This is a genomic window from Spirillospora sp. NPDC052269, from assembly GCF_040679435.1.
In the GTDB taxonomy this organism is placed as follows: Bacteria; Actinomycetota; Actinomycetes; order Streptosporangiales; family Streptosporangiaceae; genus Spirillospora.
Map to the genome: position 1 here is coordinate 140,083 of NZ_JBFAUU010000021.1, position 53,672 is coordinate 193,754.

Here is a 53,672-nt window from a genome sequence, read left to right on the forward strand (position 1 = left end):
GTTCGCAACTCCCCGGCGCTGTCGTCCTCGACGGGCAGGTCTTTGAGGTCCTCATCGCCCCTGTGATGGTTCGCAACTGGCCGGCGTCGTCCTGGCGGACCGCGTCCGGACGGTCCCCATCGCCCCTGTGAGGGCTCGCAGCGCGCGGGGCACGACCGTGGGATGTGGGTCGGATTGACGATCATCCCAAACTGGAACTAGCGTGGTTGCAGTTCTTGAACGGGTGACGGATGGGGGCGCGGTGAGTCTCAGCAGCAAGAGCGCGGTCGCGATCCACGCGCTCACGATGCTGGCGCGCTGGGGTGACCACTCGCTGACCTCCGGGGAAATCGCCGACAGTCTGGCCGGCAACCCGGTGCTCGTGCGGCGCATCCTCGGCGGCCTGCGGGACGCGGGGCTTGTGACGTCCACCGAAGGACGGGGCGGCGGCTGGTCCCTCGCCCGCGCCCCGCGCGACATCACGCTCCGCGACGCTTACGCCGCCGTCGAACCGGGGCCCGTCCTGTCGCGGCACGCCCATCCGCCCAGCGAGGCGTGCGACGTCGGACGGCACATGGTCGCCCTGGTCGACGCGGAGTTCCGGGACGCCGAGGACGCCATGGGGGAACGGCTCGGCCGGACCACCATCGCCCACCTGCTCGACGAGGTGCTGACCAAGGAGCGCGAGGCCGCACTCCCGCGCCAGTAGCCGTCACCTGTCGACCGAAAGGCGGAGGCACGCCCTCCGCCTTTTCTTTCACCCTAACTGCAACCGAATTAGTATCAGTTTCTTTTCCCTTGGAGGATGAGCGCCTTGTCCCTTGCGTCGACGACACCGGTCACGGCCGGACGAACCGGTTCGGGAGCGGTCCTGCTGGCCGTCCTCATGCCCGCGATGCTCGCCACGGTCGTCGCGAGCGACATGGTCAACCTGGTGCTCCCGGCGATCGGAGCGGAGTTCGGGGCCTCCGAGGCTCAGCTCGCGTGGGTCGTCACCGGCTTTCTGCTGGCGTTCTCGGTCGGCATCCCGCTCTACGGACGGATCTCCGACCGGACGAGCCTGCGCCGCCTCTTCGGCATCGCGCTGCTCGTCTACGCCGCCGGAAGCCTGATCTGCGCGCTCGCCCCGGATCTCCTCGTGCTCGTCCTCGGGCGGATCGTCATGGGGGCCGGAGCGGCCGGGATCCCGGTGCTGTCGATCACCGCCGTCACCCGGCTGCTGCCGGTGGACCGGCGCGGCATGGGGATCGGTGTCGTCTCCTCGGCCGCGGGCATCGGCACCGCCGCCGGGCCGGCCATCGGCGGAGGGATCGGCCAGTTCCTCGGATGGCGGCCGCTGTTCTGGCTCATGCTCGCCGTCGCGGTGCTCCTCCTTCCCGTCGTGCTGCGTGTGCTGCCCGACGAGGCCCCGGCGGGCGCGGGCCGTTTCGACCTTCTCGGCGGCGTCCTCCTCGGCCTCGGCGCGGGGCTGCTCCTGTTCGGCATCACCCAGGCGCAGGCCGCCGGGCCGGGCGCGCCCACGACCTGGGGCAGCCTCACCGCGGCGGCCGCGACGATCGGACTGTTCGGACGGCGCACCGTCCGCGTCGCCCAGCCGTTCGTCCCACCCTCGCTGTTCAGCAACCGGGTCTACCGGGCGGCGGTCGTCATCGCTTTCCTCGCCATGGTCGTCAACCTCGGCGGCCTGGTGTTCGTCCCGTTGCTGGTGGTCGACGTCCACGGTCTGACTTCCGGAGAGGGCGCGCTCGTCATGATCCCGGCCGGCGTCGCCGCCGCCGTCGTCTCACCGCTGATCGGACGCCTCACCGACCGCGTCGGCACCCGCACGCTGGTGCTGGCGGGGCTGGCGGCCATGGGACTGTTCGCCCTGGTCCTGTCGACCTTCGCGGGTGGCGGTTCGGTGATCCCGGCAGGGGTCGGCGTCCTCGGGCTCAGCGTCGGTTTCATCTGCGTCCTGACCCCGCTCATCAGCGCGGCGGCGGGCGCACTGCCGCCCGGCCTGGTCGGTGTCGGCGTCGGGATCCTCCAGGGCGCGCAGTTCCTCGGCGCCGGCGCGGGCCCCGCGCTGCTCGGCGTGCTGGTGACCGCACGCCAGCGGAACGGCGGCGGTGCCGTCAACCCGCTGTATCCGGGGCACGAGGGCGCCGCCTACTCCGACGCCTTCCTGGCCATCGCCGTGGTCGCCGTCCTCACCTTGGTCGGCGCGTTCCGGATGTATCCCAAGGCTGCGGCCCCCGCCACGCCGGACAAGGCCGGCTGACACGCGAGTGGCGGTCGCGGGGCGTTCATGCCCCGCCGCCGCCGGGTGTGTTCAATTGCTGGTGGTGGCGAGGCGCGCCCCGGAGGCGATCGGCACGATTCCGCTGGTCGCGTCGAGGGGCGGGTCCTCATCGCCCCTTTGGGGGTTCGCAACACCCACGCCCGTACCCGTCCACGTCTCGTAGTCGAGTCCTCATCGTCCCTGCGAGGGGGCGCAACACGACGAAGTCATTGAAGGTCTCGTGCGTCTTGCGGGTACTCATCCCCACGGTGGGGGCGCCGTACTCTGCCCGGCGAATCGCCTACATCAGACGTGGAAATCCGATGGTCATGCGGCATGGTGTGGACGGGATGTTCGCGGGCGGCCGGGATATTGGGTTGGTGGTTGCCAGCGGGTTTCGAGGTTGGCGTGGCGGAGTCGGCCCGCTAGGTGGACGTGCAGGGTCTGCGGGGTGGTGTCGTTCGCGTCCTTGGTGATCGCCAGTGTGCTGTGGCGTGCCGAGAGTCCGTTGGCGTCCACGATCATGCCTGGCGCGAGGACCAGGTTCACGGTGCCGCCCTGGACGCGCAGGTCGATGAGTAGTTCGGGTGCGCTGTGCACAGCGTTGGACAGGTCGAGTAGGACGTCGCTCCACTTGGTGCGCACCGCGAGTCGGTGTGGGAGCGTCCACCTGCCGTCGCGGCGGACTGAGCCGTGTTTCTCTTTGATGGTGAGCAGGTCGGCGGGTGGCTCGGTGGACGGTGGTGTGAGTGTGTTGGTGCCGCCTGACGTCGCGGTCAGATCGGTGACGAGTGGGGTCAGCTCGTTGAGGGTGCGGGCGGCGAGTGCTGCGTCCACGCGCTCGTTGAACTCGAGTGGGTCGAGTCGGCCGTCGGCGATGGCGGCGTGAAGTTGTTCGATGGCCTGGTCGCGGTCTGCGTCGGACGCGCGCAGCGCGGGTGGGCTGGGCTGGCCTGTTGGCATCCGGGTTCCTCAGTGGCTTGGAGGGTGGCAGCGCGCCGCCGGAGTTGCAGATCGGTGCCAGGCGACGGGCGCCTGGGCGAGCAGGTCACGGACTGTGCGGAGGATGGACGGCACGGGTTGGCCGTCCCGGCACAGGGGGCGCGCTGGGGCGGCGGGGTGGGCCGCGCGGAAGCCGATCTGACCAGCAGGTCGTCCGCGATACGGCTCATCTCCTTCACGTCGCAGAGGCTGTTCACTGGCACCGGGTTCTCCCAGCCTGTGAGGGGTGGCCGGGATGCGAAACCGTCAATGGGGCAGGTGAACCTCCGTGCGTCTGTTGGTGGCGCGGTGACGTTGATGCCGATGGCGCGAAGCAGGTGGAGGTGAGGCCCTGAGCTGTTGGGGTCAGGGTTCGCGGGGTGGGGTCATTCGCAGAAGACTTGGACCTTGCTGCCGGGGTCGTTGATGTCGACGGTGACGTCGTCGAGGTGCTCGATGAGTTCTTCGAGGTCCTGCGGCTTGAGTTGGGTGAGGTCGATCGGCACGCCCGACTGCTCCAGGCTCTCGTTGACCTTGGTGAGCGCCTGCGGGGGGATGAGGGTCGCGAGTCGGACGCCGGCGCGCAGGAGTTGCAACGGGACGCGGATGTTTACGGAGGTCGGCCCGCTGGGGTCTTCGGTGGAGTGGACCACCACGCGCAGGTATTTGAGGCGGGTCTTCGGGCGGGGATTGGCGCCCGGTGCGGGCTCTGGTTGCTGGCGGCCGAGGGCGTCGAGCAGGCGTTCGGCCTCGTCGGCGGTGATCTTGCCTTCGGACAGCATCTGCAGGATCTGGCGGCCCTGGTCGTTCATCGTCGTGCTTCTCCTCTGCTCATCTGATGCTGACCTGGAAGGCGGTCGTGCTCTCCTCGAGCTCGAAGCGGGTGCCGGGCAGAGCCAGCAGCACTCGCCCGATGCCGAGCAGCGCGGCGATCGGCCTCACCTTGAAGATGAGGCAGGCGACCAGTCCGGCCAGGACGGCGAGCACGAGGAGTGGTGACAGCACCAGCGCTGCCGGCAGGACGGGGACGAAGAGCCGCCGTCGGTGGCCGTTGGGGCGGCGGTAGCCCACCGTCACCAGTTGAGGGATCATCGGGACTTCTCCAGTTCGGCCAGCGCCTCCTCGGCGCTGATCTCGCCGCGGCGCAGGCGGTCGATGACGTCGGCGCCGGTGGGTTCCGGGGCGGTGTCGACGAAGTCGAGTTGGTCGGAGATCCGGTTCAGTCGGGACTTGACCGTCGGGTAGCTCACCCCGAAGACGCGTTCCATCTCCTTGATGGACCCGTGGGAGCGGACGAACGCGGCGACGAAGACCTGGTCGTCGGCGCTGAGCCGGGCCAGCTGCGGCGGCTCGAACCGTCCTTCGATCACGACGTCGCTGTCGGCCAGGCGGACCCGCTCGACCGTGAACGGCCGCCCCTGCGTCAGGTCCGTCAGTTCCTGCCAGTCCACCCGTGGCCCCCTTGTCGTCACCTGGCTCGTCATTCAGTCACCACTTGATTTTCTTAATATATCAGCGAAGCGATGTTGATTTTACTCACCCGGCGGGGTGGGTTTGAGGAAATCAGGTGATGGGTCGCCGCCTGGCGCCCGAGAACACGCCGGTCGCCGACAGAGCCGGCGGTCGGCGGCGTGTTCAGGAGGGAGGGCGCGCGACGTGGGCGTTCGCGTGTGGACGGCGGTGGTCAGTAGCGGAGGTCGGCGACGACGCCGTAGTGGTCGGACGCCATGACGCCCTCCACCGGCGAGGTGCCAAGCAGGTCGCAGCGGACGGGGTGGCCCGCTCCCCCGCCGCGCGGCCATGCGGACAGGACGTAGTCGATCCTGCGGTCCGGCCACAGCACCGGACGGGCCCAGGGGTTGGCGTTGCACCAGGTGTGACCGGCCGTTCCGTCCCCGGCCATCTCCCAGGCGTCGTAGAACACCAGGCCGGGCGCGGCCACGGCGGTGCGGCCGGTCAGCATTCTGAGCTCGTCGCTGTCCGGGACGGCGTTCAGGTCTCCGGCGACCACCACGGGGGCCTGCGTGTCGGCTTCCTTGCGGACGAACGCGCCGAGGTCTCGGACCTGCTGCTGGCGCTGCGTGCTGTGCCCCGGCTTCCAGCCGAGCGTCACGCCGAAGACCTGGAGCGGGCCGCGCGGGCCGTCCGCGCGGGCGAACACGGCGAAGCCGCCGTCCCAGCCGTCCTGGTCGCCGAGGCGCTGCTGCCCGAGCTGCGTGAGGGGCCACCTCGACAGGACGGCGACGCCGGAGAGCCCGTCGTCCGCGGCCATCTCGTCCGGGACGCCTCGGAACACCCGATGCGGCAGGCCGAGCCGTCTGCCCAGCCGGTCGGCCTGGCCCTCCTCGGCGTTCTCCCATGCCTCGATGAGCACGACGACGTCGGCGTCCGCTCCGGCCAGCACCGCGAGGATCGCCTGCTCACGCTCGTGCCAGGGGCCGAATCGGGCCCACACGTTCCAGACCGCGACCCGCGCCGTGGTCTCGATCAGCGGTCCGTAGGGTTCGGAGATGTCGTAGCCCATGGCCTGAGAATCGCATCCGGGCCGTCCGCCGCCCAGCGTCCGTCATTCGAAATGGACGGGAATTAGGCACCTCTTGACAGTCTGTGCAGGTCATCGGCCTTCCGGCGGGCGGGTCGGGAGCTGCTCGGCTTGGAGGCCGAAGGAGGCTCGCCGTAGTTCGCAAGCGCCGGTGATCGTTTCACCGTCGCCCTCCCCCAGGCAGCCCCCAAGTCGGTGCCGCGCTGTTGGAACTCCTTGGCCAGCGCCAGATCTCCCTGGTCGTGGTGGAGGCAGCCGAGTTCGTGCCAGGCCATGCCTCGGATGAAGGAGTCCCTATGTGCTCGGTGCTGATCGGTGCGGTCTGACTTCCCAAGCAGGCCGCTGGAGCTCGTTGTTGTTCACGATGATGTCGGCGTGGTCGGTCGGGCGGGCTTGGGCGGAGTAGAGCTGTTGGGAGGGTAGGTAGCGTTCGTTCCAGGACCGTTCGATCTCGGTCGTGTCGGCGGCGAGTCCGGCCTGTGCGGTGCCTCGGGCCTGAGCGCGCTCCAGCGTCCGGTCGAAGGTGACCGAGACGAAGATGCTCAGGTCCCAGCGGTCGATCAGCTCTGGACGCAGGAGGAAGACGCCGTCGAAGAGCAGCACGGCGTCTGCGGGGGCGGTGGCGGCTGGGAGGGACGCCGTGGTGTCGGTTTCCCGGTGGTAGACCGCTGTCCGGAACCTTCGGTCTCCTCCGGGGCCGAGCGGGTCGAGCAGCACGCGGCGTATCGCATCTCGGTCGTGGGCATCGAAGTAGCAGCTTTCGGCCGAGTACTGGCCTCGTCGGTAACGCTGTGCCCGGGGGAAGAGGAAGTCGTCGATCGACGCGCGGATGACTTCGCGGCCCCGTGTGCGGAGGACGGCGGCGAGTTCGTCGGCCAGCGTGGTCTTGCCCGAGGCGGGCGGCCCGTCGATGGCGACCCTGAGCGGGTGCCTGGTGCCGGCGGACGTGATCGCCTCAGCCAGCTGCTCGAGGAGATCGCTGCGAGTGCCTTCGTGCTTGGTCGCCTGTCTCATGTTTCTCCTCTGGGTCAGATACCCGGCGCGGGAGGCGTCGGTGCTGGGTGCCCCGGCGCTGGTCCGAGGGCATCGAGAAGCCGCCCTGTGGCCGACGTGGACCGAGAACGTCACCAGCTTGACCTGCTCACCGGCCGACCAGGGCGTCACTTCGCCACAGCACCTCCCCGCCCACCACCATCAGCTTCCCACCATGGCCCGTCGGTCCGGCCTGCCCTGACGGCGGCGTCCCGATCGATACTCCGTGGACGTTTCGGATACAACGGCGTCTGTGGGATTTATGGGACGGCTGTTCCGGCGGCGGCGCGCCGACGAACTCGCCGAGATCGACGCCGAGATCACCGCGTTCGGCGAGGCACTGATGCGGCATTCGCTCGTCCCGTCCGCCCATGCCGGAGACCCGACGCTGCTGGCCGACTACGAACGCGCCCTGCACTCCTACGAACAGGCCAAGCGCGACCTCGTCGGCGACCGTGACCGACGCGACGCCGCCGACGTTCTGCGCGCGTTGGACGAGGGCAGGCACGCCCTCGCCTCCGTGGATGCCCGCCTGGCGGGTGAACCCGCACCGCCGCGCACCGCTCGCCTCGTCACCGCGCCGAAGCCCACCGGAGATCCGCCGAAGCCCACCGGGCAGCCCAAACCGCCGCCCCCGTTCAAGATGTGGCCGCAGAACACCGGCAAGGCGCGACGGGCACAGGGGCAATACAACGGGGAAGTGACTCTCCAGCGTCCCTCTATCGACCGTCCGGTCCTCCTGGTGGTCCGCATCCGGTATGAGGACCGCCACAACCTTGTCGAGATGGGCCCGCCGGACCGGCGCACGACGCTGTTGCGTTCCAAGAGGCAGCGGCGGGTCGTGGTCCCGCTGCCCGCGAGCGAGGAACGCGAGGTCCACCTCGCCATCAAGGCGGGATTCGGCAACAGCTGGTGGGCCTGGCTCCAGCCCGTCGACACCGCCCCCGTCCTCCGCGACCAGCTCGGTGGGGAAGGCGGCTACGTGTTCCGCTACGACGGCGGCCCGACGCAGATCAGGATGCGTCACAGCACACCCGGAACGTTCTCCCTGACCGTCCTCACACCCGCCTTCGAAAAGGGCGAGCCGCTGCTGTCGGGCAGGGGCGACACCACCATCGAAGCCGTCCTCGAGGGCCCGGCCTACGTTCATGTTCACGCGGAGGGCGCCTGGACGATCCAGGTCCTCTGACCGGCGGCAGCCGTCCGAGACCGCTTCGCCCAGCATGGCTCGGACTGCCGATCGACGGGACGATCACCCGACCCGGGCCGGGGAGCACATCCCCGGCCTCCGCTCCAGCAAGGTCGCCGCCGCGCTGGCATGAACGTCCTTCAAAACCCGACTGCGCAAGCTCCTTGCGCTCGCCGAACAGGCCGTCGCCCCTCGAGGACTGGCGCAGCCAAGAAATCAACCTGATGCTAATCTGGCACGCTCCAACGTCCGGTAGTTCATGAAATGAGGCGAACGGACCGGCAGGCATCTGGTCGGCTCTGCGGGTTCGCGTCGCAGGGTGCGATGGCAGGTACGGGTTGATGTACACAACGGAGCCGGCAGAAGCCCGCATCGATGACGCGCGCAATATTTTGGTCGCGCCTTCGACGGCGCGGGACTGTGGCTTGATCGGGGATTTTTTCGGGTTCACGATCACGCCGGAGGAACTGGCTTCCGGTTCGTGCGACCTCACACAGAAGACCGTCTACCTGTGTGGCGATGTATCCGGGATCGACGGCCGCCAACTACGTGCGGCGGACCGGGTTTTCGTTATCCGGGAGCTGTCACACGGTTACCGCGAGGACGTGGACGAACCCTGGACCTTCGTCGACCTCGGCCAGGTTCCCATCCGCGTACACGGTGCCGGCGTGTACTACCGCCGATTTTTCGACCTCGACGCCGATCACTTCGGACGGATCAGTGCGGAACATGCGTTCCAGTCCCTGACGGAGTCCACCAAGCCTGGATCGGCCCATCGCAGCGGAATCTATCTGACGCCCGTCACACAAGACGGTGACGAACTACATTTCCGCCTGCTTCGCTGCTCCACGAACCTCTCAGGGCCGACCGAAGGCTTCCGTCCGACCGACACGCACATCGTCGAGGCTCTGAACCGCGAGGCCGACGCCGTCTTCCGGGACCAGGCGCCGCTGAATCACGTCCTCGCTCAGATCTACCACAACACCCTTGCCACGGCCGAGCGCAAGCAGTCCAAGGCCAAGATCTCATCCCACGCCGACAAGACCAAGGACATGCCCGCCAACGGAATCATGGCCTTCTGCACCTTCTATGACCGGCTTGACAAGCTACAACCCATGGCCGATGACGCTTTCGACTACGGGGTGAAGGGCGTCAGTGGGCTGACCACGCTCCGCTTTCGCCTCAAGAAGTCGGCCGAAGGACACGGCGGGGGTGCGCTCCCCCAGCAGTTCGCCCTGACCCTCTATCCCGGCTCCGTGTTCTTCATGCCGCTGTCCACCAATCGCCTGTACACGCACGAGATCCGGCCCTCAGTGTTGGACGCCGAGTTGCTCCCGACTCGCCTGGGATACGTGGTGCGCTGCTCGAGCACCGAAGCCGTCCACAAGAACAGCCAGACATTCCTCAAGGCGGGCGATGGCTTGGTGGAGTTGGAGCCCCCCACACCGGCGGGCATGGACGAGCTTCGCAGACTGTACGCCGAGGAGAACAAGACCTCGTCCTTCATCGACTACGGCGACGACTTTCTCTTCAGCATGAACACGGGAGATTACCTTGCCCCCCGAGTCTAGGATCTCGGATGAGATCCTCTCTTACGCTCTGACGACCGAGGAGAATCTCTTCGCGGAGCTGTCCGCGTCGACTCGCTGGGAAGATGTGGGAAAAGGCCGGCGCGGTGCCGTGCTCACCAGGACCGACGAGGCGGATGGCGTGCCCCTCGTACGCACCACCACTCGATACGGCAGCCCGGCGCAGCGCTTCCGGGCGGTGCACGAACGGCTGGCGCAGCAGATTCAAGAACGTGCGGGTCTTTCGGTCGGCTTCAACAACGCTCTCATCGAGACCTACACGAACGCCTACAGGACCATGGGCGGTCATTCCGACCAAGCCCTCGATCTGGCCGACGGGTCGTTCATCGCCGTTTTCTCCTGCTACCAGGATCCCGACGCGAGCCCGCCGAGGAAGCTGATCTTCGAAGCGAAGGAGTCCGATGGGGAGAAGTTCGAGATTCCCCTCGCCCACAACAGCGTGGTCGCGTTCTCCGTCGACTCGAATCGGCGACTCAGGCACAAGATCGTGCTGGACGCGCCCGTCCAGTCAACGGACAACCCATGGCTGGGCGTGACGTTCCGAACGTCAAAGACCTTCATCCGGTTTCGCGACGGACATGCATACCTCCCGCAGGCTGCGCGCCTCATGCCGGCCGACGAGGAGCAGAGTCGCGAGTTCTACCAACTACGCCGCCGTGAGAACAAGGAAACGGATTTCCTCTACCCTCGGCTGACGTACACCATCAGCGAGAGCGATCTGATGCCGCCCGTCTGACGGGGAGCTGTGCCGGATCGCGGCGGCAAGGCACGGGCTGCGGACGCTTCGGGCGGCCACCTCCCACGACAACATCGCGTCCCAGAGGGTGCTGACCAAGACCGGGTTCGTCCCGGTCGGCCCGGCCGCCCCTGCCGATCTCGGTGGCAAGTCAGGCACCTGGTACCAGCGCGACATCCAGCCCTAGACCTGGGGCCTGCTGTTCGGGCCGCGGATCAGGCACGGCTTCGCTCGGTGTTCGTCTCCTGCCAGCGGCGGCCGATGGCGCGCATCAGCGCGGGGTACACGCCGACGTAGCGGAAGGGCTTGATGGCGGCCATGTACAGGGCGCCGAGCGGTCCGTTGGGCTTCACCAGGACGGCCATCTGACCGCGATAGCCGCCGGCTCCGTCCGGGACCCAGCCGATGTGCATCACCCCGTGGACGGTCTTGTTGCCCATCTCCGCCGCCCACTCGTCCCCTATCTGGTAGATGGAGCGGAACGGGGACGTGCCGAGGTCGGGGCCCGAAGGGCCATCGCGGAGGTCCGCCGGCAACCGGTCACGCAGGGAGACGATGCGGCCGCCGATGCCGGTCTCCGACCGGTCCCAGCCGAGAAGGGCGCCGAGCTTCCAGCGGACGGCGAACAGCGCCCGGGACCAGACGCCCTCACCGGAGACACCGCCGCGCACGCCCTCGGCGACTTGTCGGACCAGCCTGTCGAGGTCGTCCGGGCCACCTGGGGTGGGCAGCGCCCACACGTCCTCCACCGTGAAGTCGGCGGCGATCTGGTGGATCCGCCAGGGGCGTTCGGTGTGGGCGCTTCGGGGAAGTCTCATGGGTCGACTCCGATCTATACGGTGACGTATACCTCGACCATAGCGCCCTCTATACGGAGCCGTATACCTGGGGTCGGCGTGAGGAGGCACACCAACGACGTGACCCGCGCGGCCGCGCGGATCACGTCAGGGAGGGGCGGGTGGCAGGGCCGTTCCGAAGACGAGCGAGGAGCTCCACAGGACGGTCGCCTGGGTCAGGCCACGGGTGGAGGCCAGCCCGCGGCGGTGCGCGGACGGGTGGACGACCAGCCTGCAGATCTGGACCGTCCCGTCCTCGAGGACGGTCCAGGAGATCGCCGCCACCAGGTCGTCCCCGTCCTCGGCCCCGAGGAACTCCTCGCCGCAGCGCCGCAGGTCATCGAGGGATTCGTGGAGGGCCGGGATGCCGTCGAACCCGATCACGTCGGCCTCCACGGCGTAGGCGGCCCGCCGGATCTCCCACACCCTCCGCAGCACCGCCGGATCACCGAGATCAAGCCGCCGCGCACCGGACGACGCCACGCCCCCTCCAACAAGATCAAGATCCTGCCTGGACCCTATCGGGCTTGAGTTCGGCCGCGCCGGCCTGGAAATCGACCGACGCGACGGAACAAGGTGACCCCAAGGGGCCGCCCCGGCCCCCTAGAGAACCGAGACGTGGACGTGGTCGAAGTGGTTCGCGGTGATGCCGCCGCGGTCCTCCATCTGCTTCCAGCCGCTGCCGCCGCGCATGTCGTAGATGCGCTGCTTCCAGATGACGTACTTGATGCCGAGGCGCGAGGCGTTGCTGATGACGTACTGGGCGACCTGGTCGCCGTGCGCCTGCGCGGAGGCGCTGGGCATCTGCCCGGCGGCGTTCTCCATGAAGTCACAGGCGGTGCCGGAGCCGTGGTCCTGGGGGTCGCCGGGCCGGGCGCAGCCGATCGCGGGGAACGGCCCGAACTTCGAGTCGATCTCCGTCATGACCGTCCGCATCCGGGGCGTCATGGTGTTGCCCATGATGGGCGACTTGGTGCCGCCGCCCGTGCCGTCCGGCTTCCCGGACTGGACGGGCTTCTCAGGCTTGTATTTCGCGAGCAGCTTGCGGACCCGGTCGCGCTGCCCCTCCAGGTCGTCGATCTCCTTGCGCACCTCGGCGAGCTTGGCCTTGGCGTCCTCGCGGGCCCGGTCGGCCTGGTCGGTGAGCGTCCGCAGGTTCTCGATCTTCCGGCCGTTGTTGCGGGCCAGGTGCTCGACGACCGCCGCGTCGTGGACGGCCCGGTCGGTGTCGGCTGCCGTCACCATCGGCACGGTGTCGAGCTGCCCGGACATGTAGGACGAGGCGGCGAGCCGTCCCACCGCGCCCCGGGCGACCTCGAAGTCGCGCGAGAGCCGGTCGGCGTCCTTCCCGGCCTTCTGCGCCGCCTTCTTCGCCGCGTCCAGGGAGACCAGCTCACCCCGGTACTCCTTGGCGAGCGAGTCGGCGCGCTTCTTCAGCTTCGCGAACTCGGCCTTGTCGTCCTTCGGGGATTCGGGCGCGGCCGAGGCCCCCGAGGTCGGCATCGCGAGCGCGGCCAGTGCCAGCGCCACCCCGACCCCGAGAATCCGTCCACGCCGAGAGACGGCCTCACGTCCCATCACGCCGTCCTCCCGCCCTGGCCGAGAATTGGCGGCACGCTACCACAACACCCCATGAGACCCCGCAAACCCGCAACATCACGACTCGATCACCGCACGCTACCCAACTCCCCCGACACCCCCAAACCGACCACCCCCGGCCCCCACCTGCCCGAACGCCACCCTCCACCCACCTGAGCAGGCAAGGGACACGGCCCTCAGCCGACCGAAAACGCGGCGACCGGGTAGAGGAATGGTCACACAGAGCAACCGTCCGCGCCCGCATCCTGGCCCTACTTCCGCACGCGCCGTCACACGATCACCACCGCGCCGCTGCGCAGCGCATGTCCTCGGCATCGAGCAACACCGTGATCACGACCGCCCGCTCCGACTCCCCCACGAACCGAGATCCGCCTCGTCCGGACGGCTCAGCATTGTGCCGCGCACGACACCTCTTGCCGGCCGACGGATCGGGCGGCAGTCGAACAAAGGGTGAGAACCTGGCCGCGCTGCGCCGTGAGCTGCACGGCCTGTGTCGCCGTGCTCCCATTGCGGCCGGATCAATCGTGATCTTGGCAGGTCACGGGTCACGCTAGGGTGACCTCGTGGGCGTCGTCATGATCGTTGTTTTTGGCGTTATTGCGCTCGTGACCGGCGCTCTTGGCCTGATCGGCCTTGTCGCGGGAGTGCGCGCCCGCGACCCCAGGCTGGCCTTCAGCTGTGTGCCCTTTCTGGTCGCCGCCGCGGGTTTCGGCTGGGGGATCTCCGTGGTCGCTTCGGTGAGCGATGAGATCACCACCAGCCGGGTCGACCGCGCCCGTGCGGTCAACTGCGCCGCCGAGATCCTGAGCGCGGGGGACGAGCGCGCCCGGATCAACGACGCCCACGTCTACCGGTTCCGTGTGCGGGTGCGGATACCCGGCAAGGTCCCCTACGAGACCGACAGCACCGCCGCGGTGTCGCCGCTGCTCGCCGGACGCATCGGCGTGGACCGGACCGGTTACGCCTGTCTGGCTGATCGCACCCACTTCGACCAGGTCGAGATCCTGTGGGACCAGCCGATCCACTGACCGTCAGAGGCACCGTGCGATCCCAGCGCGCACGCCGACCATGGGTGGTTCCCGTTCGCTGCTTCCGGGTGGTAGCCGGGCTTCGGTGGCCCGGCTACCAGTCCTGGCCGACGGACGCAGACGTAGCGGGTGCTGCGCCTGCTACTTGCCGGGTGTCTCCGGGAAGGGTGTGGCGTCCTGCTTGCAGACGGTTCCGGGGGGTGGCAGGGCTCCGGTGAGCAGGTATTGGGTCTCGTATCCCGTGGCGCATGTGCTGGGGTTGGAGAACACGGTGTGGCCGTACCCGTCGACGGTCAGGAGACGCGCCCGGGCCAGGGTTCGGGACAGCGTGACCGCTTGCCCGTAGGAGGTGGCCGGATCCTTGGTGTTGTTGAGAAGGAGGATGGGGTTGGCCGTGCGGCGATTCCAAGGTCCTGAGTAACGGTCCTTGCCCTGCGGCCATCCCGCGCATGGCTCGGTGCTCCAGGCCGGCTCCAACCCCTGGGGTCCGGACCTGGCGTAGGCCAGTCGTGCGGCGGCCGTGTAGGCGCGTGGGTCGCGCGGGTTCGGGCTGTCGGAGCACATCGTGGCCAGGAACTGCTCGTGACCGGTGTAGGGGATCGGGGATTGGGCGGATCTCGTCGGCGAGGTCTTCGGTTTCCGCGCAGCCGAGGGGGAAGCGCCGCCGTGGGACTGCACCCACATCTGCTGCAGAAAGTCGGCTCCTTCCTGCCATGCGGAAAGGCTGCCGAGGGGAATGCTGACGACTCCGCAGACGTAACCGCAGTTTTGCGTGTCCGGCGGGGTGCCCATGGTCACCGGGTGTCGGCGCAGCCGCTGCAGCAGGGTGTCGTACTTGGCCCGTGTCGCGGATGGCGTGCCTGCCGAGAACGCGCAGGCGGCCGTGGACGCTTTGCCGCACAGGTCGAGGAAGTCCTTCAGGACTTCGGCGGACGCCTGGTCCCTGCCCAAGCGCAGGAAGCTCGGCAGGACGCCGTCCCCGTTGGTCCAGGCGACTGGGTCCAGATTGCCGTCCAGGGCCATGCGTCCGACGGTGGTGGGGAACAGGTTGGCGTAGGTGGCGCCGAGCAGCGTGCCGTACGAGAGGCCCATGTAGTTCAGGGTGCGGTCGCCGACCGCCCGGCGCAGCAGGTCCATGTCCCGGGCCACGTCGGCCGTGCTGAGGTGTTTGAGCAGGCTGCCGTTGAGCGTGGCGCATCGCGCGTCGAAGGCGGCCCACGTGCGCGTCCAGGCCGATGTCTCCTTCGCTCCGTCGGGGAATCCGATCGGCGCGCCGGACACGAACTCGTCCTCCGCTTCGGTGGTCGGGAAGCACCGGACGGCGGTGCTCGAGCCGAACCCTCGCGGGTCGAACCCGATGATGTCGTACCGGGCTCGCCAGGCTGAGGGGAGGTGTTTGTAGCTGGCGGCGAATTTCGCGAGCTGCACGCTGGGGCCACCGCCGTTGGCGAACAGTGAGCCGATGCGGTGCGCGGTGTCGGTCGCCTGGTGCCGCTCGACGGCGATGTTGATGGTCTTGCCGTGCGGGTCACGGTAGTCCAGGGGTACCTGAACCGTCGCGCACTGGAATTCCTCGTCGCAGGTCTTCCAGTCCAGTTTGGGAACCGATGGTGCGGTCGCGGCCGGAGTCGCCGCGTCGCTTGCCGGGGATGTCGCGACGGACAGGGATGCGGCGGCGATCAGTGCGGCCGTCCCCATCGCGGCGGACGGCCGCGGAAATCGGCGGAAGGCCGCGCGGGGCGGGGCGGAGCTGCGTGGATGGTCGGAAGGGGCGTCGGACAATGCGCGGTTGCGCCGCATTTCGTGTCGTCCTCTCTTCACCGCGTTGGGGGGCGCGAGCTCGGCGCAGTGCACGGTGGGCATGCGTCACTCGCGGCCGTGGAAGATCGTAATCGAACGCAGAAAGGGTCAGCGGGACAGGCGGCGGACCCACCAGGTGCACAGCCCGGCCAGCATTAGGGCGAGGCCGAGGTAGATGACCGTTTCGTAGATTTGGATGGTCCAGAAGCTGTCGGCGGGGTGGTAGGTCACCCGTTGGCGGAATCCCTGGTCGGCGAACTTGGTGAAGCACGCCTCACGTTGCTGCGTCGAGCGGGCCATGCAGTCCACGAACCAGGAGGGCACGGCGGCCTGGTGACCGGAAGCGTCGACGGTCTGCTGCGAGGCGAGCCAGGCGCCGGGCTCGTCGAGGGTCACCGTCGCGTGGTTGAACATGTTGATGTTCAGCATGTTGTGGTTCGAGATCGTCGTGGTGACGCGTTCAGGGGCGGCGAGGTGCGGCCGGACCGCCATGGACATGGTGATCTGGACGACGATGAACAGGGCGCCGAGGATCGCCATCGCGGGCAGGGTGCGGCGTACGGCGATCCCGATCGTGACGCCGAGGACGAAGAAGAGCGCGGCGTAGCCGATGGGGACGATGCCGCGGGAGTCGAAGACCTCGGGGGCCAACCTCGGGAAGAGGAGGAATCCCGGTCCGGGGGCGCCGTTCCTGGCGGCGATGGCCTTGTCGATCGGGGCGGCCCACCAGGTGACCGCGAGGCCTAGCAGCCCGGCGGCGGCCATGGCGGCCAGGCCGATGAGGGCGAGCTTGGCGATGAGCCAGCGGGTGCGGGTGGTCAGGGTCCAGGCCAGCCGGTGCGTTCCGGCGTCCAGCTCCCGGGTGACCAGCGGGGCGCCCCAGAACATGCCGATGAGGGCGGGCAGGACCAGCAGCGCCAGGACGGTGACGAGGTAGAGGTTCGTCTCGAGGCCGCCGAGGCCGTCGAGGAACCGGCTGCCGCGTGCCTGGTACATGTGGGCCAGGCGCGGGCCGGTGGCCGCGAGGGCGGCGAGGACGACGGCGACGGCTCCGAAGACCACCGCGGCCTGTGTGCGGAACTGGCGCCAGGTCAGCCAGATCATCGGTGCGCCTCCGGTACGGGAACGGACTGGCTCATATAGGCCAGGACGAGGTCTTCCAGGCCGACGGGGCTCGTCCTCCAGGCGGGGTCGTACGTCCCTGCGTGGCTCGTCCAGGTGGGGGTCCCGGAGTCGGAGCGGACGAGCATGGTGGTCTCCCGGTCGGTGTGCTGGGCCGAGACGACGTGCAGCCCGTCCGGGACGGTGGCCGTGCGCGGCGCGGTCACCAGGCGGTGGCGGTCCAGCAAGGCGCGGACGTCACCGGCGAGCCGGACGCGGGAGGCGACGAGGACGATGACGTAGTCGCAGACCCGCTCCACGTCGGAGACCAGGTGGGAGGAGTGGACGACGCTGAGCTCCTGGTCGGCGGTGGCGTCGTGCAGGTCCTGCATGAAGTCGCGGCGGGCGAGCGGGTCGAGCGCGGCGACCGGCTCGTCGAGGATGAGCAGTTCTGGGCGCTTGGCGACGGCGAGGGTCAGGGCGAGCTGGGCGCACTGGCCGCCGGACAGGTTCCCGGCCCGCTGGTCGGGGCTGAGGCCGAGGCGCCGGATCCGCTCCTGGGCCGTCCGCTCGTCCCATCGTGGGCTGAGCTTGGCGCCGAGTCGAAGGTGGTCGGCGACGGTCAGCCTGGCGTAGGTCGGGGTGTTCTGGGCGACGAAGCCGACCTTCGCCTGTTGCGCCCGGCCGGCGCCGGGCCGCCCGCCGCACACCTCGATCGTGCCGTCCGTCGGCGTCAGAAGGCCACCGGCGAGGCTCAGCAGGGTGGTCTTCCCAGCGCCGTTGGGGCCGACCAGGCCGACGACCCGCCCGGCCGGGATGTCGAGGGTGCATTCCGACAGCGCCCAGCGCCGCCGGTATCTCTTGCCCAGTTCGCGGGCCTGCAGGACTGCGGTCATGCCGGCTCCTCCTGGGTCGTCGATCGCAATGGCATGCGGTCAACTGTTCTGGTGGCGGCCGAGCGTGTGCACCGGCCGGAAGTACGGTTCGCGCCGGACGGACGGTACTTCCGGCCGGTATCCCGGACCCCCGGGGGCTGCGTAGCCTGAGCAGCGTGAACGTGCTGGATCGCCTCGCCGGGTGGCGCGGGGCCGCGGTCAACGCGGTGCTCGCCGTCGTGTTCGCCATGCTGCTCGCCGTGGAGGACCACGCCATCGCGGCCTTCCATCAGAACTGGCTGGTCGACTTCGTCGTCGGAGTGGTGGTGTGCGCGGCCGCCGTCCTGCGTGCGCGCAGCCGCGCGTGGGCCGCGGCGGTGGGTCTCGTCGTCTCCGGTGTCGCCGAGGTGGTCGCCTGGCGGTGGGATCTGCGCGGCCAGCCGGGCATCGCGGCCAGCCTCGGCCTGTTCGTGCTCGTCGGTTCCGCGGTCCGGGCGCTGCCCGTCCGGCGGGCGGCGGTCGTCGCGGCCGGCGGGCTGGCGGTGGCCGCCGGGGCGATGAGCAGCCATCCCGCCGTCTCCAACGCCCTCGGAACGGGATGGGGCGCCGCCATCGGGATCGGGCTGTCGCTTCGCATCATGGACGCCCGGCGCCTGGCCGTCATCGAGGCGGTGCGACGCGGCGAGCGCCTGGAGCTGGCCAAGGAACTCCACGATTCGGCCGCCCACCACATCACCGGTGTCGTCCTCCAGGCGCAGGGCGCCCGCATAGCCGCACGCAGGAACACCGGTGCTCTCGACGCCACCTTGGAGGGCATCGAGACCGCCGGAACCGACGCGCTCACCGCCATGCGCCAGGTCATCGGCCTGCTCCGGAACGGCGAGGACGCCAGCGGACTCGCCCCTGCGCCGGAACGACTCACCGACCTCGTGGACCGGTTCGCCGCGCACGTCCCCGCCGCGCGGCTCGTCCTGCCCGACGGCCCGCCCGATCCGACCTGGCCGCCCGAGGTGACCACCACCATCCACCGGGTCGCCGCCGAGGCCCTGACCAACATCAAGCGCCACGCGGCCGACGCCCGCCAGGTCACCGTGACCCTCGCCCACGGCCGGCGGGCCATCACCGTCGAGATCACCGACGACGCGTCCCCGGCCGGCTCGCCCTGGTTCCCCCACGGCGGCGGGTACGGGCTCCTCGGGATGCGCGAACGTGTCGAGGCCCTCGGCGGCACCCTCGTCGCCGGCCCGCGTCCCGGCGCCGGCTGGTCGGTGCTCGCCACACTGCCCGCCCCGGGCACGCCATGACCATCCGGGTTCTCATCGCCGACGACCAGGCGATGGTCCGCAACGGACTGCGCCTCATCCTGGAAGACCAGCCCGACATCACCGTGGTCGGCGAGGCCTCGGACGGCGCCGAGGCCATCGCCCTGGCCCGGCGCCTGCGCCCGGACGTGTGCCTCGTCGACATCCGGATGCCCCGCCTCGACGGCATCGAGGTCACCCGGGCCCTCGCCGGCCCCGACGTCGCCGACCCGCTCCGGGTGGTCATCGTCACCACCTTCGACCTCGACGAGTACGTCTACGGGGCGCTGCGGGACGGGGCCATCGGCTTCGTCCTCAAGGACGCGGGCCCCGCCCTGCTCGTCGAAGCCGTCCGGGCCGCCAGCACGGGAGACGCGCTGATCTCCCCGTCGATCACCGTCCGGCTCATCAAGCACCTCGCCTCCCCCAGGACGCGGGGCATCGACGACGCCGCGGCGCGGCTCTCCGGGAGGGAGACCGAGGTCGTCCGGGCCATCGCCAGGGGTCGTACGAACCAGGAGATCGCCACCGAGCTGTTCATCTCCATGAGCACCGTCAAGGGCCACGTGGCCGGCGTCCAGGCGAAGCTGGGACTTCGGAACCGCGTGGAGATCGCCGCCTGGGCCTGGGAGAACCGGCTCGCCGAACGGAGCGGCGACCAGCGCCCCCGCTGACCGGAAACCTCCTTCACCGCCCCGAAGACCGGACACGGTGACGTACTCTCCGATCACGGGCTGGGGCGCCTGCGGGGCGGGTTGCGGTGGGCTGACCTCGTTGCGTCATGTGCCCTGGCGCTTCGTGAGAGAGTCGTGGGGATCATGATGCGCGCGAAACGTCGGCGGTCCGGCGGACGGTTGATCGTCACGGTGGTCGCGGCGCAGTTCGCCGTCTGCTTGGGCGCGTTCGCCGTGGTGGCGCATTTCGTCGCGCACATGCGGAACGATCTGGGGCTTTCGGCGAGCACGGTCGGTCTGGTCCTGGGCGTGCAGGTCGGTCTGCAGTACACGCTGCTGCTTCCGGTCGGGGCGGTCACCGACCTGATCGGTGCGCGCCGCACCGGGGTGATCGCCTGTGTGGTGCGCGCTCTGGGCCTGGCGCTGCTCGTCGTCGCCGACGATGTCGGCATGCTCGTGCTCGCAGCCGCTGTCCAGGCGGTGGGTGGCGCGCTCTACAACCCGGCGGCCCAGTGCCTGCTGGCCGGGGTCGACTCCGCTCGGCGTTCCCGTGGCTTCGCCGCCTATGTCGCCGCGCAGCACATCGCCACGATCGTCGGTCCGCCGGCGGGGCTCGCGCTCCTGATGCTGGGACGGTTCTCGCTTCTGGCGGGGACGGCCGCCGTCCTCTGGGCGGTCGCCGGTGTCCTGTTCCTGCTGTTGCCCGAGGGCGCCACCGCATCCGCGACCAGGGGCTTTCGCGACATCGTGGCCAACGTGCGGACGGTCGTGGGGAATCGCGCCTTCGTGTACTTCGCGTTGACGGCCGTCCCGACGACCCTGCTCGCGAATCACATCATGACCGCGGTCCCGCTTCTCGGCTTCGCCTCTGGCGCGGCGACCGTGGGTTTCTGCGTCCTCGCCGCCGTCGCCGCGGCCGTCCAGCCGTTCGTCGCCGCCGGCCGTCGCGGCGAGCGTCCGTGGGTGCTCCGCGTGGGCCTGTTGTGCTCGGCGGCGGCGTTCTTCGTGCTGGCCCCGCTGGACGGGACGCAGACGGGTGCGTTGATGCTCGCGGCCGTTCTGAACGGCGTCGCCAACGGACTGATCCAGCCAACGGTGTTCCAGCGGACCGCCCTCTACGCGGGGCCCGGCCGCTTCGGCTCCTACTACGGCGTCCTGCAGTCCGCCGCCGGCATCTTCGCCTTCGCGGCCGACCTGGTGATCGGCCGGCTCTTCGACCTCGGCCCGACCGGCGCGACGGCGGCCCTCATGGCCGTCGGCGCCTCCGCTCTCGTCGCCGCCATCGGCACTGGAGCGGTCAAGGGGGGCCGCGGGCAGGGCTCGGGTGCGCTCAGGTCGAGCACTGCCCGCGGCGTGCTGGTGGAGGAGGTCAGCAGGCGCCCTTGATCGCGCCGTTGACGCCGGTGTAGAGGAAGGCGTCGGGGATCCAGGTTCCGTCGGAGAGGCGGTCCCACAGGGTGGTGGTGCCCCAGCGGCCGGTGTGCGAGGTGCCGGTTCCGGTGCAACTCACGGTGACCGTGGCGCCGTCGGCGACGGTTCCCGCGGACGCGTTACCGTCACCAGGGCCGCTGCGCCTGGTCACCGAGGCGCTGCCGTTCGCGTCGACGATGCCCTGGTTGAGGGCGAGCTTGCCGTAGTTGTGCATGCAGGTCGCGCCGCCGTCGCCGTTCGCCGTGCACTTGGCCGAGCCGTGCAGCGCGTAGCCCTCGTACGCCGCGGAGCCGCTCCTGATCACCCAGCCGCCGAAGGCGTGCCCGGCGATCGCGATCTTGGTGCGGTCGCTGGGCGGGTTCGGGCTGGTGCCGTAGGTGCCGAGGGAGAAGTGGACGTGGCGGCTGCTGGCCTCGCCGCCGCAGCTGACGTCGGTGCCGGTGTTGCCGAGGAACGCGCCCTCGTCGACGTGCTGGCCGCTGAAGGCGGGGTTGCCGACCAGGTGGTAGTAGTCGGTCGCGAGGCGGGGGCCGCCGCTGTACAGCGGCGGGTGGTACACCCGGATCCAGCCCTTTCCGCTGGAGCAGATGGTGTACGCGGTGCCGCCCGCGGCGGCGAGCACGCGCTGGTCGCCGCCCTTGAGGTCGATCGCCGTCCACGGCGTGTCCGTGCCCGCGAACCCGTGCGGACCGCCGCGCAGGATCCAGTCCTGGCCGAGCGCGAACGGCAGGCGCATCCCGGTGCGGTAGTCCGCCGCGGCCGTGAGCTTCGACGTGATCGAGGAGGACGAGGAGGACGGGGCGGTCGACGAGGTCCCGAACGTGTGCCGTTCGGCCGCCGACATCATCGGCGCGGTGTCGGCGAGCGTGGCGAACCCGGTGTCGCTGTCGAACGCGATGCGCCACGTGTTCCCGGTGCGGCGGGCCAGGAACAGGTGCCCCTCGGGGTAGGCGCCGTCGACGTGCGGTGCGCGCACGACCGCCGTCCCGAAAGCCCAAGCGCCCTGCTTCCGCCTGACGTCGACGGTCGTGTCGGCGCGGTCGGCGGTGGCGGCCAGGTCGGGTCTGAGCTGTCGCGTGGTTCCCAGCAGCCGGGCGGTCACCGCGTCCGACAGCGACTCCCCCGCCGGTGCGGCCGTGTTCCTGGGACCTGCCATGGCGTCCGGGGACGCGAGTGACACCGCGAGCGTGACGATCCCGCACAGGATGGTCGCGTGGCGACGCCAATGGGGGTTCCGGCTCATCGAGCCTCTCCTTCTGTAGGGCCAGGGCGCTTGCGAGAACGCCTGGACTCCCTGCACTGGACCCCCGAGAACACCGGCCTGTCGTCGCCGAACGGCGCGAAACCGGTCTTCACCGCGTTCAACTCCACCCCGATCTCACCGGACAATTCGTCATCGCCATCGCTGGGACGCCTCCGGGGAGCTGTGGATCAGCGGCGGACTCAGCATGCGACCAATACTCAACCCGGTCAAGCTTTCTGGGACTCGACTTATCGCCACTGCGCGTGAAGAGATGTCACTACTTCCGTGACGGGCGTCGGCGGCGAGTCATTGAACGGAATCTGACAGAAGAGTGACCGCAAATGATGCGGGGGTCCGGCGACCTCCATCGACCAAGCCCGGCCGTGCACGTGAAGCACATGGAGCCCGAATTGGCCTTTTCGAATGGAGCTTTCCTGACCCGTGGAATTTCAAAAGGGTCGGGCCCGGGCAGGTGCACCTGCCCGGGCCCGACCTGACGCTCCGGTCAGCTGGCGATGGCCTCGCGGTGGACGGCGTCCGCGGTGAGGTCGTCGAGGGCCGCCTCAGCCTTCAGCTCGGCCTCCACCCGAGCGTGGTACTGAGCGACCTCCCGGTCGACGTCGGCCTCGTCCCAGCCGAGCAGCGGGGCCACGATCTCCGCGGCCGGACGGGCCGCCGCGCGCCCCCGGTCGGGCGTCTCGATCGAGACGTGGGTGCGCCGGGTCAGCAGGTCGTCGAGGTGGAGGGCCCCCTCGGCGAGGGCCGCGTAGTAGATCTCGGCGTTGAGGTACGACTCCGCTCCCGCCAGCGGTTCGCCCAGCTCCGGCCGTTCGTCGATCAGGTCGAGCAGGTCGGTCGTGAGCGTCCCGTAGCGCCGGAGCATGTGCTCCACCCGGCGGACGGGAAGGCCGCTCATGCGCGCGTGGAGAGTGCGCTGGTTCCAGGCCGCGGCGAAGCCGTTCGCTCCGAGGAGGGGAAGGCGGTGGGTGCAGGAGGCGGGCACCTTCTCCGGCAGGCCGCTGACGGCGGCGTCCACCGCGTCCTTGGCCATCACCCGGTAGGTCGTGTACTTCCCGCCCGCCACCACCGTGAGTCCCTCGACCGGGTTCGCGACGGCGTGCTCGCGCGAGAGCGCGGCGGTCTCGTCGCTGTTCCCGGCGAGCAGCGGCCTGAGCCCGGCGTACACGCCGACGATGTCGTCCCTGCTCAGGGGGTTCTTCAGGAGCTGGTTGGTGTGGTCGAGGATGTAGTCGACGTCGCGCCGGCTCGCCGCCGGGTTCCGCAAGTCCAGGTCCCAGGGGGTGTCGGTGGTGCCGATGATCCAGTGCTTGGCCCACGGGATGATGAACAGGACGCTCTTCTCGGTCCGGCTGATGATCCCGGACGAGAGCTCGATCCTGTCCTTCGGGACGAGGATGTGGACGCCCTTGGACGCCCGCACGTCGAACGGCGCCCTGGCGCCGCCCATCTTCTCGATCTCGTCCGTCCACACGCCCGCGGCGTTGATGGTGTGCCGGGCGCGCACCTCGTGCTCCTCGCCCGTCTCCTCGTCGCGGATCACCGCGCCCGCGACGCTCGAGCCGTCGTAGAGGAACCGCACCGCCTGCGCGCGGTTGACGCAGATCGCCCCGTAGTGCGCCGCCGTCCGGGCGAGAAGCATGGTGTAGCGGGCGTCGTCGGTCTGGCCGTCGTAGTACTTCACCGCCCCGACGAGGACGTCGTCGCGCAGCCCCGGGGATTCCCGGAGGACCCGCCGCTTGCTCATGTGGCGGTGGCCCGGAACGCCGCGCCGTCCGCCCATGGTGTCGTAGAGGAAGACGCCGCTGCCCACGTAGGGGCGCTCCCAGACCCTGTGCCGCAGCGGGTAGAGGAACGGCACCGGCCGCGCGAGGTGCGGGGCGAGGGTGCTGAGGATGAGGGACCGTTCCTGGAGCGCCTCCCGGACGAGCCCGAGGTTGAGCTGCTCGAGGTAGCGCAGTCCGCCGTGGATGAGCTTGCTGGACCGGCTGGACGTCCCCGAGCCGAAGTCCTGCGCCTCCACCAGGCCGACGCGCAGGCCGCGGGTGACCGCGTCCAGCGCCGCGCCGCAGCCCACCACGCCGCCGCCCACGATCAGGACGTCGAGGTCCGCCGCGGCCAGGTCGGCCGCCGCCCGCCGGCGCGGTTCCGGTCCGAGGGTCCGAGCTCGGGTCGTCATCACATCTCCACCCAGTCCAGCGACCGGGCGACCGCCCGGTGCCATTCGTCACGGGCCGCGGCGCGGTGCTCCTCGGAGCGTTCGGGGAGCCAGCGCCGGTCCTCGTGCCAGTTGTCTTGAAGTTCGGCGGTGGACGCCCAGTGCCCGACGGCGAGGCCGGCCGCGTAGGCGGCGCCGAGCGCCGTCGTCTCCGCGACGACGGGACGGCTCACCGGGACGCCGAGCAGGTCCGCCTGGATCTGCATGCACAGGTCGTTCGCGGTGACGCCGCCGTCCACCTTGAGGATGTTCAGTTTCACGCCGGAGTCCTTCTCCATGGCCTCGGCGACGTCCCGGCTCTGGTGGCAGATGGCCTCGAGCGTCGCCCGGGCCAGGTGCCCCCTGTGGCTGAACCGGGTCAGCCCGACCACGGCGCCGCGCGCGTCCGGCCGCCAGTGCGGCGCGAACAGGCCGGAGAACGCCGGGACGAAGCAGACCCCGCCGGTGTCGGGGACCTCGCGGGCCAGGGACTCGATCTCCGAGGCGTCGCGGATGATCCCCATCTGGTCGCGCAGCCACTGCACCACCGAGCCGGTGGCCGCGATCGATCCCTCCAGCGCGTACACGGGCGGCTCGTCCCCGAACTGGTAGCAGACCGTGGACAGCAGCCCGTTGCCGGACCGGACCAGGGTGGTGCCGGTGTTCATCAGGAGGAAGTTGCCGGTGCCGTAGGTGTTCTTGGCCTCCCCCGGCGCGAGGCACAGCTGGCCGACCATGGCGGCCTGCTGGTCGCCGAGGACGGCGGGCAGCGGCACCGGGCCCCTCAGCGGCCCGGTGCCGGTCGTCCGGCCGTGGCCGTCCGGGACGGACGAGGGCCGGATCTTAGGAAGCATCGACCGCGGAACGTCGAAGACGGCGAGCAGCTCGTCGTCCCAGTCGAGGGTCTCCAGGTCCATGAGCATGGTGCGGCTGGCGTTGGTCACGTCCGTGACGTGCACGCCGCCGTCCACGCCTCCGGTGAGGTTCCACAGCAGCCAGGTGTCGACGGTGCCGAAGACCGCCTCACCCGCCTCGGCGTCACGGCGGACGCCGGGGACGTTGTCGAGGATCCACTGGAGCTTGGCCGCCGAGAAGTACGTGGCCGGGGGAAGGCCCGTCCGGTGCCGGACGAGCCGTCCGCGGTCGTCGTCCGCGATGGCGCTGACCAGCGCGTCGGTCCGGGTGTCCTGCCAGACGACGGCGTTGGCGTAGGGACGTCCGGTGCGGCGGTTCCACACGACGGTCGTCTCACGCTGGTTGGTCACCCCGAGCGCGGCCAGGTCCCGCCAGCCGAGCCCGGTGTCGGCCATCACCTTCTCGATGACCAGGGCGGTGTTGTGCCAGATCTCGATCGGGTCGTGCTCGACCCATCCGGGCCTCGGCAGGATCTGCCGGTGCTCGACCTGCGCACTGGCGAGGACGTGCCCGCCGTGGTCGAAGACCATGAAACGGGTGCTGGTCGTCCCGTGGTCCACCGCCCCGACGAAGTCAGCCAAGACCGTCCACCCGCGGGGCGGCGGCGACGCCGGTCTTCGCCGACTCCTGGGCGGCCAGCGCGAAGGCGAGGACCTCCGATCCCTCCTCGCCGGTCAGGGACGGCGACGTGCCGTTGAGGAGCGCGTCGACGAAGTGCTTCCCGGAGTTGAGGAAGCTGCTGTCCCAGCCGGTCGCCATGTCGGAGAAGCCGCGCGTCTCGCCGTCGCGGTAGAGGATGACCGGCGGGACGTCCAGCATGCGCCCGTGGCCGCGGGTGATCCAGATGACGCCGCGCGTCCCGGTGATCTCGACCCGGTCGTCCTGCGCGTACTGGGCGGTGTGCAGTTGGAGGTCCGGGGAGTAGGCGACCTCGAGCGAGCCGACCTGACCGCCGGTGTGGTGCCAGCTGACGATGGACGGCGCGTCCAGGCCGTGCGACGAGCCGATGAACGCGTGGACGCGGTCGGCGAGGCCGAGGAAGTACCAGGCGATCGCGAACTTGTGGTGCCCGTCGTCGAAGACCAGCGGCCCGCCGCCGCACTTGGACTCGTCGACCCGCCAGGCGGCCGCCGCGGCGGGGACGTCCCACGCGGTCGGGCTCCAGCCCGGGTTCGACTTGATGCGGATGCTCACCAGGTCGCCGATCTCGCCGTTCTCGACGAGCTCCTTCGCGCGCATCACCGGCGGGTAGAACACGAAGTTCTCGAACACCTTGAACGTGACGCCGCGCTCGTGCCCGGCCCGGACCATCATCGTCGCGTCGTCCATCGACAGGGCCATCGGCTTCTGCAGCGAGACGTGCTTGCCGGCGTTCATCGCGTCGAGCGTGATGGGGGCGTGGAGGTGGTGCGGCACCAGGATCTCGACGGCGTCCACGTCCGGGCGCGCCAGCAGGTCGCGGTAGTCCTGGTAGCGGCCGCTGTCAGGGACGCCCCAGGCCGCTCCCCGGGTGGCGAGGTTGCCCGCGTCGGGGTCGGCGACGGCGACGATCGTCGACTCGGGGTGGTCGAGGTAGGCCTGGGCGTGCAGGTCCGAGATGCGGCCGCAGCCGATGATCCCCAGACGGATCACAGTGGGTCTCCTAGGTTGTGCGGGCGGCCCCGGACGGGTGGACGCCCTGGAGGGGTGGTGCCCTGGACGGATGGGCCCTGGACGGGCGGGCCTGGACGGGGGTGGGTCAGCCCTTGACCGCGCCGGCGGTGATGCCGGCGATGAAGTGCTTCTGGAAGGCGATGAAGACGGCCATCGTGGGCAGGCTCGCGAGCACCGCCATCGCCGCCTGGGTTCCGTAGGCGACGGAGAACTGGCCCTGCAGGGACAGGATGCCGACCATCACGGTCCGCATCTCGTCCGAGCGGGTGAACACCAGCGGGTACAGGAAGTCGTTCCAGATGAAGGTGAACTGCAGCGTGGCCAGCGCCGCGAGCGCGGGACGCGCCACCGGCAGGATCACCGAGGCCAGGATGCGCGGCTCACTGGCGCCGTCGATCAGCCCGGCCTCGCGCAGCTCGTCGGGGACAGAGCGGAAGAAGTTGCGCATGACCAGCGTGCACAGCGAGATGCCGTAGCCGCCGTGGACGATGATCATCGGCCACAGGGTGTCGTAGAGGCCGTTGACGTTGAACAGCTTGAACAGCGGGATCAGCAGGACCTGCGGCGGGACGAACAGGCCCGCGACGAAGAACAGCGTGATCAGGCCGGAGCCGCGCGGCCGGAGCTTGGCGACCACGTAGCCGACCAGGGTGCCGAGGACGACCGAGATGGCCGTGGCCGGGATCGTGACGAGGAAGGAGTTGAGCAGGTAGGTGCCGGCGTTCCCGTCCGACCACGCCTTCATGTAGTTGTCGGTGGTGAGGTCGCCGCTCGGCGTCCACAGCCCGTGCTGGGCGATCTCGGGATTGGACTTGAAGGAGGTGAGGACGACACCGATCACCGGCGTCAGGAACGCGATGCCGAAGACCAGCAGCAGGGACAGCGCCAGGGCGCGCCCGCCGCGTTCGCGGTTCCGCCGAGGGGCCGGGGCCTGGGGCGCGGTCGTCTTCTCGTCGGCCCGGGTGCGGGTGAGGACGGCTGTTTCAGACATTCTGGTAGTCCTCTCGGTTGGTCCAGGCGAAGAAGAGGCCGATGGTGATCAGCGTGATCACGAACAGCACCACCGACACCGCGCTCGCGTAGCCGAAGTCGTAGGTCTTGAAGGCGCTGCGGTAGACCAGGAGCGCCAGCGTCTCGGTCTTGCGGAACGGGCCGCCCTCGGTCATCACGTAGACGATGTCGAAGCTCTTCAGGGCGTTGATCATCGACAGTGAGACCACGACCGCGAACGAGGGCCGCAGCGAGGGCAGGACGACGTGCCACAGCCGCTGCAGGCTGCTGGCGCCGTCCACCTTGGACGCCTCGACCAGCTCGGCCTGCACGCTGGTCAGTCCGGCGAGGAACACCACCATGGCGAGGGAGACCTGCTGCCAGCACCAGGCCACCAGCACCGACCAGAACGCCACGTCGGGGTCGGAGAGCCAGGAGTGCTGCCACGACTCCAGTCCCACGCGGCCGAGGATCAGGTTCAGCAGTCCGTCCTCGGGGCGGAAGATCCAGAACCACACCTGCCCGACCACGACGAGGGAGAGCGCCAGCGGCAGGAAGAACAGGGACTTGATGAGCCTCTGCATCCGCTTGACCTGGGCGAGCCCGAGGGCCAGGCCGAGTCCGGCCAGCGTGGGGACGACCACCGCGACGCCCGTCCAGATGGCCGTGTTCTTCAGCGCATGCCAGAAGTGCTCGTCCTTCGCCATCTCGGTGTAGTGCCGGAGCCCGATGAAGTTGGCGGTGCCGCCGACGGCGTTCCAGTCGGTGAGGCTGTAGTAGAACGAGTACAGCCCCGGACCGACCACGGCGGCCACATAGGCGATCAGAGGCACGGCCAAGAAGACGGAGGCCCAGCCGATGCGTCGCGTCGACACTCCTTGTTCCTTCCTTTCGAGCCCATCGGGCCGTCTCACGGCCATCGAGGGCAGGGCGGGTGGCGGTGACGGCGGTTCTCCCGCCGTCACCGCCACCGCGCGGGCTTGCTAGTTCTTCTTGAAGGCGCCGTCCGCCGCCGACTGGGCCTCCTGGAGGTCACCGTCGAGCTTGGCGGGATCGTCCACGAACTTCTGGATCGTGTTCAGGCCGGGCTCCGACATCTCCGGCGGAGTCGCGAGGTCGTAGTTGAAGACGAAGGTGCTGGCCGCCTTCACTTCCTTGGCGGCCTTGTGCATGACCTCGTTCTGCGACTTCAGGTCGGCGTTCTGGTTCGGGGCGAGCGCGCCCTGGGCGAGCGCCATGTCCCGCTGCGCCTCGGGGCTGGACAGGCACTTCAGGAGGTCCTCGGCGGCGGCCTTGTTCGGGGCGGCCGTGGACAGGGCCCACCCGTCCACCGGTCCGAGCGCCGCCTGCGGGACGCCCGGCGTGACCTGCGGGAACGGGAACATGTCGTAGCCCTTCCCGGGCGTCACCTTGTTCTCGTCCCAGTACCCGGTGATCCAGGTGCCGTTCAGCGTCATGGCGGCCTGGCCCTTGGAGACCATGTCGGCGGCGTCCGGCCAGTCGATGCCGTTCGGGCTCTTGTTGAAGTAGCCCTTGTCGAAGAGGTCCTTCCACATCGAGAAGGCGGTCTTGACCTGCGGGTCGGTGTACTTGGCCTCGCCCGCCATGAGCTTCTGGCGGTAGTCGGGGCCGGCGGTGCGCAGCAGCAGGTAGTCGAACCAGAACTGCGCGGGCCACTGGTTCTTGGAGCCCAGGGCGAACGGGGTGATCCCGGCGGCCTTGAGCTTGGCGGCCGCGGCCATCAGCTCGTCCCAGGTCTTGGGCATGGTGGTGATGCCCGCCTTGGCCATGACCTTCGGGTTGTAGAACATGCCGACGTAGTGGTAGTCGAACGGCAGCAGGAACTTGTGGCCGTTGTAGTCGGCGGACGCCTTGGAGAGGGACTCGGGGATGGCCTTGTCGAGGCCGTTCTTCGCCCACACGTCGTCGAGGGAGGCCATGCGCTTCTGGTCGACGAGGTACTGCGTCTTGGCGCCGGCCCAGTAGGAGAACACGTCGGGCGGGTTGCCGCCGGCGAGCTGGACGAGGATGGAGTCCTTGAACGCCTCGTGCTGGATCGGGTTGTTCTTGACGTCGCGGCCGGTCTGCTGGGTGCACAGCGGCGCGATCGTCTTGAACGCCTTGGCGCCGAGGGCGTCGCTGAAGTAGTGCGCCATGCTGACCGACTTGCCGTCCGAGCCGCTGCTCGAACCACCGCAGCCCGCGAGGGCGAGCGGGGCGAGGACGGCCAGTGCCGTCAGGCCCGCCACCCGCGAACGGCGTCGGGTACGCTGAAGAATCACTCGTGAACCTCCATGGGTGGTGTCGGGCGGACGCCGAACGTGACGGGGACGTGTCCGCCCATTTCCTCTGTGATCCGCACCGCCGCGGCGCGGACCTGCCTACCGAGTTCGTCGACCTGCGAAAGGCCGACTCGGGCCGCCGGGCCCGACACTCCGATGCTCGCCACCGGCGTGCCGTACAGGTCGAAGATCGGGGCGGCGACGCAGCGGACGTCGAGGTTCAGCTCCTCGTCGTCGACGGCGTAGCCGCGCTCGCGGACCTTCTCCAGGTCGGCCGTCAGCGCCGGGACGGACGTGATCGTCCGGATCGTGAAGCTCCGCAGCGGCGGCGGCGCCACCCGCTCCAGCTCCTCGTCGGTCGCCATGCAGTACAGCGCCTTGCCGGTGGCGGTCGCGTGGATCATCGGCTGCGCGCCGATCTCGGTCTCGACGGTGACCCGGCCGCCGCCCTGACGCTCCTGGGCGACGTAGACGCCGCCGAACCTGGTGCGCCGCGCCAGGTGCACCGCCTCGCCCGTCCGGCCCGACAGCTCACGCATCGTCGGCTGGGCGATGAGGGCGACGTCGAGGTCGCGCAGCAGCTGCCCGGCCAGCGACACCAGCTGCACCGAGGCGCGGTAGGCCTTGGTGTTGGGGTCCTGCTCGACGTAGCCGCGCTCTTCGAGCATCCGCAGCAGGCGGTGGGCGTTGCCCTTGTCCTGCCCGACGGCGCGGGCGAGCGCGGTCACGCCCATGCCCGCGGTGCTGCCGGCGAGGGTCTCGAGGATGTCCAGTCCCGACGCGAGCGCTCCGGCGGCACGCGACCTCGTCCCCTCGCCCGTGGCGCCGCCGCCCGCCGCGCTGCCGCTCGTCGCGCCGCGGCCCGTCGCCCGGGTGCGGGTCGGCGTCCGGCCGTCGGTCGTCGCGCGCTCGCCGGTCGTCGCTCGCTCATCGCTCACGGTGCTCACTCCTCGTCTCCGCCTTCGGTGTGCACTCCGCAGGAGCCCTGCGTGGCGGGCCTGAGTGTGTCAAAGTCGGCGCCCTGGGGGGCCTGGAGCACGTGTTCGGCGTTCAGCCGGCGCCATCCGCGCGCGGGCGCGGGCGGAGGCGTCCACTTCGCCCGGCGTCGCTGGAGTTCGTCGTCGGGGACAAGAAGGGTGAGTTCCCCCGCGGGGGCGTTGAGCCGGATGACGTCGCCGTCCTCCACGAGCGCGAGCGGTCCGCCGATGGCGGCCTCGGGCGCGACGTGGAGCACGACGGTGCCGTAGGACGTCCCGCTCATCCGCGCGTCCGAGACGCGCACCATGTCGCGCACGCCCTGCTGCGCGAGCCGCCTCGGCACCGGGAACGATCCGGCCTCGGGCATGCCGGAGGCGACCGGCCCGGCATTGCGCAGGACGAGCACCGAGTCCGGAGTGATCTCCAGCGCCGGGTCGTCGATGCGCAGCGCCACGTCCTCGGGCGACTCGAACACCACCGCGGGCCCCTCGTGGACGGTCAGCTCGGGCGTCGCGGCGGACAGCTTGATGACCGCGCCGTCCGGGGCGAGGTTGCCGCGCAGCACCGCGAGGGCGCGCGGCGGTCCGAGCGGCTCGTCAAGCGGCCGGATCGTGGTCTGCCAGGACGGCGCCGGTTCGACACCCGCGAGGCGGTCGCCCAGCGTGCCGCCCTCGATGGTCCGCGCGGACAGGTCCAGCAGCGGTTCCAGCGTCTTCATCAGGACGGGCACGCCGCCCGCGCGGTGCATGTCCTCCAGGTAGCCGACGCCCGAGGGCTTGCAGTCCACCAGCAGCGGGACGCGCCGGGCGATCGCGTCGAAGTCGTCCAGGGTCAGGTCCAGGCCGGTGCGTCCGGCGATGGCGAGCAGGTGGATGATCGCGTTCGTCGACCCTCCGATCGCCATCAGCACGGTGACCGCGTTCGTGAGGCTGGCCTTGCTCAGCAGGTTCGAGGGGCGCAGGCCGTCCCGCGCCGCCGCGACCGCCAGGCGGCCCGCGGTCGTGCCCGCGCGGAGCCGGTCCCCGCTGGCGGCCGGCGCCGTGGCGGTGCCCGCCGGGCTGAGCCCGAGCGCCTCGGTGACGCAGGCCATGGTGGAGGCGGTGCCCATCACCATGCACGTCCCGCCGGTGGTGGCGAGCGCCGACCGGACGTCCGCGATCTGGGCCTCGTCCAGGTCACCGGCCCGGTGCCGGGCCCACATGCCGCGGCAGTCGGTGCACGCGCCGAGCCGCTGCCCCTGCCAGGAGCTGGTGAGCATCGGACCGGCGACCACCTCGACCGCCGGGACGTCCGCGGACACCGCCGCCATCAGCTGCGCCGGGACGGTCTTGTCGCAGCCGCCGAGCAGGACCACGGCGTCCATGGGCTGGGCCTTGATCAGTTCCTCGGTCTCCATGGCGAGGAGGTTGCGGAACATCATCGAGGTCGGCGACAGCAGGATCTCCGGCAGCGACATCGTCGGGAAGACCAGCGGCAGGCCGCCCGCCTCCAGGACGCCGCGCTTGACGGACTCGACCAGCTGCGGCATCTCGCGGTGGCAGGTGGTGTAGTCGCTGCTGGTGTCGGCGATGCCGACCACAGGACGGTCCAGGTCGTCGGCGTCGTACCCGGCCGAGGCGAGGAACGCGCGGCGCAGGAACCGGCTGAACCCCGGGTCGCCGTAGGAGGTGAGGCCGCGGTCGACGCCCTGCACGCGCGGGTCGTCCGCGCGGTTCACGTCGTTCGCGCCGGCCGGGCCGGTCGCGTCGTTCGGGCCGGTCACGCGAGGTCCCCGAGGCGCATGCTGACGTACTTGGTCACGGTGTAGTCGTCGATCCCCTCGGTGCCGCCCTCGCGGCCGTGGCCGGACTGCTTGACTCCGCCGAACGGCGCCTCGGCGGTGGCGATGGTCAGGTGGTTCACGCCGACCATCCCGACCTCGAGCTCCTCCGACGCGCGGAAGGCGGTGGTGAGGTCGCCGGTGAAGACGAAGCCGCCGAGGCCGTACGGGGTCGAGTTGGCGATGGCGATGGCCTCGTCGAAGGTGGAGAAGGTGACGATGGGCGCGATCGGGCCGAAGGGCTCCTCCCGCATCACCCGCATGTCCGCGCTGACGCCGGTGAGGACGGTCGGGGTGAAGTAGTACCCGACCTGGAACTCCTCCGGCGCGCCGCCGCCGTGCTCGAGCCGGGCTCCCCCGGCGAGCGCGTCCTCGACGAGGTCGGCGATCGCGGCCCGGCGGGCGGCGGTGGTCAGCGGGCCGACGTCGGTGTCCGGGTCCCGCCCGTCGCCGAGGCGGAGCTTGCGGGTCTCCTCGACGAACGCCTCGGTGAACTCGTCCGCGACCGACTCGTGGACCAGGAAGCGGCTGGCGGCGATGCACACCTGGCCGCCGTTGCGGAACTTGCCGCGCGCGCAGATCTCGGCCGCGCGCCGGACGTCGGTGTCGGGGAACACCAGGACGGGCGCGTGCCCGCCCAGTTCCATGGACGTCGCCTTCATCCCCTGCGCGGCCAGCGTGACGAGCTGGACGCCCACCGGGACCGATCCGGTGAGGCTGACCTTGCGGATCACGTCGGAGGAGATGAGGTGCTGGGACACCTGCGCCGGTTCACCGGTGACGACGTTCAGCACGCCCGCCGGAAGCCCGGCCTTCTCCGCGACCTCGGCGAACAGCAGGGTGCTCAGGGGCGCCTCGATCGGCGCCATCACGATGATGGAGCAGCCCGAGGCCAGCGCCGGGGCGATCTTGCGGGCGGTCAGCAGCGACGGGAAGTTCCACGCCGCGAACGCCGCCACGGGCCCGATCGGCTCGCGCCGGACCAGGATCCTGGTGGACGTGTCGTGCCCGTCGACGCTGCGGCCGTAGACGCGGCGGGCCTCGTCGGCGTACCAGTCGAACTGGTCGGCCGAGGCGAGGACCTCGCCGCGCGCCTGCGCCAGGGGCTTGCCCTGTTCGAGGGTCATGACCAGCGCGAAGCGGTCGGCGTCCTCGCGGATCACCTGCGCGAAACGGCGCAGCACGTCCGAGCGGTCCCAGGCGGACGTCGTCCGCCACCGCTGGAAACCGGCCGCCGCCGCGGCGAGGGCGTCGTCGAGGTCCGCGCCGGTGGCGAGCGGTACCGCGGTGAGCTCGGTCTCGGTCGCGGGGTTCTCCACGGCGCGGGTCCGGCCGTCTCCGGCGTCCCTCCAGACACCGTCGATGAAGAGGCGCGACGGGGGCAGGACGTCCTGGAGGTTCGCGTCGTCGAGGGGGGTGCGGTCCTTGGTGCCGGTCAACTCAGAGTCCAATCTCGTGTCGAAGCCGCTGGGTGTCCTCCACCGAGTTGCCGACGTTCCAGCGGCCGTACGAGGGGAGTCCTCCGGCCGGGTCGTCCCCGAAGTAGACGGGGACGTGAATCAGCGACAGCCCGTCCTGCGCCCGCGCCTTCTCCAGCGCCTCGCGCAGGGACTCGCGGCTGTGGCCGCCGTGGAGCGCGGTGACGCCCTCCACCGATCCGGCCCAGGCGACGTAGTCGACCGCGACCCCGTCGGACGTGGCGTGGTCGACGCCGTACTGGTCGATCTGCAGGCTCGAGATGGCCGCCATCCGGCGGTTGTCGAGGACCACGACGCAGCCCTTGGCGCCGTGCGCCACCCCGTCGATCAGCACCTGCGGGTTCATGGTGAAGGAGCCGTCACCGGTCACCGCGACGCCGTACCAGTCCTCGTCGCCGATCGCGGTCGCGAGGACGGCGCTGGTCGCGAAGCCCATGTAGCTGGCGCCCGCCTCGGTGAAGGACTGGCCCGGCTCCTCCTCGGCCGACATCTGGAAGCCGACGGCCTGGACGTCCCCGGCGTCGAAGAAGGTCACCGCGTCGGCGCTCTCCGCCCATTCGGTGATGGTCTGGATCGCGGCCGGCTGCGTCAGCACCTCGCGCTCCCACACCGGGTCGTGGAGCGTCGGCCGGTCGAGCCTGTCCTGCTTGATCCGCTCCCACGCGCGCCGGGCGTCCTGGCACTCGGAGAGCCAGGTGGACGCCTCGACTCCCCCACCGGACTCGGCCAGCTCGGCCCGGACGGCCTCGACGAGCGCGCCCAGCGTCTCCTGGGCGTCCCCGACCAGCGCCGTCGTCTCGTTGTAGTGCGTCGCGGCGTCGAGGTCGGCGTTGATGTTCACCACGTGCCGGACGCGCGGGTACCCGGTGCGGGACGAGTCGGCCTGGCAGACCGAGCGGGTCCCGACGGCGAGCAGCAGGTCGCCGTTCTCCATGGCGAAGTTGCCGCTGAGCGAGCCCTTGGAGCCGCCCACCATCATCTGGCGCGGATGGCTCGCGGGTACGACGCCGAGGCTGACGGGCGACATGACGAAGACGGCGTCGACCAGGTCGGCGAGCTCCTCCAGCTCACGGCGGGAGCCTCGGGCGCCGCCGCCGACCTTCACCACGACCCGCTCGGCGTCCAGCAGCCTGCGCGCGGTCGCCCGGTAGTCGGCCGCGGCGGCGCCCAGCCGCGGCGGGACTCCGGTCGGCAGCTCGCGGAGGTTGAAGTCGTCGATGACCTGCGGCTGGGTGTTCAGCGGAAGCAGCAGGTAGAACGGGCCCGGCCGGTAGGGGTGGTCGACGGTGTTCAGGCCGCGGCGCAGCGCGGTGGGCAGGGCGCGCGGGGTGTGCAGCGAGTACGCCGGGCCCATGGCGGAGGTGAGACGCAGGAACAGTCCCTGTTCCGGCCTCGGGATCTGCTGCATGTTGGGGCCCTCGTCCTCGGTGGTCTCGTCCCCGTAGAGATGCCAGACCCCCAGGCCGTCACTGCTGGCGACCAGCGACCCGGCCATCGCCTGCAGCGCGCCGGGCCCGATCGAGGTGACCACCGCCGCCTTCTCGCCCGTGACCCACCGCAGCGCCGCGGCGGCGTGCGAGGCCTCGGTCTCGTGCCGCACCGCGTAGGTCCTGACCAACCCGGCGTCCTCGTAGACGCGCAGCACCTCGGCCAGCTCGGTGGACCCGTGACCGAACACGACCACGAACTTGCGGACGTGCTGCCGGAGCAGTCCGAGGACCAGCGCCTCGGACAGTGTGAGGCTCACCCGCGCCGGGATCGCCCCGCTGTCGAGGGCCTGCTCCACGCCGCCGGCTTCGGCGATGCTGCGGGCACGTTCGGTCCGTTCTTCGGTGAGGTCAAGTTCCATCGATAGGTCCCCGTGGGTCGTTGAGCTGCGGTGATGGGTGAAGCTACAACAGCGATGTCATATGCACAACACCTCGCCACGGATTTCCCCGCACTTCCTCAGCCATCCGGCCGACCCGTTGTCTATATGGCAACAAAGCGCTTACTGTCCCCTCTCCCGAGGACGTTGCCCCAGTACCCGGCACTCCGCCGAAGACAACAAGATCACCTTCTGGGACAACGCCACAGGCAGCCCCGCCGCGCGGACGCGGGCCCCCAACCCGCAGGCCAGGGCCCACCGACACCCCAGGGCCCGACAGTCGCAAACCCGAAGAGCGCAGATCCGCGAACTCAGCACCGCGTGCACGAGCGCTCATCAAGAGCCTCGATGGGGAAACTCAGGCTCGCCGAGACCTCATCGATCGACCCGCCCGAAGAAGGGAAGAGAATGGTCCGGCACCGGCCGAGGCGCCTTCCGCACACACACAAGTTCGCCCGCATCGGGGCGTCATTCAGAAAGAAACAGGCGCGGCTACGCCATCACCCGTTCTCGCGTTCTCCAGCGAACCCCGGGATCACCGGTCACGCGAAAGGAGCCCCCGCACACCGCCTGGGGCGACGGACTCGCGGCGAACACACACCGACCGCAAGCGGCCCGCATGCGGCGGGTGCGCTCCTCGGCCGTTCCGGGCAGGTCGGAGAGCCATTCGAAGCGGAGGGAGCCGAGGCGCTCATGGTGCTTGCGGATTTACCCGTCGAACAACGTGGAGGATGCGACGCTCACCGCTGCCGGTCGATGAATTCCACCGTGGCCGGATCCATCCTCATCCGCCGCACAAGACGCCCCTCCACCTCGAACGGGAACCTGAAGAACCCATGCCTGGCACAGGGCGGCGCGTCACGAGGCAGCTGCCGGTGGCCCAGGTGAACGTCGACCGACGTGTCTTCGATCCGACGACGGCCGGGCCACCAGAACTTGAAGACGATGTCGCCGCACACATAGGCGCCGCAACGGCAGTCCGGATAGGAAGCCATCAAGTCGCGGAGGGCCACCTCGGCCTGGCTCGGCCCGGCGCGCTCCTCCGGGTACGGGTTATAGGTGTGTACGGATCCGACGGGGGGTCCGACGCGCAGCCGCCCCCCGTCGTCGATGGAAACCCAGCTGCTCCTCACCCCCGGCGACCCGATGATCCGGCCCTCGTAGTAGCGGTGGACAGCGCGAAGAGTCCGAAGATAGTCGTCGAGGACCTCGGGCGGCAGTCTCCGGAAGATGTCCTCCCACCACTCCGAATGGCCCATGGTTCAAAACCATGACGGACGCTCCGTACCGAGTCAACTACAAATCCAGCGCCCAGTGTCTGCTCGATGGGATCGCCCACGAAGCCGTGGTCATCGCCATGAGCCGCCGCCGAGCCCGCGGACCACATCAGCCCCGAACATCCTGATCGCTTTGTTCACGCGTCCCGGCAAACGCGTGGACGGGCCGGAATCCTCCACGGGAGCCGCCGCAGCGGTGTTGGAGATATGCCCCACCTGCAACTGCAGCAACTCGTGCAGGATGCGGAAGTCGTAGAATTGAAGATCCAGCCGTCCACTACGGTCGGCCGGCGTCACACGGGGCGTTATCCGGCCCCGGTGCGCCAAGAACTCCCAGCCCAAGCAATGAACGGCGCAACACGAACCACCCGACACATCCCGTGCGACGCCCGCCGTGCACCCGAACTGCCGGTGACGTCACGCCGGCGCCGCCCCGACCATTAATCGGCGGTGGATGGCGCATCGTGGCGACCTGGACGACCGAGCCTGAGTGCAGCGGACTCTGGACCGACGCGCTGTGCGCGCTCTATACGCGATAGGCGAATCATCTGCGCACGCCTTGCGGGCTCTGACCTGCCTTTATGCCCTACTCCACTGCGATCGCGAGACCTCGGGCGCCGGTCCGCCGCAGCTTGGCGGGGCTGGCAGCAAGGTGCCAGGGCGGTTGGTGCCAGCGGTTACCCCTTCCGGGCGACGCGGGTGGCGGCAAGACTCTGAACCAGCGGGCAAACACCGGGCCTTAGGGCCGCTGACCAGCCCGAACACGAACAGGAAGGTGTGATCATGATGTACCGAATCCGCACCCTCGGCCGTCACGTCATGCCGACCGTTCCCGCCGAGACGCTCGCGATGACCACGCGCGGCGGATTCGGCTGGGGCAAGTAGGTGGAGATGGCCCAGGCGCGCTTGGGGCACGCGTTCGCTGAGGCGATGTCGCTCAAGCCGCTCGACATCCCCACGCTCGTCCCAGCCCTCGTCGACGGGCTCTGGAGCGTCGCCGCTCCGGCCGACCGGCTCGAACACATCCACTGCCGCTCCGGGCCGACCGGCGTCGACCTGACCTTCTTCTTCCTCCCCGCCCCCGAGCCCTGTCAGCACCGAGCGACCCGCATCTGCCGCGCCGTGATCGCCACCCTGGCCCCGTTCCACACCTGGTGCATCAACCCGCCGCCAGACGGAGTCCCCGGCCATCCCAGCCTCAACTGACCCGACCTCCAGGAGAACCTCATGCTCAAGTTCCGCCTGTACGGCGCTCTGCTCACCGTCGCCACGCTGGCCACCGTCATCTACACCATCGGCGCTCCGGACTGGTCCGGCGGCTGAGCCACGCCTCCCTTTCCCAAGCCAAGCCCCAAAATCTCGACTCGAAAGGTTCTCGCCATGCCCAAGTTCCGCCTGTACAGCGCTCTGCTCACCGTCGCAACGCTGGCCACCGTTCTCTACACCATCGGCGCTCCGGACTGGTTCGGCTACTGACCCAGCCAGCCCCAACCAAAAGACTCACATCTCGCTTCGAGGGAGTTCTCCATGCTCAAGCACCGCGTCCTGCCCGCACTGTTCACCGCCGCGACCCTGGTGACCGTCCTCTACACCTTCGGCGCCCCAGAAGTCACCGGCGGCTGAACACGCCTCCCCTCCCCGAACCAAGTACCCAGGTCTCGACTCGAAAGGGTTCTCGCCATTCTGAAGTTCCGCCTCTACGGCGCACTGCTCACCGTCGCGACGCTGGTCACCATCTTCTACACCGTCGGCGCTCCTGATTTCGGGGGCGGCTGAGCGGAGGTCCGACGCGGCAAGCCAGAGGCTGGCCGGGTTCAGCCGAGCGGACGAGGAGGAGTGCTGATGTTTCTGTTTGTTGTCGCTCTGCCGGTGCTGGTCGGGCTGGCGGCCGGGTATCTGACCGGCGGTGCGGTCACGCGCCTTGCCGGGTTGCGGTTGAGGGCGCTGTGGCTGCCCTGGGTCGCGGCGCTGGTGCAGCTCGCGCAGTACCGGGCGGTGACGCTGCGGCATCTGCTGCAGGACCGCCTGCACGTGCCGATGCTGGCGCTGGTGTTCGCGCTGATGTGCCTGTGGGTGGCGGTCAACCTGCCCCGCCGGACCCGCGCGATCAAGACAGCCGGCGTCCTGCTGCTGGGAGGGGCCGCCCTCAACGGAGTCGCCATCGCCCTCAACGGGCGCATGCCCTACTCCCGCACGGCCGCCGTCGCCGCCGGACAACACCCCGGGCACCTGCTCAGCGGCCCCAAGAACATGCCCGCCGGTACCTCCACTCACCTGGCCTGGCTCGGCGACATCATCCCTCTTCCGCCGCTGCACGCCGTCGCCAGCATCGGCGATGTGCTCCTACTCGCCGGGGTCGCCACAGTTCTGGTCGCCGGTATGCACCTGCGGCCCACGCCGCACCGCGCTCAGCACGCCGGCCCCGAGCCCACCCCTGCCTGACCCGACTCCTCCCCAAGGAATCCCCCCAAACCATATGTTAATGGACCAAAGCCGGACACGCGGTTCGTCTGGACCAGGTGCATGACCTACCGCATGATCTGCCTAGGCCGCACGGTCCAGGCAGTCTCGGACCAGGCCACGGGGACAAGGGGGCGGGGCCGTTGCTGGAAGCACTCGGGTTGGACTCTGCGGCCGAATCGGTCTACCGGGCGATGCTGACCCACCCCGACCTCGGGGTCACCGCACTGGCCGGACAACTGGACCTGTCCGAGGGACAGGTGCGCGCCGGTCTGGACCGACTGGCCGAACTGGCGCTGCTGCGCCCCTCCCGCGAGCAGCACGGCCAAGTGCAGGCGGTCCATCCCGAACTCGGGCTGGCCGCCCTGGTCCGCCGGCAACAGTCCGACCTACTGCGTCGCCAGCAGGAGGTCCTGGCCAGCCAGGACGCGTTGACCGAGCTCATCGCGGCCCACCGCGCCACCTCCCGCACCGCCTCGGACGCGGCGATGCGGCAGCTGATCGGCCTGGACGCCGTCCAGTCCCGTCTGGAGGCCCTTGCGCAGCAGGCCACCACCGAATGCCTGTCGATCATGCCCGGCGGCGCGCAGTCCGCCGACACCCTGGACGGCAGCCGCGAGCTGGACCGCCACGCCCTCCAGCGCGGCGTGGCGATCAGGACCCTCTACCAGGACAGCGTCCGCAACGACACCGCCACCCGCTCCTACGCCCGCTGGCTCACCGACCTCGGCGGCCAGGTCCGCACCCATCCGCTGCTGCCGGTGCGGATGGTGCTGGTCGACCGGCAGACCGCGCTGATCCCGCTGCGTCCCGACGACTCCAGCCAGGGCGCCCTGAACGTCACCGCGCCCAGCATCGTCGCCGCGCTCGTCGCCCTGTTCCACCACATCTGGGACACCGCCACCCCCCTCAACGACCCCCGGCCGGCCGACACTCCTCTCACCGGCCAGGAACACCAGCTCCTGCGTCTTCTCGCCCGTGGCCTCACCGACGAGGCAGCCGCCAACCGCCTGGCCGTGTCACTGCGCACCGTCCGCCGCATGACCGCCCACCTCATGGCCATCATGGACGCGCAAAGCCGCTTCGAGGCAGGCGTGAAGGCCACCAAACTCGGCTGGCTCTGACAACACCCGTCGCCGTCAGCCGGCGGCCGTGGCGCGCCCGACCAGCGTTGCGAGAGTCCTCATGCAGTCGGTGGGCACCGCGGCCACGACTCGGGTCGCGGCGAGTCTTCCCCGCCACGAGCGGTGGAGGACGGGGCTGGATCAGGGCCTTAGTGGGGGCCGCCTCGGTGGTGGCGGCGGACCAGGATGATCCGCAGGGCGATGAGTATCGCCACCACCACGATCAGGCCGATCACGATCACGCCCCAGTGGCCGGCGCCAAGGTAGTACGGCCGGCTGCTCATCATGGCATCCAGAACGAATGGCATCATTCCCCCTGGACCTGGCCTACCCCGCGGCGTCCGCGCCCATTCCGGCCCGGAGTTCATGCGGATTTGGGGCATACTTTTCGCGGCGGAGGGAGTAGGGCCATCGGCTTCCGGCGGGCCGGCGGACGCGGCTCGCGGGACGTCTCAGCAGCGGCCGAAGAAGGCGGGGCGCAGCGAGCTGACCTGGTAGCCGAACCGGCCGGTTTCGCCCTTCGCGCCGGCCAAGGGCTCGTGGGGGTACTTGTGCTGCTCACCCCCGAAGCGGGCCTCGGAGTACATGCACCAGGTCTTGCCGGTGCGGTTCCAGAAGGACATGGCGTGGTCGTTGAGTCCGCCGCCGAGTTCGCCGAGGTCGCGCGCGACCTTGGCGAACGAGCCGCGTGAACCGTGACCGTTGGGGAGACGCCAGACGCACATCCGCCCCTGCGGGCACTCGTCCCAGGAGCGGACGACCGTCGGCGCGGACGCCCCCTCCAGGCCGGACGGCGTGCTCGCCGAGGCCGTGGAGGTGGCGTGCACGAGCACCGTCCCGGCGGTCAGGGTCAGGGCTGCCGTGGTCAGTCGGATCGACCGCATCGGAATCGCCTTTCGCAGCGTTGCGCGTCAACGTGACCACTCATCGTAGTCACAGCAGGCAGGCCGGCCACGTCCGCCGCTCGTGGCGGTTGACCTGGAGCGCACTCCAGGCATCAGACTTCTGCCCGTCTCGATCAAGGAGGGGCCATGACAGACCTGAACCTCGCTCTCGGCGCGATGAAGTTCGGCAGTGAGACGGACGAGCGGACCTCGCTTGAGATCCTGGACCGCTTCGTCGACGCGGGCGGCACGCTCATCGACACCGCGAACTGCTACTCGTTCTGGTCGAATCCGGAGGCCGAGGGCGGGCACAGCGAGCGGGTGATCGGGGCGTGGCTGGCCAAGCGCCCGGGGGTGCGCGACCGGGTCCGGATCTCCACCAAGCTGGGCGCCCAGCCGGTCGGGGGCGGCGAGTGGCCCGGCAATCGCGAGGGCCTGTCGGCTCCGGCGATCGAGTCGGCGGTGGAAGGCAGCCTGAAGCGCCTGGGGACCGACCACATCGACCTGCTGTGGACGCACATGGAGGACCGGTCGGTGCCGGTGGAGGAGACCGCCGGGGCGCTGGCGAAGCTCGTCGACTCCTCGACCGTCGGACGCCTCGGAGCGTCCAACCACGCCCTGTGGCGTGTGGAACGCGCCCGCCGCATCGCCGAGGCCAACGGCTGGACGGGCTACACCGCCCTGCAGCTGCGGCACTCGTATCTCAAGCCGCGTCCCGGTGCGCCGGTCCCCGACCACAACCACCGTTTCGGCTGGGTGACCGACGAGACCCTGGACTACGTGGAGTCCGAGGGTGACCTGACCGTGTGGGTCTACACGTCGCTGCTGAGCGGCGCCTACGCCCGGGACGACCGTCCGCTGTTCGAGGCGTACGACCACCCGGGCACCACCCGTCGGCTGGCGGCGCTGGCGAAGGCCGCCAACGAGCTGGGCGTCACCCGCAACCAGGTCGTCCTCGCCTGGCTGACGGGCGGCACCCCGCCCATCACGCCGATCGTCGGCGTCAGCAGTCTCGCCCAGTTGGACGAGGCCGTCGCCGGCGCAGCCCTCGTCCTCCCCGCGGAGCTGCGCGCCGAGCTCGACGCCGCCGTCTGAATCCGGCGGCCCCATGCCTTGGCCGGTGGCTCGTGATCCTCAGCGCCCACCGGTCAGATAGTCGGCGCGTCCCTCGTCGTCGACCTCGAACGAACCCTTGGGGATGACGCAGAACTCGTTCCCCTCGGGGTCGGCCATGACGAGGAACCCTCCAGGGCCGTATTCGGTCAGGCGCCGTCCGCCCAACGCCTCGACCCTGGCCTGTTCGGCGGCCGGGTCCGCCGACTCCAGGTCCAGGTGCAGCCGGTTCTTGCCGGTCTTCGCGTGTTCGGTGCGCTGGATTCCCACGCCCAGCCCGTTCCTGCGTTCGAGCCACACGTAGGGACCGACGCGTCCGACCACCGGACGGCCGAGAAGCTCGCTCCAGAAGGCCGCCAGCCGCTCCGGGTCCACGGCGTCCACGATCACGCACTTGATGTCCATGCCCACTGATCTGCCCGCGACCGCCCGCCCCAGACGGCGACCCGATCAACGGCCGGATCCGGACCACCACCCCGCCACTGGACGCGGCCCAGCGCCCGAGGTGCCCGTTGTGGGGCGATCTAGCGCCACCTGCTGTCGCAGGTGCGGTGGCCGCTGCCCAGCTTGCAGACCTGCATCGTGAAGTCCTTCACCTTGCGCCCTTGCCCGTACGACCAGTTGTGCTTGGGGGACGTCCAAACGGCCGTGTGGCCCTTGGACGTGAGGATGTACCCGGTGACCGTCTGCCACCTGTATCCGTAGTAGTAGCGGAACTGGATCCGGAACGCCGCGTAGCGGCCATCACTCGCACTGTCCCTCACCTGGATGCTGCGGGCGCTGAGCGTTTTGCCGGTCCAGCACAGCGTTCCCCAGGCGCTTGCCCCCGAGATGGAACTGGACGCCCAGCGGCAACCGGAGGCCGCCTTGGCCACTCCCCGGGCGTCCGCCCGGACGGTCGGCGCATGGCCCGGCGCCGCGCCGGCGGCCGGGGCACCGGCGATCATCGTCCCCAACGACACCCCGGCCAGGATGGCGGCCGCCCCTGTGACTCGCTTGCCTCGTGAGTGCATCATGCTCCCCGTTCACTCGGTTCGGGTCGGTCGACCCGGCAGGTGAAGGGAGCATGGACGACCACCGGCACAAGCAGAAGCCCTTTTCGGCACAATGAAAACACTTGCGACAGAGGCGAACGCCGGGGCACCGCCAGTACACCTCGCCGGACTCACGGATCCAGGCCCCGCACAAGGCTGCTCCTTGTCGCCACTGGCCGGTCCCGTCCTCTTCGACTTCCGGGGCGGCGGCCTTGGACATGGCCGCTCGCCGACCGCTCTTCGGCGGCCGCGTGGCCGGTCTCGGCCGTGAGGCGATGCTTCGTCGGCGAGACCCTTGCGCCACTGTGGACGACCCGTTTCCCGCACGGCTCATCCGGGACGTCTCCGAGAGCACGCTGCGCAGCAGGGGCCGTGTTTTCGGGTGGACCGACCTCGGCCTGGGCCGAGGCGGACGGGCCCCGTGCTGCAGAAGTCCATCGGTGCCGTGACGCGAGGAAATGGTTAGCGGCGGGTCAGCGGGTCAGCCGGAATCGTCGGCGTGAGGCGCCCGTTGGCCGTTCCCGCTCCGGAGCGTAGGGGCATTGGGGGCTTCTGTTACCGATTCGCCTGTGTAGCGGGAACGGGCGAGCGTTGAACGGCTCGATTCGGCGGGAGGAGAGTGCGTTCACATCCGGCCCGCAGGGGGCCGGGACGCCCGGGAGGGGCTGGTCGGCGTGGGGTTCATGCGGATCAAGAACACGGGTTTCAGCACGGCCATGGCCTACCCGTCGGACATACCCACCTGGTGGGGAGCGATGTTCATGCGCGGCGACCAGTTCGTGCTGGCCGACTCGGCCGGGATCGCGAACGGGGGCCAGCTGCGCTACAGCGGGTCGATCGACGGGAACACCTGGGTGGGCTTCGGCCGGAATCCGCTGCCCGAGCCGTACCGCAGCGCCTGTGAGGGAGGACTGATACTGCCGAACATGCCGGGGAACGGCTGGACGCAGATGCTGCTGTTCAAGGGGGACCGCGCGTACTGGTACCAGCAGGGGGCCGGGAAGTTCAGCGAGGGACCGGTGACGGATCTGTCCCGAGGCGGTCCCACCTGGGGCGCGATGCTGCCGCAGTACTACCTCGACCAGGTCGACGCGCTGCTCATGGACTCCTGCCGGGAGGGCTCGGACTGGCTGACCTACGTGTTCAAGGGCGACCGCGTCGCCACCCTCGACTGGGTGAACGGGTGCACCCGCGACTGCACGATCCTCGAGGGCGCGCAGCCGACGCCGGGCTGGGGGATGCTGGCTCCGGAGTGGAGCTCGGACTTCGACCACGTGCTGATGCTGCCGACCGCCAAGGGGGGCGCGAAGCGGAGCCTGCTGGTCAAGGGGGCGAACGGCTGCGTGTTCAACTGGAACACCGGGCCGGAGACGACCGGACCGCTGGCCACGCTCATGCCTCAGCTGGCTCCGCTGCCCGCCCCGTTCACCACGCAGTACCGGCCGGTCAGCGGCCGCTGGACGGTCGACACCCCCACGTACTCGTTCGTCGTGCGGGTCGACCTGGACGGCGCCTCCCCCACCTGCACCCTGAGCGGTGACATCTTCTCGATCAACGGCGGGACGCAGAGCTACTTCTCGTCCTTCAAGGGCAAGGCGTCCGTCGCCGCCTCGGCCGCCGAACTGGTGGCCGCCTGCACGCCCACCTGGACCAACACGTCCACGGCCACCGGTGTCAAGGTCGTCGTCCCGCGCACGGCGGCGGGCGGGAGCGCACCCACCGCGCGGGTGGAGATGCCCCTCAGCACGGGTGGCGCCTACTCCAGCGACCTCGCGTTCCAGTCGCCTTATTTCCGGACGATCGAGCTGGAGACCGACGCCGTGGTCGGCAAGCCGGTCTTCTCGTCCTACGACACCTCGACCGCCCCGGTCCCGCCCGGGTACCGCAACCGGATCATGACGGTCGCCTCGGCCTACGCCGACGCCGGAATCGAGATGTCCGCCGCCGCGGCCGCGCCCGTCCAGGTGGACGCCAGTGAGGCGGGCAGCGACCTGCTGTGGTCGTCATCGGAGCTGCACGCCGCGATGGTGGCGCACTTCGCCGGCTACGCCGACACACCGCAGTGGAAGCTCTGGGCGTTCGTGGCCGGCACCTACTTCGACACGTCGACGCAGGGGCCCGGCACCGCCGTGGGCATCATGTTCGACTCGACCGGCCGCAACCGCCAGGGGATGGCCGTCTTCTACGACAGGCAGATCGCCGGTGGCGAGCCCGGCACCCGCGAGGAGCCGCACACCTGGGTCCACGAACTCGGCCACGCGCTCAACCTCGCCCACTCCTGGGACAAGGCCAGGGTCGGCGACCCGCTCGGCCCCCGCAACGGGTACGGCGACCTGTCCTGGATGAACTACTCCCACCTGTACCAGTTCAGCGACACCGTCCAGGGATCGGCCGCCTACTGGGCACGGTTCCGGTTCGGCTTCACCGCCAACGAGCTGGTCCACCTGCGCCACGGCTTCTACAACGACGTCGTCCCCGGCGGCGCCGACTTCTTCTCCGGCTCCACGGCCAAGGACTACGGCGACACCGCTCTGGCCTCGATGAGCGAACCCGTCGTCGACCATTCCGGGCTCTCCCTCACCCTGTCGGCGCGCCCGTTCCTGTACGGGGAACCCGTGGCCGTCGAGGTCAGGCTCGCCCGTACCGAACGCGACGTCCAGGTCCATTCCGACCTGTCGCCGGCGAACGCGAACCTGAGGGTCGCCATCGTCGGGCCGTCCGGGAACACCCGCGTGTTCCGTCCGCTGGCCGGCGTCTGCGGCGGACACGACCAGACGGCGCTGACCACGCTGACCGCCGACCGCCCCGCCCTGTACGGCTCGGCCTACCTTGGCTCCGGCGCGGACGGCCAGTACTTCACCGACCCCGGCCTCTACCGGGTCCGGGCCCTCTACACCGCCCCGGACGGATCGCAGGTGGCCTCCAACACCCTGGAGGTCCGCGTTCGCCTGCCGCTGACCTCCGCCGACCAGGACGCCGGTGAACTGCTCATGGGCGGGCAGGCCGGTGTCCTGATGTCGCTGCTCGGTTCCGACTCCCCCGCCCTGCGCTCGGGCAACGACGCCCTGACCGAACTGTCCAGCCGGTTCCCCGACCACCCCCTGGCCGTCTACTCCCACCTCGCCCAGGGCGCCAACGCCGGACGCCACTACCAGAGCATCGCCGAGGGCCGCATCCGCGTCCGCCGGCCCGACACCAAGAGCGCCATCAACCAGCTGTCCTCCGCGATCGAGGCGTCCACCGGCCCGTCGGGCCTGAACAACCTCGCCCTCAACTCCACCATGCGGCGCCTGGCCCGCATCCAGGCCAAGGCCGGCGACCTGGACCTGGCCGACCGGACACTGACCCGCATGGTCGACTACTTCCGCGCCCAACACGTCCCGCCGCACGTCCTGGACGACGTCCAGTCCCAGGCCGACAGCGCCCGCCGGCGCATCATCCCCGGCCAGGCCGGCCGTCCCCGCAAGTCCAAGAACACCGGCAGCGCCTGACCGACCGCGGGCCGCCCGTTGCACCACACGGGAGGGCGGACCACCGCCTCACACGAATCCGACCGGACGCGGCCGCTGAGGCCCATGAACCTCAGCGGCCGCCGGTCAGGCAGCCGGCGCGTCCGGCCTGGACTGCGGCTTGGTCTGCCCGTTTGAAGCGGGCGACCCGACCGCCTCGGCGGCGTCGGCGAACCCGAAAGGTCCGGCCGTCGGATCAGTTCACGGTGAAGTAGATGTGGTCGGCGTGCACCTTGTTCATGGCGCGGGCCTTGGGCGTCGCGATGTAGTCACCCCACGAGACGGTGCATTTCCCTGACGCCGCCCACCCGCAGCCGTACCAGGTGGACCGGCCCTTGCCGTCGAAGCCGCGCACCTGGACGGCGTTGTACCCGTCGCCCTTGAGGCTGTGCCACGAATAGGTCACCACGGCGCCCGGGCGACCCCAGTGGCTGCAGTTCGCCTGCCCTGTGCTCCACCAGGCCTGCGCGGGCATGTTGCCGCCACATCCGGAAAGCGCGGCGTGCGCCTCGGCGTTCGAGTCAGCCGAAGCGGCCGAGGCGGACGGATCGGCGACGAATACCGTTGCGGCCCCGAAGACGATGGCCGTCGCGCTCAGACGACGTGCCATCCGAATCACCCGTGGACCAGAATTCACCGTCATCTCTCCCTCGCTCCCCCGGTTCGACGTTCGGTCATGAGGCGCTGAGTGCACGGTCACCATCGACCGGCCTCAGGGCACCACAGAGGAAGCCTTCCCATCGGCGAACCCGCGAGTCAATTACCCAAGGTAAGCAATGTGGTGCGCTTGGTGGCCAGAACGTCCTGTTGCCGTGCTATCGAAGATGGCCCCTGACCGCATCGCGGGCGGTGGGTGGACGTCGCGTCCAGGTGTCAGCCGACGCGCTTGACGGGGAAGCCGTACAACCCTCCGTCGACCAGCACCGCCGCCATGCCGCCCGCGAAGGCGGCCCTGTAGATGGGCAGGCCATCGGCCTGCACCTTGCCCGTGCGGTCGTCAAGGGCAACCATCTTCTTCGTGGACTCCTGACGTTCCAGGACCTCCAGGAACGCCATGCCTCCCCCGGCCGCCCGGGGTTGCAGGGAACGGGGCTGCTCGCGGGACTGGAACCAGCGGACCCGTCCTGTCGTGCCGTCCCAGATCATCAGGCGTTCACCGACGAGGGCGAGATGGGAGCCGGTGTCGGCGTCGGTCTGCAGGGATCCGTCCTTGAAGCCCTCCATCGAGGACGGCGGCCCTGGAATCGTCACGCGGGTCCGCACCGCGCCGGTGGCCGCGTCGAGGGCGCGAAGCTGCCCCGGCCTACCGTCCGGGAACATCTGCACGTACACCGTGGTGCCGACCGTGCCGAAATAGGAGGCCCTCGCGACCTCCCAGGACCGCGCGCCCGCCCGGTTCAGGTCGACCGCCCTGAGCCCGTGCTCCAGCGGCTGCGGCTCGGTGGTCAGCACGGCGCGGTCGCCGACGATGTCGGCGAGGCTCTCTGGCGAGACGCCGGGGATCTTCGTCTCCGCGCCGGCGGCACCGCGCCGGACCCGCATCCATGTCTTGGAAATGCTGCCGACGGGCCCCTGGTCGAGTTGGAAGGCGTGCACGTACCCGCCGCGCCATGTGGCGGACGCGCCGAACGGATCGGCGCCCGACGACGCCCACACCTGACGGCCCGTGGCGTCCCACACCAGGGTCGTCTTCTCCACGTGCTCGGCCGTCGTCCCGGACGCGGGAACCGGCCGGGGGTAACGCAGCACCGCGACCGGCGTCCCGTGGTCGTGGCCGACGGACAGGTTCAGATCGCCCTGCGAGAACTGCTCGGCCACCTGGATCGTCCGTGTCATGCGCCGTTTGCCGGTCGCCGCCTCCAAGAGCGACACCTGGAAGCCGCCCGGCTCACCGCTCAACGTGGCGAAGGCATCGCCGACCGGCACCACGGTCTCGTGGTCATCGAAAGGCGACATGTCGCTGTGCCATGCCGGCGTGGCGGCCAGTCCGGGGATCGCCGGCCCGGAGTAGGAGACGGCCGGGGCCTTCGAAGCGCTCACGCCCTTGCTCCGGTGCTCGTCAGCCCCGCCACCGCAAGCGGCAACCGGGCCGAGCGTGGCGATGAGGAGGATCGACAGCGACACGCGTCTGGTCATGCTGCCCTTCCGGGGTGAGGGTGGGCGGCAGGGCGTCCCACGTGATCACGGTTCCCCGATCACCTCGCCCCCGCACGGGTCGGGCGGACCTGGATCCTCTCTTGCATCCCCACGTGCGCGGACGCTCTGGCCGGTTCCGGCCCCACGGTCGGCGAACGTCCCCGAACCGTGGGCTCCGGGGTGGGCGCGGCGGCTACGAAGGGTCCGGGGTCGGGATGGAGCGGCTGAAGTCGCCGGCCCGCAGGGCTTCGCTGGGGATCGTCCAGTGCATGCCGCCGCCGTCGGCCCCAAGGCCCCACTCGTACGGTCCGTCCAATTGGAGCAGGTGGTGGAACTCGTGGAGTTCCTTGCCGTCCGGCAGGGGTGGCGAGTTCGACAGGACGGGCCATCCGAAGGCGATGTCGTCGGCGGTGAGCGCGCCCGGCCTCTGGTCCCAGTCGGGGAAGTCGTGTTCGAGGTACAGCCCGCACGTGATCATTTGCCTCTTCTCCTCGGCTTCGGGGCCGAGGTCGTACGGCAGGTCCAGGTCGGGGCTCTGATTGGGGAACGCGAAGCCCGGAGACACCGCCCAGGGCACCGGCTTGAAGACGCTCGCTCTCGCCGGCGGCTCCACCGGGCGGGCATGCGAGGAACGCGCCGCGATCACTCGTCCCAACTCCGGATCGGTGCCGAAGACGTCACGCTTTCCGGCCACCTGAAAGGCTTCGTCCTGGCACTGCGCGGAGCCGGTGTCCAGGTAGAAGAAGTTGAGCAGACCGGTACCGGCCGGGAACAGACCGCCGACCCATTCCTTCGGAAGGGCGTCGGTGTCGAGCACCGCCAGGAGACTGAGCGGAAAGTCGTCGCAAGTCGGCCAGGGCGTACCCGGCTCGAGCATCGGCCGGCCGCCGAACCGGCTCTCCCCGGCCGCCTCACCCGGTGCGGCGACGGTGAGGTCGAACCCGGGCCGGGCCATCTTCATGAAGTGGTGGGCGAGCTCCGCACCCAGCCGTTCGGTGCAGAACTCGTGCAGGGCGGCGAGCGTGGTCGACGGATCCATGCGAGGCATCCAAGCATCCACTGCTGACACCGAGCCGACCCGGGTGTCGTCCCTATCGTCGCCGTCCTCGGCGAATCGCCCCCGGCTTTGGCGGCGTCCGGCTCAGAGCAGTTGTGCCCGCACGAAGCCGATGAGCAGGACGGCGAAGCCTCCGATCTCGGCGACGATCAGTGCGTTCATGAATGCGGTGGTGCCACGGACCGGGTCACGAAACTGATTGTCGGTTTCGCGGCGCCGGCCATGGTAGACGTATGCGCCGATCGCACCCACGAAGAACAGCACGACCGCCCCGGCGGACAGCAGGTTCACGACGGTGTTCCAGCCGCTGAACTGGACGAACGTGGCGACCAGCAGGGTGGCGAACGAGTAGAGCAGAGCGGCACGATGCGCCATGTCCACGTATGGGTGGGCCAGGTGGTCCTCGGACCCGGCCATCTGCCTGTACTTCCACACACCCAGCGCCAGCGCCCACAGGAAGATCAGCCCAGCCGCCAGCAGGACGACTTTGGTGTCGGTACCCAGTTCCATCTTCGTTTGTCCCATGCTTCGTGTCGGAACCAGCGCTGTGTCTGGCGATGTCAGTGGGAGCGGGCCAAGAAAGTACAACAAGATCAGGAGGCCGAGCCGACCAGCAGCGGGAGCGCGCCCGCAGCCACGGGACGGGCCGGCATGCCCACGTGCGTCAGCGGGCGACGCACCGTCCGCTCAAGGTCCGCGAGCACCTCGTACAGCAGGGCACTGGCCGGCAATACCAGGGTTGCGGCGGCGTCCCGGTCGTCGTCCGCATGATGACCGGCCCGTAGACGAGCGAGCCGGTGGCGGCGATAACGGTCAGCGCTCCGAGGATTTCGATACGCCGCTGGTCGCGGTGCGGTCGGAGGGCGGCGGAGCCGGTCGCCGGGACGATGGCACCGACCGGCACGTTAATGGAGAACGCCCGTCGCAGCCGGGACCCGCAGTCAGCACCCCACCGAGCGACGCCCAGCGGCGCGGATGGGCCGAGGCCTCGGGCTTCGGCCGGCGGTGTAGGACATGCGAGGGATGAGGCATCGGACAATCTGTTTCGGCGATTGCGGGGAGGGCGATGACGTCGACACCCCGACCAGCGAAGTCATACAGGCGTGTACGCCTTTGAACCTACCGCGAGGACGCTAAGTCAAACAAGGCTGTTCGACTACCTTCTCTGCTTTGCCTATGGCGCCCCTCACCGGCCTCGGGCGGGGCCGACAAGCCGGACGCGCAGGAGGGCCAAGACGATCGCCGGCCGCGCCGGTGTCATCGAGCGCGTTTCACCGGCTGGCGGGCCGTCCGGCCAGGCTGCACACGGCCGGCGAACAGTGTCGCGTGCGGTGTCCGCCCTGTATGGGCGAGCCCGGAGATGCGACAGGCGTCGTTGGTCTGCCGGGTGCCTGTCAAGGGATTAGGGGCTGGGGCTAAACAGGCGACAGAAGATCACCCACGCCGCAGACTTCCCCTACTGCCGGTCGCTCCCCCGGCAGGTGAGAGGACGAGGCCATGCTGATCGCCGCACCTGCCCGGGCGGTCGCGGCGACACTCCGGGCACACGACTCGACCGGCTTCCGGGCCGTCGGCGCGTCCGCGCCGAGGACCACGGCCGGTCTCCGGACGACCCCCTTGCCGGCGGCAGCCGACGTGGGCCTCCATCACCTCGGCGGACGGCGTGGCGGACCGTCGACCATCACGTGTTCATCAGCGGCGACTCCGTGGGGACCAAGGTCCGACGCGATCTTGACCGGGCATGTCGGCGGCGCGACCTCGACGGTGCGGAGGCGGCGCGCCATGGACGGGAGCGGGCGGAATGAGCGACGGAAGCCAGATGCGGATTCTCCTTCTCGGGCCGATCGAGGCGTGGCGCGGCGGGGACCGGCTGCAGCTCGGCGGGGTCAAGCAGCGGACACTTCTGGCCGGACTGGCCTTACGTGCGGGCAGACCGGTCTCGTCCGACCGGATCATCACCTGGCTCTGGGGTGAGGAGCCTCCGACGACCGCCGTCCAGCAACTCCACAAGCAGATCTCGCATCTGCGCGCGCTGCTGAGGCCGGGGTCGATCGAGCGGCACGCCCAGGGCTACACCTTGCACGTCGAATCGGACGAGCTGGATCTGGCCATGATGGAGACCGCCGCGAAGGCTGGCCGTGCGCTTCTGGCCGAAGGGCGGTTCCAGGAGGCGGCCGAACGGTTCCGTGCGGCGTTGTTGACCTGGCGAGGGAGGTCGATCTCGGACGCCGCTCCGGGGCTGAGTAGCGACGGGCACTTCCTGGAGGAGCGGAGGCTGGCCGCCGCACTCGAGTGGGCCGACGCCGAGCTGATACTCGGTGGAAGCGCCGAACTGGTGGCCAGACTGCGGCTGCTGGTGGCCGAACACCCGTACCAGGAGCGGCTGTGGGCTCAGCTCATCCTCGCGTTCTACCGTGCGGGACGGGTCGCGGACGCCTTGGGTTCCTATGAGGAGTGCCGTGCCGTCCTCGCGGACGGCCTGGGCCTGGATCCGGGGGTTGAGCTGCGCAGACTCCAGCAGGCCATTCTGGAGGGCGACCCGGGTCTCGACGTGGCGACCCCCGAGCCGGAACCACCCCGGGCGCCGGCGGTGCCGCGGCCGGTGAATCTTCCGGCGGCGATCGGTGATTTCGGCGGTCGGGAGGCGCAGGTGGAGTGGGTTCGGGTGCGGTTGGCTCGCGGCGC

At 70.0% G+C, this 53,672-nt stretch carries 49 protein-coding genes; 15 read left to right on the forward strand and 34 right to left on the reverse strand.

The window, feature by feature from the left end:
- Positions 1 to 241 precede the first annotated feature (241 nt).
- Positions 242 to 688, forward strand: coding sequence for an Rrf2 family transcriptional regulator (locus AB0L06_RS36035; RefSeq protein ID WP_500235663.1), 447 nt, complete (start codon positions 242 to 244; stop codon positions 686 to 688).
- A 105-nt stretch (positions 689 to 793) separates the two neighbouring features.
- Complete coding sequence (locus tag AB0L06_RS36040; RefSeq protein WP_500235664.1) at positions 794 to 2,239, forward strand: MFS transporter; 1,446 nt, start codon at positions 794 to 796, stop codon at positions 2,237 to 2,239.
- Positions 2,240 to 2,566: 327 nt separating this feature from the next.
- Here the strand turns inward: AB0L06_RS36040 and AB0L06_RS36045 are convergent, their stop codons facing one another.
- From AB0L06_RS36045 to AB0L06_RS36070, 6 genes are all read right to left on the reverse strand, one after another.
- A complete protein-coding gene (locus tag AB0L06_RS36045; RefSeq protein ID WP_500235665.1) occupies positions 2,567 to 3,202 on the reverse strand; it encodes a DUF1707 SHOCT-like domain-containing protein in 636 nt (211 codons plus the stop codon).
- Positions 3,203 to 3,606: 404 nt separating this feature from the next.
- Positions 3,607 to 4,032 carry an SHOCT-like domain-containing protein gene (locus AB0L06_RS36050; protein WP_500235666.1) on the reverse strand — a complete coding sequence of 142 codons (426 nt, stop codon included), beginning with the start codon at positions 4,030 to 4,032 and terminating at the stop codon, positions 3,607 to 3,609.
- A gap of 19 nt (positions 4,033 to 4,051) precedes the next feature.
- Complete coding sequence (locus AB0L06_RS36055) at positions 4,052 to 4,312, reverse strand: hypothetical protein (RefSeq protein WP_500235667.1); 261 nt, start codon at positions 4,310 to 4,312, stop codon at positions 4,052 to 4,054.
- Positions 4,309 to 4,671 carry a DUF2089 domain-containing protein gene (locus tag AB0L06_RS36060; protein ID WP_500235668.1) on the reverse strand — a complete coding sequence of 121 codons (363 nt, stop codon included), beginning with the start codon at positions 4,669 to 4,671 and terminating at the stop codon, positions 4,309 to 4,311. Before AB0L06_RS36060 ends, AB0L06_RS36055 begins: the two co-directional genes overlap by 4 nt.
- A gap of 233 nt (positions 4,672 to 4,904) precedes the next feature.
- Positions 4,905 to 5,744 (reverse strand): endonuclease/exonuclease/phosphatase family protein, encoded by an 840-nt coding sequence (locus tag AB0L06_RS36065; RefSeq protein ID WP_500235669.1) that lies wholly within the window; start codon positions 5,742 to 5,744, stop codon positions 4,905 to 4,907.
- Positions 5,745 to 6,056: 312 nt separating this feature from the next.
- Complete coding sequence (locus AB0L06_RS36070; protein WP_500235670.1) at positions 6,057 to 6,776, reverse strand: cytidylate kinase family protein; 720 nt, start codon at positions 6,774 to 6,776, stop codon at positions 6,057 to 6,059.
- Between the two features lie 280 nt (positions 6,777 to 7,056).
- On the opposite strand from AB0L06_RS36070, the gene AB0L06_RS36075 reads away from it, so the two are divergent.
- The 3 genes from AB0L06_RS36075 (at position 7,057) to AB0L06_RS36085 (ending at position 10,308) form a co-directional block, all read left to right on the forward strand.
- Positions 7,057 to 7,983, forward strand: a complete 927-nt coding sequence (locus tag AB0L06_RS36075; RefSeq protein ID WP_500235671.1) for a hypothetical protein — start codon at positions 7,057 to 7,059, stop codon at positions 7,981 to 7,983.
- 341 nt (positions 7,984 to 8,324) lie between these two features.
- Positions 8,325 to 9,554, forward strand: a complete 1,230-nt coding sequence (locus AB0L06_RS36080) for a hypothetical protein (protein WP_500235672.1) — start codon at positions 8,325 to 8,327, stop codon at positions 9,552 to 9,554.
- Positions 9,538 to 10,308, forward strand: a complete 771-nt coding sequence (locus AB0L06_RS36085; protein WP_500235673.1) for an alpha-ketoglutarate-dependent dioxygenase AlkB — start codon at positions 9,538 to 9,540, stop codon at positions 10,306 to 10,308. The genes AB0L06_RS36080 and AB0L06_RS36085 overlap by 17 nt, the downstream gene beginning before the upstream one ends.
- A gap of 215 nt (positions 10,309 to 10,523) precedes the next feature.
- On the opposite strand, the gene AB0L06_RS36090 is transcribed toward AB0L06_RS36085, so the two are convergent.
- From AB0L06_RS36090 to AB0L06_RS36100, 3 genes are all read right to left on the reverse strand, one after another.
- Complete coding sequence (locus AB0L06_RS36090) at positions 10,524 to 11,126, reverse strand: DUF2867 domain-containing protein (RefSeq protein ID WP_500235674.1); 603 nt, start codon at positions 11,124 to 11,126, stop codon at positions 10,524 to 10,526.
- A 126-nt stretch (positions 11,127 to 11,252) separates the two neighbouring features.
- Positions 11,253 to 11,627 (reverse strand): GNAT family N-acetyltransferase, encoded by a 375-nt coding sequence (locus tag AB0L06_RS36095; protein ID WP_500235675.1) that lies wholly within the window; start codon positions 11,625 to 11,627, stop codon positions 11,253 to 11,255.
- A 120-nt stretch (positions 11,628 to 11,747) separates the two neighbouring features.
- Complete coding sequence (locus AB0L06_RS36100; RefSeq protein ID WP_500235676.1) at positions 11,748 to 12,722, reverse strand: coiled-coil domain-containing protein; 975 nt, start codon at positions 12,720 to 12,722, stop codon at positions 11,748 to 11,750.
- Positions 12,723 to 13,306: 584 nt separating this feature from the next.
- Between AB0L06_RS36100 and AB0L06_RS36105 the strand changes: the two genes are divergently transcribed.
- Positions 13,307 to 13,771, forward strand: a complete 465-nt coding sequence (locus AB0L06_RS36105; protein WP_500235677.1) for a hypothetical protein — start codon at positions 13,307 to 13,309, stop codon at positions 13,769 to 13,771.
- 141 nt (positions 13,772 to 13,912) lie between these two features.
- On the opposite strand, the gene AB0L06_RS36110 is transcribed toward AB0L06_RS36105, so the two are convergent.
- The 3 genes from AB0L06_RS36110 to AB0L06_RS36120 form a co-directional block, all read right to left on the reverse strand.
- Positions 13,913 to 15,571, reverse strand: coding sequence for an alpha/beta hydrolase (locus AB0L06_RS36110; protein ID WP_500235678.1), 1,659 nt, complete (start codon positions 15,569 to 15,571; stop codon positions 13,913 to 13,915).
- A gap of 108 nt (positions 15,572 to 15,679) precedes the next feature.
- Positions 15,680 to 16,675, reverse strand: coding sequence for an ABC-2 membrane transporter-related protein (locus AB0L06_RS36115; RefSeq protein WP_500235680.1), 996 nt, complete (start codon positions 16,673 to 16,675; stop codon positions 15,680 to 15,682).
- Positions 16,672 to 17,568: an ABC transporter ATP-binding protein gene (locus tag AB0L06_RS36120; RefSeq protein ID WP_500235681.1), complete on the reverse strand. Its 897-nt coding sequence runs from the start codon at positions 17,566 to 17,568 to the stop codon at positions 16,672 to 16,674. Before AB0L06_RS36120 ends, AB0L06_RS36115 begins: the two co-directional genes overlap by 4 nt.
- Positions 17,569 to 17,723: 155 nt before the next feature.
- Here AB0L06_RS36120 and AB0L06_RS36125 point away from each other — a divergent pair, with 155 nt between their 5' ends.
- The 3 genes from AB0L06_RS36125 (at position 17,724) to AB0L06_RS36135 (ending at position 20,908) form a co-directional block, all read left to right on the forward strand.
- A complete protein-coding gene (locus AB0L06_RS36125; protein ID WP_500235683.1) occupies positions 17,724 to 18,851 on the forward strand; it encodes a sensor histidine kinase in 1,128 nt (375 codons plus the stop codon).
- Positions 18,848 to 19,522 carry a response regulator gene (locus AB0L06_RS36130; RefSeq protein WP_500235684.1) on the forward strand — a complete coding sequence of 225 codons (675 nt, stop codon included), beginning with the start codon at positions 18,848 to 18,850 and terminating at the stop codon, positions 19,520 to 19,522. Before AB0L06_RS36125 ends, AB0L06_RS36130 begins: the two co-directional genes overlap by 4 nt.
- Positions 19,523 to 19,669: 147 nt before the next feature.
- Entirely contained in the window at positions 19,670 to 20,908 is a 1,239-nt protein-coding gene (locus AB0L06_RS36135) for an MFS transporter (RefSeq protein ID WP_500235685.1), read from the forward strand.
- On the opposite strand, the gene AB0L06_RS36140 is transcribed toward AB0L06_RS36135, so the two are convergent.
- The 13 genes from AB0L06_RS36140 to AB0L06_RS36200 all read right to left on the reverse strand — a co-directional run bounded on the left by AB0L06_RS36140 (position 20,892) and on the right by AB0L06_RS36200 (position 37,967).
- Positions 20,892 to 22,196 carry a hypothetical protein gene (locus AB0L06_RS36140; RefSeq protein WP_500235686.1) on the reverse strand — a complete coding sequence of 435 codons (1,305 nt, stop codon included), beginning with the start codon at positions 22,194 to 22,196 and terminating at the stop codon, positions 20,892 to 20,894. The genes AB0L06_RS36135 and AB0L06_RS36140 overlap by 17 nt on opposite strands.
- 505 nt (positions 22,197 to 22,701) lie before the next feature.
- Positions 22,702 to 24,393, reverse strand: a complete 1,692-nt coding sequence (locus AB0L06_RS36145; RefSeq protein WP_500235687.1) for a glycerol-3-phosphate dehydrogenase/oxidase — start codon at positions 24,391 to 24,393, stop codon at positions 22,702 to 22,704.
- A complete protein-coding gene (glpK, locus tag AB0L06_RS36150) occupies positions 24,393 to 25,907 on the reverse strand; it encodes a glycerol kinase GlpK (protein WP_500235688.1) in 1,515 nt (504 codons plus the stop codon). Before glpK ends, AB0L06_RS36145 begins: the two co-directional genes overlap by 1 nt.
- Positions 25,900 to 26,958, reverse strand: coding sequence for a Gfo/Idh/MocA family protein (locus AB0L06_RS36155; protein ID WP_500235689.1), 1,059 nt, complete (start codon positions 26,956 to 26,958; stop codon positions 25,900 to 25,902). Before AB0L06_RS36155 ends, glpK begins: the two co-directional genes overlap by 8 nt.
- Positions 26,959 to 27,064: 106 nt before the next feature.
- Positions 27,065 to 27,970 (reverse strand): carbohydrate ABC transporter permease, encoded by a 906-nt coding sequence (locus AB0L06_RS36160; protein WP_500235690.1) that lies wholly within the window; start codon positions 27,968 to 27,970, stop codon positions 27,065 to 27,067.
- Entirely contained in the window at positions 27,963 to 28,844 is an 882-nt protein-coding gene (locus AB0L06_RS36165; protein WP_500235691.1) for a carbohydrate ABC transporter permease, read from the reverse strand. The genes AB0L06_RS36160 and AB0L06_RS36165 overlap by 8 nt, the downstream gene beginning before the upstream one ends.
- Before the next feature lie 108 nt (positions 28,845 to 28,952).
- Positions 28,953 to 30,251, reverse strand: coding sequence for an ABC transporter substrate-binding protein (locus tag AB0L06_RS36170; protein WP_500235692.1), 1,299 nt, complete (start codon positions 30,249 to 30,251; stop codon positions 28,953 to 28,955).
- Positions 30,248 to 31,189 carry an IclR family transcriptional regulator gene (locus AB0L06_RS36175; protein WP_500235693.1) on the reverse strand — a complete coding sequence of 314 codons (942 nt, stop codon included), beginning with the start codon at positions 31,187 to 31,189 and terminating at the stop codon, positions 30,248 to 30,250. Before AB0L06_RS36175 ends, AB0L06_RS36170 begins: the two co-directional genes overlap by 4 nt.
- 5 nt (positions 31,190 to 31,194) lie before the next feature.
- On the reverse strand, positions 31,195 to 32,991 hold the full coding sequence (locus AB0L06_RS36180; protein ID WP_500235694.1) for a dihydroxy-acid dehydratase: 1,797 nt from the start codon (positions 32,989 to 32,991) through the stop codon (positions 31,195 to 31,197).
- Positions 32,988 to 34,487 (reverse strand): NAD-dependent succinate-semialdehyde dehydrogenase, encoded by a 1,500-nt coding sequence (locus tag AB0L06_RS36185; RefSeq protein ID WP_500235695.1) that lies wholly within the window; start codon positions 34,485 to 34,487, stop codon positions 32,988 to 32,990. The genes AB0L06_RS36180 and AB0L06_RS36185 overlap by 4 nt, the downstream gene beginning before the upstream one ends.
- Before the next feature lies 1 nt (position 34,488).
- Positions 34,489 to 36,375 (reverse strand): thiamine pyrophosphate-dependent enzyme, encoded by a 1,887-nt coding sequence (locus AB0L06_RS36190; protein WP_500235696.1) that lies wholly within the window; start codon positions 36,373 to 36,375, stop codon positions 34,489 to 34,491.
- 758 nt (positions 36,376 to 37,133) lie between these two features.
- Positions 37,134 to 37,652 carry a hypothetical protein gene (locus AB0L06_RS36195; RefSeq protein WP_500235697.1) on the reverse strand — a complete coding sequence of 173 codons (519 nt, stop codon included), beginning with the start codon at positions 37,650 to 37,652 and terminating at the stop codon, positions 37,134 to 37,136.
- Positions 37,653 to 37,742: 90 nt separating this feature from the next.
- Positions 37,743 to 37,967, reverse strand: coding sequence for a hypothetical protein (locus tag AB0L06_RS36200; RefSeq protein WP_500235698.1), 225 nt, complete (start codon positions 37,965 to 37,967; stop codon positions 37,743 to 37,745).
- A 633-nt stretch (positions 37,968 to 38,600) separates the two neighbouring features.
- On the opposite strand from AB0L06_RS36200, the gene AB0L06_RS36205 reads away from it, so the two are divergent.
- The 3 genes from AB0L06_RS36205 to AB0L06_RS36215 all read left to right on the forward strand — a co-directional run bounded on the left by AB0L06_RS36205 (position 38,601) and on the right by AB0L06_RS36215 (position 41,254).
- Complete coding sequence (locus AB0L06_RS36205) at positions 38,601 to 38,876, forward strand: hypothetical protein (RefSeq protein ID WP_500235699.1); 276 nt, start codon at positions 38,601 to 38,603, stop codon at positions 38,874 to 38,876.
- A gap of 636 nt (positions 38,877 to 39,512) precedes the next feature.
- A complete protein-coding gene (locus AB0L06_RS36210; protein ID WP_500235700.1) occupies positions 39,513 to 40,112 on the forward strand; it encodes a DUF5317 family protein in 600 nt (199 codons plus the stop codon).
- 161 nt (positions 40,113 to 40,273) lie between these two features.
- Positions 40,274 to 41,254 (forward strand): LuxR C-terminal-related transcriptional regulator, encoded by a 981-nt coding sequence (locus tag AB0L06_RS36215; protein ID WP_500235701.1) that lies wholly within the window; start codon positions 40,274 to 40,276, stop codon positions 41,252 to 41,254.
- Between the two features lie 149 nt (positions 41,255 to 41,403).
- On the opposite strand, the gene AB0L06_RS36220 is transcribed toward AB0L06_RS36215, so the two are convergent.
- Complete coding sequence (locus AB0L06_RS36220; protein ID WP_500235702.1) at positions 41,404 to 41,538, reverse strand: hypothetical protein; 135 nt, start codon at positions 41,536 to 41,538, stop codon at positions 41,404 to 41,406.
- A gap of 168 nt (positions 41,539 to 41,706) precedes the next feature.
- Positions 41,707 to 42,138 (reverse strand): peptidase inhibitor family I36 protein, encoded by a 432-nt coding sequence (locus AB0L06_RS36225; protein ID WP_500235703.1) that lies wholly within the window; start codon positions 42,136 to 42,138, stop codon positions 41,707 to 41,709.
- Positions 42,139 to 42,285: 147 nt separating this feature from the next.
- Between AB0L06_RS36225 and AB0L06_RS36230 the strand changes: the two genes are divergently transcribed.
- Entirely contained in the window at positions 42,286 to 43,233 is a 948-nt protein-coding gene (locus AB0L06_RS36230; protein ID WP_500235704.1) for an aldo/keto reductase, read from the forward strand.
- Positions 43,234 to 43,272: 39 nt separating this feature from the next.
- Here the strand turns inward: AB0L06_RS36230 and AB0L06_RS36235 are convergent, their stop codons facing one another.
- Both AB0L06_RS36235 and AB0L06_RS36240 read right to left on the reverse strand, forming a co-directional pair.
- A complete protein-coding gene (locus tag AB0L06_RS36235; RefSeq protein ID WP_500235705.1) occupies positions 43,273 to 43,656 on the reverse strand; it encodes a VOC family protein in 384 nt (127 codons plus the stop codon).
- A gap of 119 nt (positions 43,657 to 43,775) precedes the next feature.
- Positions 43,776 to 44,267: a hypothetical protein gene (locus AB0L06_RS36240; RefSeq protein ID WP_500235706.1), complete on the reverse strand. Its 492-nt coding sequence runs from the start codon at positions 44,265 to 44,267 to the stop codon at positions 43,776 to 43,778.
- 701 nt (positions 44,268 to 44,968) lie between these two features.
- On the opposite strand from AB0L06_RS36240, the gene AB0L06_RS36245 reads away from it, so the two are divergent.
- Positions 44,969 to 47,776, forward strand: a complete 2,808-nt coding sequence (locus AB0L06_RS36245; protein ID WP_500235707.1) for a tetratricopeptide repeat protein — start codon at positions 44,969 to 44,971, stop codon at positions 47,774 to 47,776.
- Between the two features lie 214 nt (positions 47,777 to 47,990).
- Here AB0L06_RS36245 and AB0L06_RS36250 read toward each other — a convergent pair whose 3' ends face one another.
- The 5 genes from AB0L06_RS36250 to AB0L06_RS36270 all read right to left on the reverse strand — a co-directional run bounded on the left by AB0L06_RS36250 (position 47,991) and on the right by AB0L06_RS36270 (position 51,718).
- Positions 47,991 to 48,404, reverse strand: coding sequence for a hypothetical protein (locus AB0L06_RS36250; protein WP_500235708.1), 414 nt, complete (start codon positions 48,402 to 48,404; stop codon positions 47,991 to 47,993).
- Between the two features lie 263 nt (positions 48,405 to 48,667).
- Positions 48,668 to 49,930: a PQQ-binding-like beta-propeller repeat protein gene (locus AB0L06_RS36255; RefSeq protein ID WP_500235709.1), complete on the reverse strand. Its 1,263-nt coding sequence runs from the start codon at positions 49,928 to 49,930 to the stop codon at positions 48,668 to 48,670.
- Between the two features lie 193 nt (positions 49,931 to 50,123).
- A complete protein-coding gene (locus tag AB0L06_RS36260; RefSeq protein ID WP_500235710.1) occupies positions 50,124 to 50,969 on the reverse strand; it encodes a DUF1963 domain-containing protein in 846 nt (281 codons plus the stop codon).
- 102 nt (positions 50,970 to 51,071) lie between these two features.
- Positions 51,072 to 51,497, reverse strand: coding sequence for a hypothetical protein (locus AB0L06_RS36265; protein WP_500235711.1), 426 nt, complete (start codon positions 51,495 to 51,497; stop codon positions 51,072 to 51,074).
- An 83-nt stretch (positions 51,498 to 51,580) separates the two neighbouring features.
- The gene (locus AB0L06_RS36270) at positions 51,581 to 51,718 is read right to left on the reverse strand and encodes a hypothetical protein (RefSeq protein ID WP_500235713.1); all 138 of its coding nucleotides are present in this window, start codon (positions 51,716 to 51,718) and stop codon (positions 51,581 to 51,583) included.
- Positions 51,719 to 52,806: 1,088 nt separating this feature from the next.
- Between AB0L06_RS36270 and AB0L06_RS36275 the strand changes: the two genes are divergently transcribed.
- The coding region (locus AB0L06_RS36275; RefSeq protein WP_500235714.1) for an AfsR/SARP family transcriptional regulator at positions 52,807 to 53,672 on the forward strand (866 nt) is incomplete at its 3' end.

Bases quoted from the DNA above. Each gene is read 5' to 3' on its own strand.
- AB0L06_RS36055 (WP_500235667.1), bottom strand. From the start codon at position 4,312: ATGATCCCTCAACTGGTGACGGTGGGCTACCGCCGCCCCAACGGCCAC.
- AB0L06_RS36130 (WP_500235684.1), top strand. From the start codon at position 18,848: ATGACCATCCGGGTTCTCATCGCCGACGACCAGGCGATGGTCCGCAAC.
- AB0L06_RS36070 (WP_500235670.1), bottom strand. From the start codon at position 6,776: ATGAGACAGGCGACCAAGCACGAAGGCACTCGCAGCGATCTCCTCGAG.
- AB0L06_RS36140 (WP_500235686.1), bottom strand. From the start codon at position 22,196: ATGAGCCGGAACCCCCATTGGCGTCGCCACGCGACCATCCTGTGCGGG.
- AB0L06_RS36230 (WP_500235704.1), top strand. From the start codon at position 42,286: ATGACAGACCTGAACCTCGCTCTCGGCGCGATGAAGTTCGGCAGTGAG.
- AB0L06_RS36220 (WP_500235702.1), bottom strand. From the start codon at position 41,538: ATGAGCAGCCGGCCGTACTACCTTGGCGCCGGCCACTGGGGCGTGATC.
- AB0L06_RS36050 (WP_500235666.1), bottom strand. From the start codon at position 4,032: ATGAACGACCAGGGCCGCCAGATCCTGCAGATGCTGTCCGAAGGCAAG.
- AB0L06_RS36260 (WP_500235710.1), bottom strand. From the start codon at position 50,969: ATGGATCCGTCGACCACGCTCGCCGCCCTGCACGAGTTCTGCACCGAA.
- AB0L06_RS36205 (WP_500235699.1), top strand. From the start codon at position 38,601: ATGTCGCTCAAGCCGCTCGACATCCCCACGCTCGTCCCAGCCCTCGTC.
- AB0L06_RS36115 (WP_500235680.1), bottom strand. From the start codon at position 16,675: ATGATCTGGCTGACCTGGCGCCAGTTCCGCACACAGGCCGCGGTGGTC.
- AB0L06_RS36245 (WP_500235707.1), top strand. From the start codon at position 44,969: ATGCGGATCAAGAACACGGGTTTCAGCACGGCCATGGCCTACCCGTCG.
- AB0L06_RS36100 (WP_500235676.1), bottom strand. From the start codon at position 12,722: ATGGGACGTGAGGCCGTCTCTCGGCGTGGACGGATTCTCGGGGTCGGG.
- AB0L06_RS36225 (WP_500235703.1), bottom strand. From the start codon at position 42,138: ATGCGGTCGATCCGACTGACCACGGCAGCCCTGACCCTGACCGCCGGG.
- AB0L06_RS36250 (WP_500235708.1), bottom strand. From the start codon at position 48,404: ATGGCACGTCGTCTGAGCGCGACGGCCATCGTCTTCGGGGCCGCAACG.
- AB0L06_RS36065 (WP_500235669.1), bottom strand. From the start codon at position 5,744: ATGGGCTACGACATCTCCGAACCCTACGGACCGCTGATCGAGACCACG.
- AB0L06_RS36075 (WP_500235671.1), top strand. From the start codon at position 7,057: ATGGGACGGCTGTTCCGGCGGCGGCGCGCCGACGAACTCGCCGAGATC.
- AB0L06_RS36265 (WP_500235711.1), bottom strand. From the start codon at position 51,497: ATGGAACTGGGTACCGACACCAAAGTCGTCCTGCTGGCGGCTGGGCTG.
- AB0L06_RS36120 (WP_500235681.1), bottom strand. From the start codon at position 17,568: ATGACCGCAGTCCTGCAGGCCCGCGAACTGGGCAAGAGATACCGGCGG.
- AB0L06_RS36145 (WP_500235687.1), bottom strand. From the start codon at position 24,393: ATGACGACCCGAGCTCGGACCCTCGGACCGGAACCGCGCCGGCGGGCG.
- AB0L06_RS36210 (WP_500235700.1), top strand. From the start codon at position 39,513: ATGTTTCTGTTTGTTGTCGCTCTGCCGGTGCTGGTCGGGCTGGCGGCC.
- AB0L06_RS36110 (WP_500235678.1), bottom strand. From the start codon at position 15,571: ATGCGGCGCAACCGCGCATTGTCCGACGCCCCTTCCGACCATCCACGC.
- AB0L06_RS36090 (WP_500235674.1), bottom strand. From the start codon at position 11,126: ATGAGACTTCCCCGAAGCGCCCACACCGAACGCCCCTGGCGGATCCAC.
- AB0L06_RS36160 (WP_500235690.1), bottom strand. From the start codon at position 27,970: ATGTCTGAAACAGCCGTCCTCACCCGCACCCGGGCCGACGAGAAGACG.
- AB0L06_RS36240 (WP_500235706.1), bottom strand. From the start codon at position 44,267: ATGATGCACTCACGAGGCAAGCGAGTCACAGGGGCGGCCGCCATCCTG.
- AB0L06_RS36190 (WP_500235696.1), bottom strand. From the start codon at position 36,375: ATGGAACTTGACCTCACCGAAGAACGGACCGAACGTGCCCGCAGCATC.
- AB0L06_RS36195 (WP_500235697.1), bottom strand. From the start codon at position 37,652: ATGGGCCATTCGGAGTGGTGGGAGGACATCTTCCGGAGACTGCCGCCC.
- AB0L06_RS36255 (WP_500235709.1), bottom strand. From the start codon at position 49,930: ATGACCAGACGCGTGTCGCTGTCGATCCTCCTCATCGCCACGCTCGGC.
- AB0L06_RS36135 (WP_500235685.1), top strand. From the start codon at position 19,670: ATGCGCGCGAAACGTCGGCGGTCCGGCGGACGGTTGATCGTCACGGTG.
- AB0L06_RS36080 (WP_500235672.1), top strand. From the start codon at position 8,325: ATGTACACAACGGAGCCGGCAGAAGCCCGCATCGATGACGCGCGCAAT.
- AB0L06_RS36235 (WP_500235705.1), bottom strand. From the start codon at position 43,656: ATGGACATCAAGTGCGTGATCGTGGACGCCGTGGACCCGGAGCGGCTG.
- AB0L06_RS36045 (WP_500235665.1), bottom strand. From the start codon at position 3,202: ATGCCAACAGGCCAGCCCAGCCCACCCGCGCTGCGCGCGTCCGACGCA.